Source organism: Faecalibacillus sp. TM498 (assembly GCF_020589955.1).
Taxonomy (GTDB): domain Bacteria; phylum Bacillota_I; class Bacilli_A; order Erysipelotrichales; family Coprobacillaceae; genus Faecalibacillus; species Faecalibacillus intestinalis.
Map to the genome: position 1 here is coordinate 1 of NZ_JAJDKB010000016.1, position 50862 is coordinate 50862.

The 50862-nt window shown below is 28.7% G+C and carries 52 protein-coding genes, 5 tRNA genes, 2 pseudogenes, 1 riboswitch and 1 other annotated feature; of the genes and pseudogenes, 10 read left to right on the top strand and 49 right to left on the bottom strand.

Annotated elements, in window-relative coordinates:
• The first annotated feature begins 201 nt into the window (after positions 1-201).
• Together LJD32_RS06660 and LJD32_RS06665 are read left to right on the top strand one after the other, a co-directional pair.
• Positions 202-903, top strand: a complete 702-nt coding sequence (locus LJD32_RS06660; protein ID WP_032091384.1) for a LytR/AlgR family response regulator transcription factor — start codon at positions 202-204, stop codon at positions 901-903.
• Positions 900-2168, top strand: a complete 1269-nt coding sequence (locus LJD32_RS06665) for a sensor histidine kinase (RefSeq protein WP_227391992.1) — start codon at positions 900-902, stop codon at positions 2166-2168. Before LJD32_RS06660 ends, LJD32_RS06665 begins: the two co-directional genes overlap by 4 nt.
• A 550-nt stretch (positions 2169-2718) precedes the next feature.
• Here the strand turns inward: LJD32_RS06665 and LJD32_RS06670 are convergent.
• The 15 genes and pseudogenes from LJD32_RS06670 to LJD32_RS06740 all read right to left on the bottom strand — a co-directional run bounded on the left by LJD32_RS06670 (position 2719) and on the right by LJD32_RS06740 (position 16636).
• Positions 2719-4707 carry a penicillin-binding transpeptidase domain-containing protein gene (locus LJD32_RS06670; RefSeq protein WP_227391993.1) on the bottom strand — a complete coding sequence of 663 codons (1989 nt, stop codon included), beginning with the start codon at positions 4705-4707 and terminating at the stop codon, positions 2719-2721.
• Positions 4708-5207: 500 nt separating this feature from the next.
• Entirely contained in the window at positions 5208-5855 is a 648-nt protein-coding gene (locus tag LJD32_RS06675; protein ID WP_175300714.1) for a GyrI-like domain-containing protein, read from the bottom strand.
• Between the two features lie 12 nt (positions 5856-5867).
• Complete coding sequence (locus tag LJD32_RS06680; protein WP_227391994.1) at positions 5868-6659, bottom strand: MerR family transcriptional regulator; 792 nt, start codon at positions 6657-6659, stop codon at positions 5868-5870.
• Positions 6660-6793: 134 nt separating this feature from the next.
• On the bottom strand, positions 6794-7090 hold the full coding sequence (locus LJD32_RS06685) for a GNAT family N-acetyltransferase (protein ID WP_227391995.1): 297 nt from the start codon (positions 7088-7090) through the stop codon (positions 6794-6796).
• Positions 7091-7196: 106 nt separating this feature from the next.
• Positions 7197-7580, bottom strand: a pseudogene (locus LJD32_RS06690) (winged helix-turn-helix transcriptional regulator).
• Positions 7581-7705: 125 nt separating this feature from the next.
• Positions 7706-8635, bottom strand: a complete 930-nt coding sequence (locus tag LJD32_RS06695) for an acyl-CoA thioester hydrolase/BAAT C-terminal domain-containing protein (RefSeq protein ID WP_227391996.1) — start codon at positions 8633-8635, stop codon at positions 7706-7708.
• Positions 8636-8655: 20 nt separating this feature from the next.
• Complete coding sequence (locus tag LJD32_RS06700; RefSeq protein ID WP_227391997.1) at positions 8656-8910, bottom strand: hypothetical protein; 255 nt, start codon at positions 8908-8910, stop codon at positions 8656-8658.
• Between the two features lie 222 nt (positions 8911-9132).
• On the bottom strand, positions 9133-9912 hold the full coding sequence (locus LJD32_RS06705; protein WP_227391998.1) for an HAD-IIB family hydrolase: 780 nt from the start codon (positions 9910-9912) through the stop codon (positions 9133-9135).
• Positions 9913-9922: 10 nt separating this feature from the next.
• Entirely contained in the window at positions 9923-11203 is a 1281-nt protein-coding gene (locus tag LJD32_RS06710; protein WP_227391999.1) for an amidohydrolase family protein, read from the bottom strand.
• Positions 11204-11276: 73 nt separating this feature from the next.
• Positions 11277-12077 carry an SDR family NAD(P)-dependent oxidoreductase gene (locus LJD32_RS06715; RefSeq protein ID WP_032091392.1) on the bottom strand — a complete coding sequence of 267 codons (801 nt, stop codon included), beginning with the start codon at positions 12075-12077 and terminating at the stop codon, positions 11277-11279.
• 93 nt (positions 12078-12170) lie between these two features.
• Positions 12171-12485 (bottom strand): branched-chain amino acid transporter permease, encoded by a 315-nt coding sequence (locus LJD32_RS06720; RefSeq protein WP_022001165.1) that lies wholly within the window; start codon positions 12483-12485, stop codon positions 12171-12173.
• Complete coding sequence (locus LJD32_RS06725; RefSeq protein WP_227392000.1) at positions 12478-13152, bottom strand: AzlC family ABC transporter permease; 675 nt, start codon at positions 13150-13152, stop codon at positions 12478-12480. The genes LJD32_RS06720 and LJD32_RS06725 overlap by 8 nt, the downstream gene beginning before the upstream one ends.
• The gene (locus tag LJD32_RS06730) at positions 13142-13966 is read right to left on the bottom strand and encodes an ATP-binding protein (protein WP_227392001.1); all 825 of its coding nucleotides are present in this window, start codon (positions 13964-13966) and stop codon (positions 13142-13144) included. The genes LJD32_RS06725 and LJD32_RS06730 overlap by 11 nt, the downstream gene beginning before the upstream one ends.
• On the bottom strand, positions 13953-15086 hold the full coding sequence (locus LJD32_RS06735; RefSeq protein WP_227392002.1) for a cysteine desulfurase family protein: 1134 nt from the start codon (positions 15084-15086) through the stop codon (positions 13953-13955). The genes LJD32_RS06730 and LJD32_RS06735 overlap by 14 nt, the downstream gene beginning before the upstream one ends.
• A 77-nt stretch (positions 15087-15163) precedes the next feature.
• Positions 15164-16636 (bottom strand): glycoside hydrolase family 1 protein, encoded by a 1473-nt coding sequence (locus tag LJD32_RS06740; RefSeq protein WP_227392003.1) that lies wholly within the window; start codon positions 16634-16636, stop codon positions 15164-15166.
• Positions 16637-16778: 142 nt separating this feature from the next.
• Here LJD32_RS06740 and LJD32_RS06745 point away from each other — a divergent pair, with 142 nt between their 5' ends.
• On the top strand, positions 16779-17528 hold the full coding sequence (locus LJD32_RS06745; protein ID WP_227392004.1) for a MurR/RpiR family transcriptional regulator: 750 nt from the start codon (positions 16779-16781) through the stop codon (positions 17526-17528).
• 10 nt (positions 17529-17538) lie between these two features.
• Here the strand turns inward: LJD32_RS06745 and LJD32_RS06750 are convergent, their stop codons facing one another.
• From LJD32_RS06750 to LJD32_RS06825, 15 genes and pseudogenes are all read right to left on the bottom strand, one after another.
• Positions 17539-18288: an arginase family protein gene (locus tag LJD32_RS06750; RefSeq protein ID WP_227392005.1), complete on the bottom strand. Its 750-nt coding sequence runs from the start codon at positions 18286-18288 to the stop codon at positions 17539-17541.
• A gap of 57 nt (positions 18289-18345) precedes the next feature.
• Entirely contained in the window at positions 18346-18630 is a 285-nt protein-coding gene (locus LJD32_RS06755; protein ID WP_227392006.1) for an HAD family hydrolase, read from the bottom strand.
• An 87-nt stretch (positions 18631-18717) separates the two neighbouring features.
• Positions 18718-19581 (bottom strand): LysR family transcriptional regulator, encoded by an 864-nt coding sequence (locus LJD32_RS06760; RefSeq protein WP_147579983.1) that lies wholly within the window; start codon positions 19579-19581, stop codon positions 18718-18720.
• 18 nt (positions 19582-19599) lie between these two features.
• Positions 19600-20487: a DMT family transporter gene (locus tag LJD32_RS06765; RefSeq protein ID WP_147579982.1), complete on the bottom strand. Its 888-nt coding sequence runs from the start codon at positions 20485-20487 to the stop codon at positions 19600-19602.
• A gap of 95 nt (positions 20488-20582) precedes the next feature.
• Positions 20583-22046 (bottom strand): diguanylate cyclase domain-containing protein, encoded by a 1464-nt coding sequence (locus tag LJD32_RS06770; RefSeq protein WP_227392007.1) that lies wholly within the window; start codon positions 22044-22046, stop codon positions 20583-20585.
• A gap of 346 nt (positions 22047-22392) precedes the next feature.
• The gene (locus tag LJD32_RS06775) at positions 22393-23637 is read right to left on the bottom strand and encodes a diguanylate cyclase (protein ID WP_227392008.1); all 1245 of its coding nucleotides are present in this window, start codon (positions 23635-23637) and stop codon (positions 22393-22395) included.
• A gap of 124 nt (positions 23638-23761) precedes the next feature.
• On the bottom strand, positions 23762-24280 hold the full coding sequence (locus LJD32_RS06780; protein ID WP_264472080.1) for a response regulator: 519 nt from the start codon (positions 24278-24280) through the stop codon (positions 23762-23764).
• Positions 24264-24851, bottom strand: coding sequence for a TetR/AcrR family transcriptional regulator (locus LJD32_RS06785; protein ID WP_227392009.1), 588 nt, complete (start codon positions 24849-24851; stop codon positions 24264-24266). Before LJD32_RS06785 ends, LJD32_RS06780 begins: the two co-directional genes overlap by 17 nt.
• Positions 24852-25190: 339 nt before the next feature.
• Positions 25191-26339, bottom strand: a complete 1149-nt coding sequence (locus tag LJD32_RS06790) for a tyrosine-type recombinase/integrase (RefSeq protein ID WP_227392010.1) — start codon at positions 26337-26339, stop codon at positions 25191-25193.
• A gap of 10 nt (positions 26340-26349) precedes the next feature.
• Positions 26350-26544 (bottom strand): excisionase, encoded by a 195-nt coding sequence (locus LJD32_RS06795; protein ID WP_009300576.1) that lies wholly within the window; start codon positions 26542-26544, stop codon positions 26350-26352.
• 615 nt (positions 26545-27159) lie between these two features.
• Positions 27160-28065, bottom strand: coding sequence for an SDR family oxidoreductase (locus LJD32_RS06800; RefSeq protein WP_147579973.1), 906 nt, complete (start codon positions 28063-28065; stop codon positions 27160-27162).
• Positions 28066-28119: 54 nt separating this feature from the next.
• Positions 28120-28656 (bottom strand): TetR/AcrR family transcriptional regulator, encoded by a 537-nt coding sequence (locus LJD32_RS06805; RefSeq protein WP_227392011.1) that lies wholly within the window; start codon positions 28654-28656, stop codon positions 28120-28122.
• A 73-nt stretch (positions 28657-28729) separates the two neighbouring features.
• On the bottom strand, positions 28730-29707 hold the full coding sequence (locus LJD32_RS06810) for an immunoglobulin-like domain-containing protein (RefSeq protein ID WP_227392012.1): 978 nt from the start codon (positions 29705-29707) through the stop codon (positions 28730-28732).
• A 3-nt stretch (positions 29708-29710) separates the two neighbouring features.
• The gene (locus tag LJD32_RS06815; RefSeq protein ID WP_227392013.1) at positions 29711-29860 is read right to left on the bottom strand and encodes a hypothetical protein; all 150 of its coding nucleotides are present in this window, start codon (positions 29858-29860) and stop codon (positions 29711-29713) included.
• Between the two features lie 16 nt (positions 29861-29876).
• Positions 29877-30482, bottom strand: a pseudogene (locus tag LJD32_RS06825) (FAD-dependent oxidoreductase).
• A gap of 501 nt (positions 30483-30983) precedes the next feature.
• Here LJD32_RS06825 and LJD32_RS06830 point away from each other — a divergent pair.
• Complete coding sequence (locus LJD32_RS06830; protein WP_117813566.1) at positions 30984-31541, top strand: DUF3267 domain-containing protein; 558 nt, start codon at positions 30984-30986, stop codon at positions 31539-31541.
• Positions 31542-31933: 392 nt separating this feature from the next.
• Here LJD32_RS06830 and LJD32_RS06835 read toward each other — a convergent pair whose 3' ends face one another.
• From LJD32_RS06835 to LJD32_RS06890, 11 genes are all read right to left on the bottom strand, one after another.
• A complete protein-coding gene (locus LJD32_RS06835; RefSeq protein WP_009300536.1) occupies positions 31934-32161 on the bottom strand; it encodes a hypothetical protein in 228 nt (75 codons plus the stop codon).
• Positions 32158-32667, bottom strand: coding sequence for a transposase (locus tag LJD32_RS06840; protein WP_227392014.1), 510 nt, complete (start codon positions 32665-32667; stop codon positions 32158-32160). Before LJD32_RS06840 ends, LJD32_RS06835 begins: the two co-directional genes overlap by 4 nt.
• Before the next feature lie 154 nt (positions 32668-32821).
• Entirely contained in the window at positions 32822-33445 is a 624-nt protein-coding gene (locus LJD32_RS06845) for a DUF3267 domain-containing protein (RefSeq protein ID WP_227392015.1), read from the bottom strand.
• A 67-nt stretch (positions 33446-33512) separates the two neighbouring features.
• A complete protein-coding gene (locus LJD32_RS06850) occupies positions 33513-33716 on the bottom strand; it encodes a hypothetical protein (protein WP_175300694.1) in 204 nt (67 codons plus the stop codon).
• Positions 33717-34029: 313 nt separating this feature from the next.
• Positions 34030-34524, bottom strand: a complete 495-nt coding sequence (locus tag LJD32_RS15620; RefSeq protein WP_227403810.1) for an immunoglobulin-like domain-containing protein — start codon at positions 34522-34524, stop codon at positions 34030-34032.
• 6 nt (positions 34525-34530) lie between these two features.
• The gene (locus LJD32_RS06860) at positions 34531-35160 is read right to left on the bottom strand and encodes a hypothetical protein (RefSeq protein WP_227392016.1); all 630 of its coding nucleotides are present in this window, start codon (positions 35158-35160) and stop codon (positions 34531-34533) included.
• Entirely contained in the window at positions 35161-35946 is a 786-nt protein-coding gene (locus LJD32_RS06865) for a pentapeptide repeat-containing protein (protein WP_227392017.1), read from the bottom strand.
• A gap of 237 nt (positions 35947-36183) precedes the next feature.
• A complete protein-coding gene (locus LJD32_RS06875) occupies positions 36184-36426 on the bottom strand; it encodes a ParB N-terminal domain-containing protein (protein ID WP_175300693.1) in 243 nt (80 codons plus the stop codon).
• 280 nt (positions 36427-36706) lie between these two features.
• Complete coding sequence (leuS, locus tag LJD32_RS06880; protein WP_032091412.1) at positions 36707-39103, bottom strand: leucine--tRNA ligase; 2397 nt, start codon at positions 39101-39103, stop codon at positions 36707-36709.
• A gap of 35 nt (positions 39104-39138) precedes the next feature.
• Positions 39139-39346: a binding site (T-box leader), on the bottom strand.
• A gap of 45 nt (positions 39347-39391) precedes the next feature.
• Positions 39392-41215, bottom strand: coding sequence for an ATP-binding cassette domain-containing protein (locus LJD32_RS06885; RefSeq protein WP_227392018.1), 1824 nt, complete (start codon positions 41213-41215; stop codon positions 39392-39394).
• Position 41216: 1 nt separating this feature from the next.
• Entirely contained in the window at positions 41217-42962 is a 1746-nt protein-coding gene (locus tag LJD32_RS06890; RefSeq protein WP_227392019.1) for an ATP-binding cassette domain-containing protein, read from the bottom strand.
• Between the two features lie 38 nt (positions 42963-43000).
• Here LJD32_RS06890 and LJD32_RS06895 point away from each other — a divergent pair, with 38 nt between their 5' ends.
• Positions 43001-43939 (top strand): TIGR01212 family radical SAM protein, encoded by a 939-nt coding sequence (locus tag LJD32_RS06895; RefSeq protein WP_227392020.1) that lies wholly within the window; start codon positions 43001-43003, stop codon positions 43937-43939.
• 133 nt (positions 43940-44072) lie between these two features.
• Here the strand turns inward: LJD32_RS06895 and hpf are convergent, their stop codons facing one another.
• From hpf to LJD32_RS06910, 3 genes are all read right to left on the bottom strand, one after another.
• A complete protein-coding gene (gene hpf / locus LJD32_RS06900; protein WP_147579962.1) occupies positions 44073-44603 on the bottom strand; it encodes a ribosome hibernation-promoting factor, HPF/YfiA family in 531 nt (176 codons plus the stop codon).
• Positions 44604-44729: 126 nt separating this feature from the next.
• A complete protein-coding gene (gene metK, locus LJD32_RS06905) occupies positions 44730-45872 on the bottom strand; it encodes a methionine adenosyltransferase (protein WP_032091416.1) in 1143 nt (380 codons plus the stop codon).
• 62 nt (positions 45873-45934) lie between these two features.
• Positions 45935-46034, bottom strand: a riboswitch (SAM riboswitch).
• A 228-nt stretch (positions 46035-46262) separates the two neighbouring features.
• Entirely contained in the window at positions 46263-46502 is a 240-nt protein-coding gene (locus LJD32_RS06910; protein ID WP_032091417.1) for a NifU family protein, read from the bottom strand.
• Between the two features lie 129 nt (positions 46503-46631).
• Here LJD32_RS06910 and LJD32_RS06915 point away from each other — a divergent pair, with 129 nt between their 5' ends.
• The 5 genes from LJD32_RS06915 (at position 46632) to LJD32_RS06935 (ending at position 50348) form a co-directional block, all read left to right on the top strand.
• Complete coding sequence (locus LJD32_RS06915; protein ID WP_022001228.1) at positions 46632-47009, top strand: S1 RNA-binding domain-containing protein; 378 nt, start codon at positions 46632-46634, stop codon at positions 47007-47009.
• Entirely contained in the window at positions 47010-48290 is a 1281-nt protein-coding gene (locus LJD32_RS06920; RefSeq protein WP_022001227.1) for a glucose-6-phosphate isomerase, read from the top strand.
• Between the two features lie 62 nt (positions 48291-48352).
• Positions 48353-48988, top strand: a complete 636-nt coding sequence (locus tag LJD32_RS06925; protein ID WP_032091418.1) for a sporulation protein YunB — start codon at positions 48353-48355, stop codon at positions 48986-48988.
• Positions 48973-49800: a hypothetical protein gene (locus tag LJD32_RS06930; protein ID WP_227392021.1), complete on the top strand. Its 828-nt coding sequence runs from the start codon at positions 48973-48975 to the stop codon at positions 49798-49800. Before LJD32_RS06925 ends, LJD32_RS06930 begins: the two co-directional genes overlap by 16 nt.
• Positions 49801-49841: 41 nt before the next feature.
• Positions 49842-50348, top strand: coding sequence for a transposase zinc-binding domain-containing protein (locus LJD32_RS06935; RefSeq protein WP_227392022.1), 507 nt, complete (start codon positions 49842-49844; stop codon positions 50346-50348).
• 17 nt (positions 50349-50365) lie between these two features.
• Here LJD32_RS06935 and LJD32_RS06940 read toward each other — a convergent pair.
• The 5 genes from LJD32_RS06940 to LJD32_RS06960 all read right to left on the bottom strand — a co-directional run bounded on the left by LJD32_RS06940 (position 50366) and on the right by LJD32_RS06960 (position 50804).
• Positions 50366-50439: transfer RNA gene (locus LJD32_RS06940), tRNA-Gly, on the bottom strand.
• 6 nt (positions 50440-50445) lie between these two features.
• Positions 50446-50534 (bottom strand) — tRNA-Leu (locus LJD32_RS06945).
• Positions 50535-50547: 13 nt separating this feature from the next.
• Positions 50548-50623, bottom strand: a tRNA-Lys gene (locus LJD32_RS06950).
• A gap of 8 nt (positions 50624-50631) precedes the next feature.
• A tRNA-Gln gene (locus tag LJD32_RS06955) sits at positions 50632-50707 on the bottom strand.
• Positions 50708-50720: 13 nt separating this feature from the next.
• A tRNA-Tyr gene (locus LJD32_RS06960) sits at positions 50721-50804 on the bottom strand.
• Positions 50805-50862 lie beyond the last annotated feature (58 nt).

Sequence of the window (50862 nt, forward strand, 5' to 3'; positions counted from 1 at the left end):
TCTTGAATTCCTACTGCTTTTTTACTATCACTATATTTTAATGCTGGATACCAAAGTCAGGTACTATATATTTATGCCAATGTCAAACATTATTTTTTCTCATAAAATCATAAGAATTTAAAATAAATAAATTGAGTATTGCCAAAAAATATTGATAATAATAAGATATATTTAGTTTGCAAAGAAAAAGGGTGATCATAGATGAAATTAGCCATATGTGATAATGAAAAAAATGATTTATTACAAATCAAAAAATTAGTATTAGAATATTGTAAAAAAAATAATTATTTTTTTGAAATTTTTACTTATCAAGACTACAAAGAGCTGCTCCACTGCATTGATGATTTTAATTATATTATTTTAGATGTTCTTTTAGATGATTTAACAGGTATTCAACTCGCTAAAGAGATACATAATATAAACAAAGACGTAAAAATTATTTTTTGTTCTATCAATCCTGAATATAGCATTGAAGCATTTGAAGTCAATGCCTTTAGATATTTAGTAAAACCTATTAACAAACAAAAACTTTTTGAATATTTAGATGAAATAAGAAAAAATGAAAAAGAAGCTCAAATAACCCTCATCGATTGTCAACAAAAAAAGTATACTATTAATATTTTAGACATATGCTATATCGATATGACCGGTCACTTATCAACAATCCATTTAAAAAACAAATTTACAATCACCATCAGAAAATCAATGAAAGAATGGATGTTATTATTAAATGAATATTATTTTTATTTGACATACAAAGGTGTTTTGGTAAATCTAAAATATGTTTCTTCTATAGAAAAAGATATTGTTATTTTAAAAAATGGAGATTCTGTCTATTTATCTCGTAAATATAGAAAAGAATTTGAAGAAAAGTTCATGAATATGTTAGGAGATACATTATGATGATGACGATACTTTTTTCAAATGTACTTGAACTACTTATCTTTACATTTTTCTATAAATCACTACTTTCACCAAATAACAATAATAAACATGAATATACCATCATCTACACATTATGTTTTCTAACAAAATGTCTATCTAATTTCTTTAATAATATTCAAATAAATATTGCTATTTCTTTTTTTACATACTTAATACTGATATTAAAATTTTCAAATTCAAAATTAATCTATAAATTACTTTCTTTAAGTATCTATGAAGGACTATCGATTTTTTCTGAATCTATTACATATCATATTTTTCAATTGTTTCCTTTAGCAAATGAAAATGAACTTTTACAAATGTTTTTTAGCAAGTTTGTTTTATTTTTATTTATTTTTCTAATTAAAAAATATAAATATATTATTGATGAAGATTATATTGATTTTAAAAATTCTTTACTCTTATCTTTTCAACCATTATCAATAATTATTTTTATTTATGTAAGCAATGGTGAAATCATTATAAATTCTAAAAATTCAGCTTTAACAATTTTCTCGTTAGTCTTATTGATCATATCAAATCTCATCTCTTTTTATATTTTTGGAGAAACCATTAAAAAAAATAAAATAAAAAAAGAACTTGATTTTGAAAAAATGCGAATAAAAGAAAATGAACAATATTATACTTCTTTAAAAAAGAATATTTATGATTTCAAAGCATATCGACATGATTTAAAACATCATTTTTCAACATTAAAGAGTATGCTTTATTTAAAAAAGTATGATGAAGCATATGAATTTGTTAATTCTTTATATGATAAAACTTGCGAGCTTTCAGATATTAGAAGTGGTGACGAATTTATTGATTTAGTTTTAACAAGTAGATTGCATAAAATTTATTTTTTTAATATTAAAATGTATTTTGAAATCAGGCCCTTAGATTTAAGTTTTATCAACGCCATGGACTTAAATACCATTTATGCTAACATTATTGACAATGCTATAAATTCTTGTGAAGAATGTAAAGATAGGTATATAAAAATACAAACAAAAACCAATAATCAATATCAAATTATTAAAATTACTAACAGTTGTGTATATGCAACCGAAATAAATGGATCATTTATTTCAACAAAAAAAGATAATGCTAATCATGGCTTTGGATTAACTAACATCCAAAAAGCCGCCAAAAAATATAATGGTTTTGCACAATTTAAATTTGATACCAATTCTCAAGAATTTATCACAACGATTATTTTTAAAAACAATACAAAAAAACAATAACACGTGACCCATATAATATATTGGCATGATTCTTTAATTTTCCTGTATTGTCATAATATATTTGAGCATAAGCATAAAAAGTACTAAAAACTAGCGTGCTATTACCTATAGAATTCATTCTATCTCTTCTACCATAACAGTATGTAATTTTCATATAATATTAAACTTTATTATTAATAATATATAAAAATCATTCAAACTTACATGTTGTAAAAATTGAGTGATTTTTATTTTTTTCTCTATTTTTATACAACTTATAAATTCCTATAAATAAAGAAGCAAACTTATAATTATTATTAATTAAAAAAAGTTTCCCTTTATGAGAAACTTTGATTTTAAGACTTCATGTTTTTTTACTTTCTTTTTAGCTAACCTTACCATGCTATCTTCTAATGTGATACATAGATTTTTTAAATTATAAATTTTTGCCCAATCTTTGAAGTGCATATCCATGTAATCTTTTATTTCACTAGTTGATTTTGTTTGGAATAAAGTAATCAATCTTCTATTTTAAAAATATCATTTAATTTCAAAACAAAATATGATAATACTATTTAGAAAGATATAAATCTAAAGGTGTTTTTGTATGTTCAACAACATAACCACTACCACCTCTATCCTTAACGTCTTCTACCAATGTTGTTATTAAAAGAGGTTGTTTGCTATCTGTTGTCATTACTATAAACCAGCCAAGCTCCTTTCCTGTCGTATCACTTTGGCTTTGTTTGATTTCTGCTGTTCCTGTTTTTCCTGCAAGAATCACATTATCATGAAAGATGCTATGTCCTGTTCCATTTTCATCTGCAATAACATTAATGAGATCTTCTTTGATTGTTTTTATTGTTTTATCACTGAAAACTCTTTGCATCCACATTCGCTCTCCTTTTTTTACAAGATGTGGACTATAAATTGAACCATTATTAACAAAGGCACTATAAATACTTGCAAGTTGTACAGGATTCATCAAAATTTGTCCTTGTCCATAACCACTATCTGCAATTAATTGATCATTTACTTTTTGATTTTTATTGATATACTGACTTCTATTTAAAGCCAGTTCAAAAGGAATCTTTTCACCGATCTTTAAATTTTTATAATATTTAAATAAATTCTCTTTTCCAATATTTAACGCACTTCTTGCAAAATAAACATTATCTGAATATGTGATTGCATTCTTTAAATTATTAGGTGAAGGAGCGTGTAATGTTGTTACATAATAATTACCCCAACTTGAGTCCTTTTGCCATTTATCTTTAGCACCTAAATCCTTATCAGGATCAATGATCTTTGTTTCTAAACCAATAGCTGCCGTAATAGGCTTCATAGATGAACCAGGTATATAGGTTTGTTTATAACGACTCATCAAAGGTTGGTTGACATCATTATTTAAAGCATCCCATTTATCTGTTGATAGTCCTAAAACAAAATCATTGTTTGAATAGGATGGTGTTGATACAAGTGCTAACACTTCTCCTGGTTTTGGATTGATAGCAACAGATGCACTTTTATCATTTTGATATTCATTATAAAGACTTTGTTGTAAATCAATATCAATTGTTAGAGTAATATCTTGAGGGCCTTCATCAATCTCTATTGCACAAAGATTTTCAATAACTTTATCATTTTTATTAACAAGATCTATTTTTCCTGAACTACTTCCCCTTAATTGTTTTTCATAAACCGCTTCAATCCCACTTCTTCCAATGACTGAAGTTGAATTGTAACCTTCATTTTTATGTTTTTTTAAATCTTCAGCATTAACATTTTGAACATATCCTATAATATGTGAAGCTACTTTATCATAAGGATAAGTACGAATACCGACTGTTGAAATTTTAACACCACTGATATTTAAAATGCCATTATAGACCAAACCATTTTTTGTGATTTCAGAAACAGTTTTAATCGGCACAAATGAATCATCCTTGATCCAAGAAGCACTCATTTTCTTTTGAATAGTTTCAACATCTGTTTCTAAATATTTGGCGATTTGTCCATAATCATTTTCACCGTTAAGCTTTCCTTTTACAAGACCAACTGAATATCCCTTTTCATCTTCTGCAAGTACTTTTCCATTTCTATCTAAAATACGTCCTCTTTTTTCAGGATTATATGTTGTTGCTTTGATTTTGCAACCATCTTTATAGTCTTTCATAATAAGATTGTTATTGAATTGAATTTGTTCGTTTCTAATTCCAATTTTATTTTTATATTCAATTATTCCAGCCACAGTGTCTATGGATATTTGATATTTAACTATATCATTTTTTTCGTCTAATATTTTTACTTGTATATTATTTGCACCTATATCATCATAGATTTCTTTATATTTTTCAACAAAGTACTTCTGTGTAGGTGTATAAACCGTTTTTTGATCTAACATTTGATACATTTGTTTATAATCTTTCTTTTTTAAAAGTTCAAAATATTCTGTAATAACTTGTTCATTGCTTTTTCCCTGATTAAATATAAAGAACACAGAAACTATCAGTAAAACACAAACACTAATTCCTATAATATATTTTTTCTTAATTTCCATCAATAAATCCTCCTATAATAATTAATTATATTTAATTACCGTATTTATTAAAAGAATATATACATAAGTGGTTAATTTTCGTCATAAGATATATGCTTCAAATTTAGCATAATTAAAACAATAATAACCATAACATATATATATATAATATTTTTGCTTTCTAAAAGAAAAACTGTTGATTTTTTCAACAGTCTTGAATCTAATTTTTCTTTAGAAATTAATTTTTTTCATTTTGCAAAGTATATTATTCTTTTCAAATATTTCTTTTATTCCTTCATATTGACTTTTTGTGATATTTTTCTTTTCAAAATAAAGAACTGCACCTGCTTTAGTCAACATCATGATAAGTGTTCCTGTATCAATTACTTCTTTTATAGTTTTATACTGTCTATAAAAGTATGTTGTGATTCTTGTATCATATCAATACCTTCATCTAAAAATACAAAATCAAAAGAACCTTCTTCTTACATAAGATGCAATACATTTATCTTAATAACCCTTTATTCATATTTTTTATCAATTTTACATATTGGATGTCTAATCACTGTTTTCCATTTTTCTGGTATCACTTTACGAGCATCCGATAAATAAATTTCATGATGTAATCTTGATTTATTAAAATCATTTCGATAGCCTTTTTCTTGAAGATATTGATTCATTATTTCTACCGTAGTTTCTTCTTCATCAAAAGAACCCTGATGCATCATTTGAACACATAGACCTTCTTCAAAAGTAAAAAATTCTACTTTTGAACAATCTATTTTCTTTTTTATAGACGCTCTCTCTACTGCCCAATCAAAATCTTTTTTAGAAATAAAATCAGGCAATCTAATAACTGAAATCCAATGAAACTTTTCTTTATGTAAATAATCCACATTTTTCTTATCTTCTTGCCACCAAAAGCCTTCAAGTGGTGGAACAACATATTCATAAAAGCCTTTTATTTTATATTCCGTCTTATAACTCATTTTTAATGTATAAGCAACAGCATAGAGTATATGAATCGCTTGTTGATACATGCCATTTTCTTCATTAGGATTTCCTTTACCTCTTATCGCAATAAAATTAAATTGCGGAATATTAATAATTTCAGGCTTATTTTTAGGTCTATAATATTCTTTATATTCTTTTTTAAAATCAAAAGTCATTTTTCTAATCTCCTAAATAATTGGAAGTTGAATTTCTGTGAGCCATTCATCAACCGATTTTTTATTCCAAATACCATCAATATAACATTCTCTAGCAAGACCACTTACATGATAATCATTATCTTCTACACATTTCATAAGAAAACTATATGCTTCACCAATTTCATCATAGGCACCTTTATAAAAAAGACTTAATGCCTTTGTCGCTGGAAGTTTTTTAAATTTAATTCGAGCACTTTCTTTCCCGATGCTTTCTACTGCCTCATAACGGCAAATCATGATATCTGTTTCCTTATGTTCTTTATCTAAATATTCACAAAACTCATAAGATGGTTTTGTACATTTTATTTGTGGATTCAGTTCTAGACATTCTTTTTTTAGACTTGGAATAACTTTCATCATATCTGAGTATTTTTTCACTTTCACTTCACTATAATAAACAATTGTTTCAGGTATTTCTTTTACAGTTACTTGATAGCTCATTTCATCACTTTCCAAAATATGATTAATGATAGAAAGACATGCTTCAATGTCTTTTTTTTGATTTTCTAACATCTTTGCTTTAGAAATAAGTATTTTCTTTTTATCTGCCCCACTGTAGATTTCTTTAATTTCTTCAATCGTTAGTCCTAATTGTCTATAGGACTTAATCATTGCTGCATCGGTTAATTGACTTGTCTTATAAAAACGATAACCTGTTTTCTGATCTACTTTTTGAGGAATTAAAAGACCCTCTTTTTCATAAAAGCGCAATGCTTTGATTGTTAAATATGATAGTTTTGAAAATTCACCAATTTTTAACATTGTTACATTCCTTTCTGTTTTATATAATAGATTATCCCCTAAGGGGAGAGTCAACCTTTTCTATACTTTTAATTATAAACAAAAAACATGAAGAGTACTCTACTTTAAAAAGTATTTTCTCTTCATTATTAATTCTATTCATGAATATCATTGCATATTTGCATTGCTATTTCATTTTCCATTAACGTAATGCCATTTTTCTTATAAAACAACATATTATTTTTATCTTCTGGCATCACTTCAAGATACATAAAATCTTTATATTTTTCCTTAATATAGCCAATCATTTTACTTGCAATTTCCTTTCGTTGATAGTCAGGATGAACAAGAACATAATGGATCTGCGCTAACATTTCCGTATCATCTAACACTCTTATAAGCCCAACAAGAAAATCACCATCCCATACAGTAAGTACCGTTGAAGAATTCATAAGCGTTTAGGATAATTTCCAGAAACCCAGTTAATTGATAAAAATAATTGTTGTACTTGTTCTTGTGTAAATATTTTTTCTTCTGTATATTTTAACATACTTTCTCCTATCCATGGTGATCACATTTTTGACATTGAACCATTTCATTTTCATTATCTTCTTTATAAAAAATTCCTGACCACTTACAAATACTTTGTAGAATTGGAACAACAGATACCTCCTTTTCCGTTAAAGAATACTCGACCCTTAGTGGAATTTCATCATAAGATTTTCAATCAATAAGACCATCTTCTATTAAATCTTTTAACGTTGATGCCAGTACTGCATCTGTAATATTATACATTTCTTTGCGAATTTCACTATATCGTAATTTTTTATGAGCGAATAATACACAGATAATACGTGAACGCCATTTTCCACCAAATAAGGTAAGTCCATATTCAAGAGGACAACGTATATCATCATCTATTTTTTTCTTATATTTTGCCATCTAAAAATCACCCTCAATTTCTTTTTTTAAAATATAAATTAAAGGTGTTCTTTTTTGTAGTAACTATTAAATTTCATAGTTTAAAAAATACGGAGCTATATACTCCGTATTCTCATCATTTAATTTTATTCTTTACACCATTTTTCTAAAGCATTTGAAAGTTTTTCATCAATATCTTTTCTTGTTGCTTCACATTCATTAGGATAATCTTTAGCCGCTTTAAAAATAAAACGTAAAACAAATTTAAGCCCTATCGGTAAAGCTTTACGAAGTAAAGATTCTGGTAAAACAAAATGTGTTCCGTGTTCATAAACAAGCGTTGTATACTCACAACTGTGAGGATGTGTTTTTAAACGTTGATCCATACGTCGAATATATTTTCCTGTTTCCCAGAAAGAATCATCATCTGCCCCAACAAGAAATAAACTTCCTTTTATATTTTCAACTTTAATCATTTCTTCCTCTGTATGTTCTCTTGCTTTTTCAGAATCAATAAATAAACATGTGCTTCGTTCAATATCTCCAGAACCTTTTGTTTCTTCTTCAACCTTTTGCCAATAAATTGGATGTTCATACACAAATGGCATATACGCTAAAGGTTGCCCTTTCCAAGAAAGTGTTGATGCACCGGGAATTGGCCATTCTTTACAACCATCTTTATTTCCTTGTTCAAATCCTTGCCATATAAAATCACTTGGTGTAAGTGCAAAGGTCAAAGTAATATCCGAAAAAAATGAAGCAGCCACAAGTGCATCCATCCCCGTTGTACTCATTCCTACAATACCAATTTTTTTATTTCCGTTATTTTTTAACCATTGAATCGCTGTTTCTATTCTTTCTAACGGATAATTGACATGACTATAATCTTTCTTACTCGGTGACATGCAAAGAACATTGACACCATTTTTATGAAGCCATTTAGCACCACACTTTGCCATATAATCATTAGGATCATCCCCAAACATTCCAATCATTGCACAATAAGATTCCTTGGGGTTTATATAATAAGTCCCATAGAAACCATCTTTTTCTGTATCAAAAAATAATTTTTCCATGATTTTCCTCCAACATATCATTAAATCTTTTGACTCACTAAAAATCCGTTTTCATCTTTTACTATTTCGTATTTCTTTGCCATTGGACTTTTACTACCAACAATACAATAATCACACTTATCACAGTTTACACAAGTTCCTTGATGAATAAGTGTTCCATGAAGTTGGCTGATTCCCCAATAATCAGCATTACAAAATAGTAGAAGTACATGCATTAAATTATATTTCTTCGTAAACTCAGCATCAGGACATTGTAAAAAATGATATCTTGCCACGCAATTTCCTTTATCATAAGATTTTTATACATTACAAAAAGTTGCAGGATATTGAAGATATTGTTTATGATCTTAATAACCAACAGTATGAAAAGTCTTATTAGTCAACCACATATCAAAATTTCTATTTAAATTAAATATCTTTTCTAACTTTTCAAAAGTGACATAAATAAATGCGTGACAAAGTCTTGAAGTTTTTCAATTTTTTTAGAAAAAATGAAATTATTCTTGGATCCACCCAAAATGTACACAAGCATTATAAATACCATCTTGATCACATGGTGTAGTTACATAAGTTGCTTTTTCTTTTAATTCATCAATAGCATTTCCCATCGCAATACTTGTCCATTCATCTCTAAACATACTTAAATCATTTTTTTCATCACCAAAAACAACGATATCTTTATAATCACCTTTAAAATGATCAACCATCATTTTAATACCAACTGATTTATCACCTGGTTCTACAAATAAATATTCTTTATGGAAACGACACCAAGGTAATTCTTTTAGTGTTTCTAATTTTTGTTCCTCAGGTGCAAAACAAGCTACATAAACTTTAAAAATTTGATCATAATTTCTAGGATCAAGACCATCTACAACCTCAGTATCCATATAGACATCATGTGTAAAATCATAAAAGCGAGAATCCGGTGCCAATCTTCTTGTTTTATTATCTGGTGAAATAGCCCAAATAAATCCTTTTTCTTTACATTCATCTATGAGATTTAAACATTTTTGATAATCTAATGGTTTAATGGTAATAAGTTCATTATCAATTGTAATTCCATTACCACCATCACTCACCATATTTTCAAAACCTAGACTTCTCATATGATCGACTGCCATTGCATAACTTCTTCCTGTCGCAATAGCCACAAAATGACCTTGTTCTTTTAACATGCGAATTGCTTTTTTTGTTGATTCAGGAATGTATTGTCTTCCTGGTGTTCCTACTGCTAATGTTCCATCAATGTCAAAAAAGAAAAATTTTCTGTTCATAACTAACTCCTTATAAATACTTATCTAATTCTATTTCTACTGTTTTATTGATTTTTACCTTTGGATGATCAATTAATTTACCACGTGTAAATACTTTTTCAACATATCTTAAAGCTTTTAAATCATCTAAAGGATTTTCACTTACAACGATCATATCTGCATCCTTACCAACATCAATACTTCCTGTAATATTTTCAAGACCAGCGTATTTAGAAGCAAGTGAAGTTGCTGTATATAAAGCAAAACGATTAGAAACACCAATATATTTATGGAAATAATAAAGTTCTCGCCAAAAGTCATATTGACTCACCCATGGACATCCTACATCATTTCCTAAAACAACAGGTATATCATTTTCTAATGCTTGCTTTGCACAATCAATAATACCATTGAAAACGAGTTCACCATTGTATTTTTCTATTTCTGAAATATTGGAAATACTTGGATCAAACAACGCAAACGGAAGTGCTGGTGAAATCGTCGTACATAAAAAAGCCTTCTTTTCTTTAAATAAAGCAATCATTTCATCATCTAATTTTGCTCCATGTTCAATCGAATCAACACCATTTTCTAAAGCTACTCGTACCCCTTCAGATGATTCAACATGAGCAGCTACTTTATAACCAAGTTGATGTGCTCTATCACAAACAGCTTTTACCATTTCAGGAGGCATTTTTAATTCGCCAGGCACACCTTTTTCTTTTGCATCTAAAACCCCGCCAGTAATCATAAGTTTAATCAAATCAACATTTTGACTTTTTGCTTTATCCACTAAGGCTAGAGCTTCTTCATTATTATGGGCAGCAATGGCGACTGATCCTGCCATATGACCATGAGGAACAGAAATTCCCTCATTGCTGGCAACAATTCTTGGACCAATAACTTTTCTCTTTAAAATTTCATCTCTTAATTTAGAATCATAATGAGCAATTCCTCCAACTGTACGAATTGTTGTTACCCCACTCATTAATTCGATCTTAGCGAAATTAGAAACCACTTTATACGTAATTTTTCGTGATAATGGATTAGACATCAACATTTTAACTGTCTTTTCATTATCTTTTTGTTTCTTTTGTGGTTTTCCATTTCCTGCAAGATGAACATGCATGTTGATGAGTCCTGGTAAAATATATTTTCCTTGTAAATCAATAATTTGATAAGATTTATCTAAATTACGATAAGGTTCAATAGCCACAATTTTTTCATTTTCAATAAAAATTGCTTTCCCTGTCTCTACTTCCATATCCTGATGACCATTTAAAATTTTTCCATTAATTAATGCATACTTCATAACCATTCCTTCTTTCCTATATATTCATTATAAAAGAATACATAAAAAAATCACTCCTAAGAGTGATTAATTATTAAGGTCTTAATCCAAGTCCACCTTCTAATGTAAGTGTTTCTCCTGTCATATATTTAAAATCAGGATTAGCAAGTTGTACACAGACACGTCCAATTTCTAATTCATTATTTCCAAAATGTCCCATTGGTGGTGTTTTAACATTTGCTTTGAAGGCTTCTGGATATGCTTTTTCAAATTGTTCTAATTGTGCCGTCCAAGCTAAAGGACATACCACATTGACATTGATTCCATCTTTTGCCCATTCATTAGCAGCTACACGTGTTAATCCACGGATTCCTTCTTTGGCAGCAGCATATGAACATTGTCCATAGTTTCCAAATAATCCTGCTCCTGAAGCAAAGTTGACAACTGATCCTTTTGTTTCTTTTAAATATGGATAACATGCTTTCATATAATAGAAGGCTGCATAGAGTCCTGAATACATTGCTAGATCAAATTGTTCTGTTGTATGATCAGCTAATGTTACTCCTGATGCTGATGCTTGCGCATTATTGATCAAAACATCGATTCTTCCATAAGTATCCATTGCTTGTTTAACAACATTGTTAACAACGGCTTCATTATCAGCACCAGCATTGACATCTGCTTGAACTGTTAAAACTTTGATACCATATAATCTTTCTAATTCTTCTTTAGCAGCTTCTAATTTTTTAACATTACGTCCTGTAATGACAAGATTAGCTCCTTCTTTAGCATAAGCTGTCGCAATTCCATAACCAATAGAACCACAACTTCCATCTTCTAAGACAGCACGTCCTGCTCCTGTAATAATTGCTGTTTTACCTGTTAAAAATCCCATTTATATTTCCTCCTTAAATACAATTTTTAAGTGTTGATATAATTATAGCACTACCAAAATAAAAAATCTATAGCTTGTGATATTTTTAACAAACTATAGACGGATAAAAATCATGTAAACAAGAGTTGATAAAATAATACTTAAAAAAGTATTCTTTTTCCATTTATAAGTAAAAACAACTGTTAAACACGCTAAAAGATAAGGAATAAAAAGTGTTGTTAATTGCGTTTTTAAATCTTTTAGACAATAAACAATAAGAACTGCCATAATAGTCATTGGTAAATGCTTTTCTAGTTTTTCTAACCATTTAGGAAGTTCTTTTTCTTTAAATAAAAGAAAAGGAAAAGCTCTTAATAAAAAAGTAATTAAAGCAGAAAGAATAATTGCTGAAAGTACATAACTATTCATAAGATGTTCCTCCTTGTTTAACAAGTAAAATCATTGAAGAAATAATCAATGAAGGTAACATAAAGTTTTGACTGCCAAAAACAATCAAACAAATAATAGCGATAACAATTCCTACAACAGCAGGAAAATGATCTTTATTTTTCTCTAATTGATCCATAAAAATAATAATAAACAAGGCTGTCATACAAAAATCAATTCCTGTTAAATCAAACGGAATCAAATTACCAAGTACCGCTCCTAAAACAGTTCCAATAAGCCAATAACATCTTGAAAAAAGTGCGATATAAAACATAACTTGTTCTTTATCTTGATCTTCTAGATTACAATTAACCGCATAAGTTTCATCAGTCATGGTAAAAATCATATACCATTTTTGCTTCATTTTATTAAAAACATCTATAAAAGATAAACTATAAAAAAGTTGTCGGCTATTCATTAAAAGAGCTGTAACACCAATTGTAACTAAAGAAGTTCCCCCACTTAATAAAGTAATCAAAAGAAATTGAAAAGCACCCGTATAAATCAAAAAACTCACAAGTAATGCTACATACCAAGAAAAGCCCGCTTCGTTCATCATCACTCCATAAGCAATCGATACAAAAAGATAACTACACATAATAGGTATCGATTTTTCAAAAGCTTTTTTTATAATTTCTTTATTTTTCATAATCCTCTAAAAAGCTATGGTAAACTTTATCCTTTTTCGTTCCTAAAATACAATCTAAATTAACATTATCTAAAGCTTTAAAAATATTTTGATCAACATTTGGGTTTACTTGTTTCATTGTTTTAATGAGTTCTTTGACTTCTTTTCTTTTACTTGTTCCATCATTAATTAAAGAACATCCTTCAGTAAAACGACATGCACAATTGATAAAAGTCAAATCATTATGTTTACGCCAAGAAATAATACTTTCTTCTTTTACTAAATATAAAGGGCGAATAAGCTCTAATCCCTCAAAGTTTTCACTATGTAATTTAGGTATCATCGTTTTGATTTCAGAACCATAAAACATCGAAAGAAGTGTTGTTTCAATCACATCATCAAAGTGATGTCCTAAAGCAATTTTATTACATCCTAACTCTTGTGCTTTACTATAAAGATAGCCCCTTCTCATCTTTGCACATAAATAACATGGACTTTTATCAACTGTTGAAACCACATCAAAAATATTACTTTCAAAGATTTTAATAGGTACATTCAATAAATCTGCATTATCTTCAATAAAATCACGATTATAACTGTTATATCCTGGATCCATCACAACATAATGAGCTTCAAAAGGAACACGCCCATGTCTTTGTAATTCTTGAATACACTTAGCCATTAAAAAAGAATCTTTTCCACCGCTAATACAAACCATAATTTTATCATTTTCTTGGATAAGTTGATAATTTTTAACAGCTTTTATAAATTTAGACCAAATTTCTTTACGATATGTTTTTATGATACTTCTTTCTATTTCTTTATATTTTTCCATTTCCAAAGCACTCCTTGTAACATTGATCAAAGATTTTTAGAAAATCTTGAACTTCTTTTTCTGTTGTTAAATGCGATAAACTAATTCTAAAAGAAGACATCGCTCTTTGACGATCTTGATAAAGCGCATAAACCATTTTAGAAGGTGTTTCTACAGGACAACATGAAGTTTTAGTAGAAATATAGATACCTTGTTGATCGAGCATTTGTGCAAATTTTGTAGCTTTCATTCCTTTTAAGGAAATATTAATAACATGAGGTAAAGAATATTTTGTACGATTTATTAATACTTGATCATATTGTTTTAATTGTTCAAGCATTTGATGATTGATTGATTTTACATAAATTTCTCGTTCTTGTTGTTTGGAAAGAGCAATCTCTAAAGCTTTTTCAATCGATACAATATGTGCCAGTTCAGGCGTTCCACTTCTAAAAACAGTTGTTGACTTTCCCCCATCAATTTGTGTTTTTAAACCAACTTTTTTCTTTTTAATTAACATACCAGTTCCCAACATACCATAAAACTTATGAGGTGCAATAGTAATCAAATCAACATTTCGATAATCAATAGCTACTTTACCAATTGCTTGAGAAGCATCACTATGAAAAAAACAATATTTATAATCTTTTAAAACTTCTCCAATTTCTTCAATCGGTTGTCTAATTCCAAGTTCACTATCCACACTACAAACACTTACTAAAATCGTATCTTCTTGAATCATTGATTTCATTTTTTCAACATTGACTTGTCCATCTTCTTTTAAAGGAATCATTTCAACAATAAAACCATTTTCTTGCATTTTTGTAAGACTTGATAAAATTGAATTATGTTCTAAAGGTGAAATTAAAACATGTTTACCTCGATGTTTATATCTTTCTAAAATACCTTTGATTGCAAGGTTATTGGCTTCACTAGCTCCTGATGTATAAATGATTTCTTCAGGTAAAACATGTAATTGTTCAGCAATGTGCTTTGTTGTTTGATCAATAACTTCTTTTGCATGTAATCCTAGTGTATGACTTGCATTAGGATTAGCAAAATATTTCATGGTTGCTTGATAATACGTATCAAGTACTTCTTTTTCTATTGGTGTATTGGCTGCATAGTCTAAATAAATCATAAGGTACCTCTCTTTTCCTACTAATATTATAGGAATTATAAAGAAGTGTCAATAATGAAAAGAACTCTAGCTGATTGCTAGAGCTTTTCATCAAGGGCTTCCCCATTTGTTTCAATAATATGTTTCATCCAATTAAATGATTTTTTCTTTGTACGTTTTAAAGTTCCATTTCCTTTATCATCCATATCAACATAAATAAATCCATAACGTTTTTTCATTTCTCCAGTTGATAAAGAAACAAGATCAATTGGTGCCCACATCGTATATCCTAAACATCCAACACCATCTTCATTAATCGCATCAGCCATAGCTGATAAATGTTTTTGTAAGTAATCAATACGATAATCATCTTCAACATATCCATTTTCATCTGCTTGATCAATAGCTCCCATACCATTTTCTACGATAAAAATTGGTTTTTGAATACGATCATAAATTTCATTCATACAATGTCTAAGCCCAAGTGGATCAACAGGCCATCCCCAAGGTGTATTTTCTAAATAAGGATTTGAAGAACCTCCAACATTAAACCATGGATCATCTTTTTTTACTGTATTTGAACGATAATAAGAAAATGAAACAAAGTCTAATTGTCCTTCTTTTAAAATTTCTTTATCTTCTTCTGTGATTTCTAATGAATCAAAGCCATGATGTTTCCACACACTTTTAGCATAAGGATGATAATAACCTCTTGCCATCGTATCAATAAAATACCAGTTTTCTCTTCTTGCTTGAAGACGTTTAAACATATCTTCTGGTTTACACGTTGCTGGATAAAGTTCACTCATTGCATACATTGTTCCAAACATGCTACCTGGCATCATTTGATGTCCTAAAATAACAGCTTTAGCACTAGCAACAAACATATGATGATCTGCTTGATATCTCACTTTTCCATCACTTTCTTTTGTTCCGCATGGCCCAAATCCTCTAACAGCATTGATTTCATTAAATGTCAACCAATATTTACAACGTTTTCCATATCTTTCAAAGAGTGTTTTACAATATTTTACATAACAATCAATAACAAAACGATTTGACCATCCACCATATTTTAAAGCTAAGTGCATTGGCATTTCATCATGACAAATAGTAATAAGTGGTTCCATATGATGTTTTTCAAGTTCCGAAATAACTTCATCATAAAATTTTAATCCTTCTTCATTAGGTGTTTCTTCGTCTCCCAAAGGATAAATACGACTCCAACAAATACTAAAACGGAAAACATTAAATCCCATTTCTGCCATTAAAGCAATATCTTCTTTATAATGATGATAAAAATCAACCGCTTGATGACTTGGATAATATTCATCATCTAAAAAAACTGGCTTCGCTTCATTAGGAACAGGATCAGCATAGAAAAATGAACTTCTTGGTTTTAAAATTGTTCCATCAGGCATTTGAAATGTATGATGTCTTGGATTTTCCATTGATCCATCTGTTTCAAAGTCATGTGATAAAAGTCCTCTTCCTCCTTCATTGAATCCTCCTTCATATTGGAAATCAGCAGTTGCGCCACCCCATAAAAATCCTTCTGGTAATTGTTTCATAATAGTCTCCTTGTAACTTTTTACATTTTGTTTTGATAATTTTTACAAATAAATCATAATCTTATTATTTTCTTTTGTCAATAGTTACATATTATTTTGACAATTTTATCATTTTTATATAAAATAAACATGAGGTGAGACTATGAATTTAATGGAAACCATCCACTTACATAAAAATGATTTTTCTAAAACAGAACGTAAAGTTTACGATTATATTGTTCAAAACCCTACAGCTATTGAAACAGCGACGATTACTAAAATTGCTGAACTATGTCAAGTTTCAACTTCTGGAATTTTAAGATTTTGTCAAGTTTTAGGTTATAAAGGTTATAAAGATTTTCGTTTTGACATGCTTCATTATTTGCATCAAGAACATGTTGAAGTAAATTCTGAAAATCTATTTGATGAATTAACATCTAAATATTTATCAGTCATTCGTCAATTCAATAACATTGATCAAAATAAGCTCAACCAACTTATTAAACAAATAAAAAATACCAAAAACATCTATATCATTGGTGTTCATTATTCATCTTTACCAGCAAAGCATTTAGTTTTAGGATTACAAGATTTAGGTATTAATACTTATTTTGCTTATGATTATATGCAAGCAAGTCATCTTTATAATACAATTCATGAAGATGACCTTTTGATTTATTTTTCTATTGAAGGTAATCAAAATAATGTTTCTCGTTTTTTTGACCTTACAAACGCCTCTAAAAATACGTATATGATTACTTTAAATCCAAAGCCTAAATTATTAATTGAAAATACACTTATTCTTCCAGGATATACTTTATCAAAACAATCAATTGTTGATTTACAATCGATTGTTGTAATCTTTGTAGAATTACTTTTAAATATGTTTCATAATACTTTAAAAGAGGATTAAGAATTTTTACTTAATCCTCTTCTTTTTTTAAAAAGGAAAGTATTTTTTCATTAAAAGCATCATCTTCTTTAATTTCATTTAATTGTCCTACTTCATTAGCACATTCTCCACAAATATCAATTCCAATTGTTTGACTGTTTTTAAATAAATAAGCGAGTAATATTTTAAATTCCATGAGTTGCATAGAACCTTGATCCCAATCTGTTTGAATAACATTTTGACTCAAAACATCTTTATCAATTGAAATATATAAAGGATATTGACGTAATAAATCATCAACTTTTTTCCACACTTCTCTATTTTCTAAATCATCATCTGTTAAATAGAGAACCTTATCTTGACGTTTAATCAATGAAACCTGTTTTTCATCAATACCTATTAAAATCACTTTTTTTAAATATTTATTATTTTCTAAACTATTTAAAATCCAAGATCCACAGCTTAAAATATCATCAAACATCGGTTGCATCATATCACTATGATGATCAAAAACAACTAAAATAAAATCATGTTTCATTTTTTCTATCCAAAACTCACTAACATAGTGAAAATTACCAGAATCTATAAAATGTATACCTTCAGGAGATAGATTACTTATTTTAGCTTCTATTGTTCTTCTTGCTTCTTGACTACAATAACCATAAACACCTTGTAATTCATGTAAATCAAGCCATCTAATATTTTTATGTTTATAAAACTTTTCATTTTCATAAATTCCTGTAAAATCCATGACCGTCATGTTATTTTGTTTTTTAAACATCTTAACCACTTCCTTTGTTTTTATCCTAGCATAAAAAAAGTAACTTCCGTTACTCTTTTAATAAATATTTTTCAAAATATCTTCATCAAAACTTTTTTGATATAAGGCTTTCTTTTCTTTTAAATCATAAACAAGTGCGCCTGAGATACAATTTAAATAACGAACACCTGGTAAAATATCATAAAATTCTTCAAGCTCTGCAGGGTTTCTTCCTGTATTTAAAATCACAATTTTATTATGCGCAACTGCTCTAGCAATTGCTTCTTGGGTTTTCTTTGAAATTTGTTTATTAGAATTTAATAATGTTCCATCTATATCAAAAGCTATTAGTTTATATTCCATACGACTTTCTCTACTACAAATGATAGTGTATCATTTTTAATCAATTAAAAAAAATCTCTTTCCATTTTAGAAAAAAGACTTGTTTTTCTACAATACATCACAATTTACATGCTCAATAAATTCAAGAAATGCTTTTGATTTTTGCGTATTCTTTAAATAAGCCATATAAAATGTTTGTTTTTCATCTATATCTTTAATTTTTATTTTTTTGATTGGCAACAAATCATAAACTGCCATATCAGGAACAATCGCTACCCCTAAATCATGACCTACAAAACCACCAACGACTTCATCTTCCTCTAATTCCATTGATATATGAGGATGTATTTTTGCCTTTTCTAAAAGATGATCGATCATTGGACGAATTCCACTATTTTTAGTAAAAGTAATAAAAGGTAGATCTTCTATTTGTTTTAAATCAATTTCATCATTTTTAGCAAGTGGATGATTAAGACTGACGATTACATAAAACTCTTGTGTTATAACAGGTTTAAAAAATATATCTTGATCATCTACATAGGAACAAAAAACAATATCTAAATCATTTTTCTTTAAATCATGAATAAGATCATAAGAAAAACCACTATGGCATTGAAAGGTCACATTTTCATTTTGAAAAGAAGAAATCAGTTGGGGAATATAGCTCATCCCTAGTCTTCTTACAAAACCAATATTTAAAGTTTCTTTTCCTTTTGAAATTTGTTTAATATTTTCTATAGAATCATCTAAACGATTAAGAATTGGCTCGATTTCTTTTAAAAAAAGTTTTCCATACTTTGTTAGAACAACATTTCTTCCCTTTTTTTCAAACAACGCAACATCTAGTTCATCTTCCAATAAATGAATGGCATGCGTTAAACTCGGTTGAGTAATATGTAATTTTAAAGCTGCCTTTGTATAATGTTCTTCTTGTGCTAATGTTGTAAAATAACGTAATTGATATAAATTCATGTGTATCACCTAATATGATTATACTAGGACTTCTTTTTCTTTTCGAGTACGTTTTTTAAATAATAAGCTAATTAAAACACCAACGATAATAAAAGCTGATCCCAATACAAATGAAGTTGTCAAAACCTCATGAAAAACAACAACTCCTAAAAATGAAGAAGTTAATGTTTGAATTGGATAAAAAGCACTACAAGTATTAGCAGGCAATAATGATAAACTTTTATTCCATAAAATATTCGTAAATGCCGTACAAACAACTCCCATATAAACAAGTCCTAAAACAGCACCTAAATCTACTTGAATAAGAGGATGTGTCATTTGTACTTCTAAAAATGACACGGGGATATTACAAATTGTTGCAATCAACATGGATACTTTTGTAAGTGTTAATGCACTATATTTATTAGAAATCTTTCTTGAAATAACAGACATAAAAGCCCAACCAATAACTGCAATAAAAGAAATAAGAACTCCTAAAAACTGAATATTAGCTCCTGTACCTATAATCATATAAACCCCAGCCAACGATAATACAATACCAACAATTTTATTCATTTCTAATTTTTCATTTAAAATAATCATTGCCATCACACTAATAATCACTGGATTTAATGAATTAATAAGTGAAGCCATTGATCCACCGGCAATCTTAGTTCCTAAAAGTTGACAATCAACAGAAATAAAATAACCAATAAATCCCATAATAAAGAAATATTTATAATCACTTTTTTCTATTTTTTCTTTTTCACTTTTTAACGAGATTAAACTTAGTGCTATAAAAGCAATTAAATAGCGAAACATTGCTACTGTAAACGTAGGAATCTTTCCTAAAACAAATTGGCTGACAACATATAAACTTCCCCATAACATAAATGTTGTCAATAAATATACATAAGATTTTTTCATTTTCTTCTCTCCCTTAGTTCTACAGTATACATTTCTATTTATATAAATAAAAATAGATAAAAATTATCAATTTGATAGTTTTTATCTATAATTTATTATTTTGTATAACATGTATAACCATTTCTACCTTGATTCTTTGTTTGATACAAAGCCTGATCAGCTAAATTATACAAGCCTTTAAATGTTGTTCCATGTTCAGGATAAAAGGCAATCCCAATACTACAAGAAATTGTTCCTTTAAAATTGTCAATTTCAATATTTCTTATCTTTTGACATATTTCTTGGGCTTTATTTATCGCATTTCCATGCTCTTGAATATCTTTAACAAAAACAATAAATTCATCGCCACCTGCACGCCCTACAATATCCTCTATTGTAAAAGACTCTTTTAAAATTGAGCCAAAGTTTTTTAAAACTTCATCACCAATAACATGGCCATTTAAATCATTTACTGTTTTAAAATTATCAACATCGATCATAAAAAGTGCCCCTAATTGTTGAGAAGAGTCATTTTTTAAATATGTACTAATTTCATTTTGCAATGTTTCCTTATTTTTTATACCTGTTAATGCATCGATACGTGTAAATTCTAATAATCTTTTTTGATGTTTATTGTTTACTTTATAAATTGTAAATAACAAAATCACTAACGCAAAAACAAATAAAGCAAAAAGTAAATATTCAGCATAAATGATAAATGTATAAGATTCCTGTGCTACATCTACATCAATGTTATAACACATGATCCAATCATTGATTTTTAATGGATAATAAGCCATATAAGATGTTTTATTATTATGATTTAAAGTCATATAACCTTTTTCTTGTTTAATAAATTTTTGTTTTAAACTTTGAAGATCATCCGGAGATAAAACATTGTATTCAGCAAAATAACTATAAATACTTTCAGAAGCTAAAAAATCTTTATTTTTAACAGCATTATCATAAGTAATCAACTGCCCTTCTTTAGAAACAAGAAAGGCCGATCCTTTTCCATCATAAATACCTCTAAAAACAATTTTATTTAGATCCCCGATATCATAGCTACCACCTATAACTCCTACAATTTCTTTTTGTTGATCATAAATAGGTACCGCTATAATAACACGTGTCTTCCCTGCAATAACACTTTCAAGTGGAGCACTTAAGACTCTATTTCCCTTTAGTGCTTCTTGAAAATATTCACGATGACTTACATTCTTTACGGCACCATTATCATAATGACTTTCTCCATTTTTATCAATAATTCCAACATTTTCTAATTTTGTATATTCTTTAATGGAATGAATTAAATTTATATTATCTTCGCAAAATAAATCTTGCTGACTTATATGATTACCAATACCTTCAAGATATCGATATTGAATATCTATATACTGTTTTAAACTTTCAGTTTGTTTTTCTGTCTTAACAACCACTTTATTAACAGATTCATTTTCTATATCTTTTTTTATATAAAAGAAAAACGAAATAGAACAAATCATTATAAAAACAATAAAAATCATTATTGCTTTTAAATATTCTTTAAAAGAAAGTTTATAAATTGCTTTTCTTTTCATATCGTCACCAACTTCCTTTAAAATATTTTACCATATTTAAACAAAGATTTTAATAAAAAAAATTATAGCATCGCTATAATTCAATTAATTGAAAAACTTGAGGATTTCTTGAGCTACAAATAACTCAGGAAATCAACTTTTGGCTTTTTCTGTTGGTTATCAACTTTTTTAACTATTCTATTATTTTCACAAATGTTATATCATCTTCTTAAAATCAAAATAATTTACAGAAAAAAGGATAAACCTCAAAGCTTGACCACTGTGATGTTTATCCAGTCCATAAAAACATTATGATAAAAATCAAATATATTTTCCAAATTCAATACGATAAAATCATTAATAACGTTTAGTTCTTTTCTACTTGTTTTTTTAATAAATCCATTAATCTTTTTTGTTTAGCGTAGAGTTTAATTATATTATAAACACGTCGATAAACAATTCGATAATCAAAAGGTCTTTTAATGTAATCAGATGCTCCCATCACAAAACCTTTATTAATGATATTTGCTGAATCTTCACTTGAAATTAAAATAACAGGTATATCATCTAACCATTTTTCTTGTTCCATCCATTGTAAAACATCAAAGCCATCAATTTCAGGCATAATAATATCTAATAAAATCAAAGAAATTCCCGAACCATATTGTTTAATATAGTCAATACATTCTTGCCCATTTGTAGCTTCCAATAAATAAAAATCATCTTTTAATACTTCATAAAGAATTGCACGATTTAACTCAGAATCATCAACAATAAGAATTGTTTGTTTAGTATCATTTCTATCAGAATAATACTGATGATCTAATTCTGTAAATATACAATTCTTTTTTCTTTTAGCATGGTATAATAAATGATCTGCCAAAGAAACTGCTTCTTCAATTGTCCCTGTTTGATACATTGTAATCCCTGCACTCATAGAAAATTGAACACTTTCATACCCTTTGATTGTTGCATGATGAATATTTTTTAAAATATTTTGCATAATTAAATAAAGATCTTCTTTTTCAATATTTGGCAAATAAATAATGAATTCATCTCCACCATAGCGAATAAGTTTGTCTTGATTTCTAAGTGAATTCTTAATATGTTCAACAATCATTTTAAGAACCCTATCTCCGAAATCATGACTAAATGTATCATTATAAATCTTAAAATCATCCACATCGAGCATAACAATTCCTGCAGGAGTTGTTTGATGTTTTATTTTTTCTTCATAAAAACGTCTATTATAAGCACCTGTTAATACATCTAAATAAAAATCATCGTGTTTACCCAAATACTTTAAAATAAGACTGCTATTATCTTGTCGCGATAGCTCTAGTTGTTCGTCTAAACAACAAATAATTTCCATTACATATTCTTTTTGATCTACAACATAGTATTTAGAAATGACATGATAAAGTTTATCTTTGCAATATTCTAATTTTGTACAATCTTTTTTTAAACGAAATGCTTCTATTGTATTGCTTAAAAAATTAGAGTTCATTTGATTTAAATCTGTTTTTTCAAAAAGATGTACATTTGGATATAGTTCTTGATAACAAGCCATTTTATATAAAAGTTCTTTCATTGTTATTTTACTATTTTGCATGTTTTTCTCCTCGATATGGTTTTATTTTAAAAAAAGAAGCAGAAAAATTCAATGAATATATCTAAAAAAGAGAAGAATATGTGATTTTAGATAAATAACACCCTTTTTCTTTTTATTGAAAATATTATTTTAAAACAGAAATAATAACTTCCTCAACCTTTTTTACATCAATTAGTTTAGCAATATGATCATTCATTCCTTTTGAAATTGCCATTTTTCTATCTTCTTCAAAAGCATTAGCAGTTAAAGCAACAATTGGAATATGAGCCTTTCCTTCATCAGATAATTCTCTGATTGTTTCCGTTGCTTTATAACCATCCATATGAGGCATTTGAACATCCATTAAAATCAAATCATAGTTTTTAGCAGGCATTTGTTCCATTTTAGCCACACATTGAATCCCATCTTCAACACGTTCAACTATTAATCCCATATCTTCTAAAATCATTATCGCTATTTCTGCATTCAAATCATTATCTTCAGCCAATAAAACGTGTTTCCCTTGTAAAATTTGTTGTTCATCAACTAAAGACATATCTGTCTTTGTCAAAAATAAATTATTATCAGCAACCTTATGTTGTAAAATCAGGGTAAATTTCGTTCCCTTACCTAGTTCTGTTTCAACCTCAATACTTCCATTCATTACATCTACAAGCTTTTTGACAATAGACATTCCTAGTCCAGTTCCTGCAACTTTTCCTATCTAATTGATAATCAATCAAAGAATGTATTGTCATTGTAAAAGAGATAGCTGCCTGATCAATGTCTTTTACAAATATTTTTTGATGAACTTGTAATGCATAAAAAAGATTTTTTGTTTCTAAAAGCATTTTTTCTGTTTCCTCACACATAATTTGGGCAGCCATACAATTTGTAGCACGTGTTGAATAAATGATTTTATAAAATGAAAACATTTCACTTTGTGTACTCATCTTACAATAATTATGAACCGCTAATTTTAAAACTTCTTCTAGACTTTTATCTTTGACAAGTTTTCCATAATCAAGATCCGTTATTTTTAGTTTTTCTTTTGCTTGTGTTCTTAAATAATCATACATTGCCTTTGCAATTTCATCCTTCGAACGGAAATGATTATACAATGATGGTTTCTTTATCCCTAATTGTGTCGCTATTTGTGACATTGAAACATTGTCTATTCCATTTTTAGACGCTAACATAAATGTCGCCTGAATAATTTCTTCTTTCCTCTCCATATCCATTCACTTCCTTATGTTAGTTATATTGCTACCTATCGTTAGTTTAATCAATAAAAATTTAACAATTTCCAAGCTTTAATCATTATTTCATGACATTCTTATAAAGATTTTATTTGTCACCAAAAAAAATACATATATTCACAAAAAAGTAGAGACACTTTTTCAAAAAACTTGATTTTCAAGGTTTTTGAGACGTATCTCTACTTAAACATTTGTAATATTTTATTTAACGACAATGTTTACAAGAATGTGGTGAATCATCAAAAAAACACCCATAAAACCAATGTTTTTTAAGATTAAATTTTCTCAATACCAACTCAATGCCAGCAAAAACAGTTAAATTCTATTCAATAAAGACGTATCTTCTTTGAATTTTTCTGGACTATTGTGTACATAAGAAAGTGTCATTCTAATTGTTCCATGTCCTAACAATGAGCTTACTGTATTTGGTGACATACCTGCCTCCAAACATCTTGTTGCAAAAGTATGTCTGAATATGTGTGGAGATAATCTTGGACATTCAAACTCATACCCTGATTTTAAAGTTTTATTTATTGAATAATTAAGAGTACTATTAAATCCAGATCGGCAATATGCATCACCATAAACTGTAACAAATACTAATTGATCACTTATGGCACTCTTACCTCTATATGTTTTTCCTAATTGTTTTTCTCTTTTTTTTATAACTCTATTTAATATTTCAAATGTTACATCATTAATTGGAATTATCCTTTTCTTTTTATTTTTAGTTTGTGTAAAAGTATATTCACGTTCTTCATTCCTTTTGTAAGATAATTGATGACTAATTTCAATATACCTTTCTTCTAGATTTACCTCATCAAAAGATAAACCTAATAATTCACTAATTCTAAGTCCAGTATTTAACATCATTAAAACCATATCCCTGACTTGTTGAGAACTTATATGCTTTAAAAGCATTTTTTCATCCTTTCTAGACATTGATTCAGTACTTTTCCTTTTAGGCTTTTTTATGTGTACACTTTTGACTGGATTTTTTACAATTAAATCATTTTCATAAGCCAACTCCAACATTTGTTTTAATATCGATAATAAATTTCTAGATGCACTAACTGAATTTTCTTTTGCTTCATTAACCATTAATTGAATATCAATATTTCTTAGATCACGTAAATCAATATTCCCCCTATCTTTTAATAGAATATATTTATTAAATGTCGCATCCAAATGTTCTATATATTGAGGTGTAACTTCATTCGGTATTTTAAAATTTTTTATCCAAAAGTTGTACCATTCTTTTAAGGTATAAGATCCACAAGCAACACTTCTGTTTTCATAATCTTCAACTTTAGCCTTTTCAAACTTTCTTCTTAATAAACTTAAGTTTGTGTCGCAAAAAAAGATACGTTTTCCTTCTCTATTAGTAAAACGAGCTACATATACTCCATCTTTTCTTTGACTTATGCCTAGTCCTAATTCTTTATTCCTTAAATCTTTTCCCATAACATTTCACCTAACAATCAAAAACATTATGATTAAGTAACCACTTTTCCATGGTTGGTCTTTTGATCATTCTTCTATTTCCATTAAAAATACATAAATTGGTATGTTTATTAGTAAGTCTCCTTAATGTATTAATTCCAATACCAAAATAATTTGCTGCTTCCTTTAATGTTAGTAGTATTTTTTCATCTTTATTGTTATCCATATTAATTTCCTCCTTCGCTTAAATCATAAGAAAAAATTCAAGAAATTAGTAATGTACAAAATTGCGATATTTCAAAAAATGTTGAACGAATTATTTGAAATATTCAACTATACAAATTATAAATATCAATCTCTGTATAACCTTTTTTATCAGAGCACTTGTTTAATAATAAACAGGTTTCAATTTGTTTTATCCTGTACGATTTCTATATTTGCGACGCTTTTAACGCTCGAATTAAGGCTAATCGTGAGTATCATTATTTTCGATTTAATAATCAGGTATGTATTGATATTTCCTTTATTCAATTTTCAAGGTTCTCTCTAGGGTTATTTCAATCCCTTCACTATACTGATAAAACTCTTAAATTTCGTGCATCATTTTTACTAATTTTCTAATACTTTTTTAATGCTTCAATTTATAGTAATTTTCATACCCAAATCTTCTTGTAAAGACAGTTCTCATGTTTTAAATTATTTTGCTATAGAATTTTTCCATATATAAGTCTAACAAAAAAAAGAACAATGCTTCAGTTGTACTGTCTCATTATTCTTTTTCTATTTATTTGCTAGATTTTTCTTTATTATCCTACTATATTTTTAAAACAATCTCTCAAAATTATTTATTTTCTGTTGTTTTTTGTGACGCTTCTTGAGCTGAACCCATTGATGTACCACATAATCCCATATGTGTCCAGGATGATGTTAAACCATAATCGATATAAAGTTTTTGTCCAGATATGTATGAACAAAGTTTACTCCCCAATGCAACTAAAGGATAGCCTTGATCCTTAGGTTCAGCAGCAAAACCATTCCAACTTGATAAGAAAATTTGTTCAATAGCTTTTGCACCTGCTTCAGCATTACCGTTACCAGTTGATTTATTAAAATCATCTGTCAATCCTGTTGTAGTATCACCAGGACATATTGCATTAATTCTAATGTATCTTCCAATAAATTGTTTATCCATACATTTTGCATTAACATATGATAATAAACATTGTTTTGCAAAAGTATAATCTAAAGCATTATTATCTTTCGCAATAAATAACTCTTCATGGTTTTTATACCATTCCATTGATTCATCCCATGTTTTTTGATTAATTAAATCTAAACAGTTTTGATAGTTTCTTTCCCATCCAAAACCACCAACAGATGAAATATAAGTAATACTTCCATAATCAGAAATTTTTGGTAAAAGTAATTCCGTCATATACTTTTGCCCTAAGAAATTAACTTTTGAAACTAAATATTCTCTACCAGGAAAATGAGAAATACCTTGACATGAATAAAAAGCAACAATGTCATTTGGCAATTGATCAACTAATTTTTCGATTTCTTCTTTTTCTCCTAAATTAGCTTGAAATGCTTTTTTGACAGGTAAATCAATAGGATTTAAATCAGCAGCATAAACATTAGCGCCTAATTCAATCAGCAATTCACAAGCAGCTTTTCCCATACCACTTGCCGCACCAGTAATAACTACATTCTTTCCTTCAAAACCAAATAATTCTTTAATTTCCATAATAAATTCCTCCTAAACTTATTATAGACCGAACGGTCGGTTTATTCAAGTGAATTATATCACAAGTGCTTTTTCGATGAATCTTTTTATCTTTAGAGCATAGTCAAGATCTATTTTCCCATTAATAAAAATCCGATTATAATTGCTAACAAAAGTATTTGTTATAAACATACAAATGAATATAGGATCTAAATCAACCATTCTATTATTTTTTTGTTCATTTTTTATATAGTTAATCGTATCTTCGTGTATTTCTTGTGCTAATTTTTTTGAATCATCTGATATATACTTAGAATATTCAAATTGATTAAAAAATTTTAATTCTTCAATATGATTACGTTGAAATTCTAATAATTCTATTAATTCATCATTACTTGCCCCAAACAAAAAAGGATTGTTTGTTTTTGAAAAAGCTATTTTACTTTTTACAAATACCTGATTAAAAAGATCTTCTTTATTTTCAAAATAATGAAAAATTGTGGATTTAGCTATACCTGATTTTTTTGCAACATCATTTATTGATGTACCTACATATCCATTTTCATTAAATATTTCCAATGCATTTTTTAAAATAACATCTTTTTTATTCATACTTATCACCAGGAAAGATTATACTATATATACACTATTTCTAGCTAGTTCTTATTTTTTAATCTTTTATATTTCAATCAAAAACAACCTTATATCCAACGACTCCGCCATTTTCTTGATACGGCTCTATATAGCAACTTAAATTAATATTGCTACTACTCAAAACTTGATTCATGTAGTTGTTTGCTGCTTGACTGCAAGAAGATAAATCATAGTTGTAATCTCTTATATAAAATATCTTAGGTTCAACATTTATTGCTTTAGGTGTTTCTACTTTGTTTGATTTATTATTCTGTTCCTGATTCTTTATAACTGCTGAATCTTCTTTATTTCCAACAGCAGTATTATCTTCGTTTTGAGATACTGTTCTAATGTGAACTATTAAAGTAGATATGGCAACATTGCCTTGTTGATCTTCTAACTGATATTCAACTTCATAATCACCATCTTTATTAGAATCAACAGAATTATTTATTACAACATTATCAGCTGATAACTGATCATAATTATCCTCTACTTTTTTAATATAATCTTTTGGATTAAACTGTTCTCCATTATTAAGAGTAATTTCACTTTGTATCAATTCAATTGTTGGTTTTATATTATCAACAACACTAACTATAAGTGCTTTTTCTTTTGTTTTAATACCATTCGTAACTGAATAAACAAATTTATAATCTTTTACTTTTTTCAATTTTTCATTCAATGGTATTGTCAATTGCTGAGATTTATCATAATACTTTACGTAGTCCATAAAATGAATATCTTCACCGTATTCAACAGTTACTCTATCAGTTGTTAATTCTAGAGGAACAGGTTCAATGTATTTATCAATTGTATCTTTGTTCATTAAATAAACGACACTTACAATAAAAGCAAATACCATTATAAAAATAGTTAAAGAGATTCTTTGAGTACGTTTCTTTTTTATCTCCTCTTTTGCATCTTCAAAAACACTCTGCTGATCCATTAGGCTGTATCGAATCTTCTCCATAGATTCTGCACTAATTTCAGGATCACATAAAGTATCTGGGGTTAAGCCATATTCCATTGCTTATGAGATTTCTCGCATCTGCTCCCAATTAAACTTAGGATCTTTCATTTTAGAAATATCAAGTCCTTTTTCATCAGCTAAACGGAGCTGTGCCTTTTGTCTTGAATCGTATGCATATGTTTCAAATAATTTATCTAATGTTTTTGACATCTAAACCATCTTTTCTTCAACTACACGACTGCTTGTTTTTGCAATCAGTTTCAATATCAGTTATAATAGCTGGTTTCATTTCTAAAATAGTGACATCATGATTTGTTTGTGCAATGAATTCAGCAGTTTCTCCACCTACTTCTCCACCACCACAAACAACAACTGGTTCTTGGTTGACATCTATTTTACCATAAAGAACATCTTAAGCAGTTACAACGTTTTCTGAATTGATTCCTTCAATTGGTGGCGTTAATGGTACTGAACCAGTTGCTACAACAATCGTATCTGGTCTAGCTTCTTTAATTGTATCTTCAGATACTTCTTGACCCATTTTAAATGTGACACCTAATACTTCACATTGTTTTCTATAAGCAGAAATTACAGTAGAAAGTTCTCCTTTCCCCATTGGATAAGCAGCACTTCTAAATACTCCACCAAAATGTGTATCTTTATCATAAACCGTTACATTATGACCTCTTTGAGCTGCAATACGAGCTGCCAGCAATCCACCTGGATCAGCACCAATAATCATAATATTTTTTGTATTATCAGCTTTTGATAAATCATGTTCAAATTCTCTTGTACATCTAGGATTTACTAAACAAGTGAAGTTGCCCTTCATCGCTTCTCCAAAACATCCTTGTAAACAGCATACACAATGATTGGTTTCTTCCAATTTGCCTTCTTTTGCTTTTTTAGGGAAATTTTGCAAAAAAGATACATTTTACACATATAATCGGAACAAAAAAGATGAACGTTTACAAATTTGCAAAATTACGACATAATTTATGTCTTTAGATAGATTAAATACTCATAGAATTGTATAATAGTACTAGGGAATAGGTTCATGATGAAACCAAGGAAAAAACCATGGAATAGAATACAAAGACAAAAGTTAGCGTTGAAGAATTGAATGAATTATCAATTGTTGGTGGTAATGATGGAAATCCAGAACCCAGATGTTCTATTTCTAACGTTATCATTACGACTGTTTTAGTATCATTAGTGTCTATTTCATATTTTACTACTAGTCCAGAGCAGTGCTAGTTAATTGGACGTATTCCCGCGTCTATTCGAATCGCTACTCCAAGTTCGTATAGATGAATAGAAAGGATTTATGTGTATGGTAGAAAAGTTTTATGATAATAGAAATTTTAAAATACTTAAAATAAACAAAAAAACAGAAAATATTAGTATGTTGATCATTGTGTTATGTACATTGCTACTATTGGTATTTTTTTTAAAGATTAAAAGATTTTATATTAATGATATAGGCTTGTTTTTTTCTGCATTTGGAGCCGTGCTTATTTCTGTTTTCCCTTTTAGTATTGTACATGAATATATACATTTGCTATCATATCCGAAAAAAAGTAGAAAAAAAATAATATTCAAAATGAAGAACTTACAACCGATAATATCTGTTGAAAGTGATGCGAAGATGAGTAAGTGTAGAACTCTAATAATGTTAATATCTCCGACGCTTGTCTTGGCAATTATTCCTATTTTTTTATCATTCATTATAAAAAAATTGATTCTAATGACTTTTCTTATTTTTTTTGGCTTTTCAAGCTTAGCAATGTCGGCAAGTGATATATATTTTTTTATTGTTATATTGTTAAAAATGAGAAATAACGAACTTTTTTATCAAGAAGATAATAAGATTTATATTTTAAAAAAATGAAGTTTTTTTGACGCTCTAAATAATCGAGTGCTTTAGCGAAATTCGCTCTAAATTATTAGGGGGTGATATTGATGTGGAATCAGTATTCCCTCTAAAATATTCTGTGCTTTTTTAAGAGGAAAATTAGGATGATGTCTGATCCTGGTTTTCCTCTTTTTATTTGTTTTCTATTTTTATTTTATTTTTTGTAGGCTCCTCTAGGATTTCCTATACGTTTTATTCTGTCTGTATGTTCATTCATTGTGTAAGTTTCATATTTGTTTTGAGAATATAGGATTCTGTTTCTTGCACGTTGAAAATTGGACATACCATCAAGTATCGATGCGAGCAATGGACGGTGAAGCAAAACTTTTAAATACAAGTTCTTTTAGTGATATTACAAGAAACTCCATTTATAACTCTTCAACCAATCCTTGAATTATAAATCCATTCCAGTCTTCTTTTATATATTGATTTCCTCTTCGTTTGACTACTTCGCCAAGCTTTTCACTTTCCTGAAGTCTTTCATTTAATTCTTTAAGATTTCGCATATAGATCAGTCTGCTTTTTATTTTACTTTCCATTTCTTCATTAAATACATTTCTTAATTCTTTTAGTTCTTTAATTCCATACTGTTTCAAATTTCCCTATGTCTGACAGTATTTTTTCTCCATATGAATGTGTTCTTGTTGGCATTGGCTTCATACTTAGTACCGTCAATGCATAATACATCTGTATCGATAGGAAGCTCATCATCCATGATTCTGTTCATTTCATAGAAAATTTCTTCAACAGACATAATGAGATCATCATGGATGAATCTCTGAAATGCCTGATGAGAAGGCTTCTGATTCTGTGCGATGAACATATATCTGATGTCAGTTCTGCATAGTTCTGCAAGCTTTCTTGTAGATGCATAACCATTATCCGCAAAAGCAAGCAGAAGCAGTCTGAGCATCATGAGACCATCATACCCGTGAGAATTTCTATGAGTGAAGGCAACAAACTTGTTTATATCTATCCTTTCCGTAACTTCAATCACAGTTCTTGAAATATCATCAGCAGTTACATCTTTTTCAAAATAAATATTAAAATCTAGTAGCGCATATGTCTGATATGCCGTATAATCTTGTTGGTATGTTTTCATGGTAGAATTAATGTACCATAAAAGGCGGACTTCGGTCCGCCTTTTACTGTTTATGAAACTATAATGAGTTATTTACCCGTTACAGCCTCAATACAATAAATAAGAAGATAATAAAAATCGTATTGCAAGAAAGTTACTAGATATGGAATTTTATTCAAGTAGTATTACTTGAATAAAATTCATTTTTAAAAATTATTATATTATCTTCTTTTTTTGTGCATAAAACAGTATCAAAAAATAATGAATAATCAGATGCTCCACAAGTAAATAATATCGTTAAAAGACTACCTATAATTCTTGATATAAATGGTGAAATAAATACGATACCACAATACCAAAGAAATAATGGTATTAATGCTAATATGATATTTGGAAATAGAAGCATTAATAAAAATCTATTTCTTTTTAATGGGCAATTCGAATATATTTGAAAAGAAAATAAAAATAGTGAATTTCTATTAATTTCATACCATAACTCTTTTTTTGCTTTTTTTGGAAACCAAATTGCATGCAATATTTCGTGTACTAAAAATATAGGAATCAAAAATATAATACCTATTATAATGCATAATATTAGTTCTATTATAGAATGGTTTTTAATTGGTTGGGTAAAAAAATTATAAAATGTAAATGAAATTATAGTTGCTATTAGAATAAAAGAAAAAAATTTCCCATTGATCCAAAAAGAATTATTTGTTATTTTTTTTGAATTTTTGGGTAAAACGTCATTTTTGAATTCTTGATTTTTTTTATTACCCATAAAAGATATATGCCACATAGAAGTCTCCCTTCTATTTATAAAAAATCAAATCACATGTTTTATTGTTTATTACATGTCTAACTTATCATGGCCAACTGCAAGCTTCACCAACTGAGAATGTACTTGTAATTGAAATCGTAATAACTGTAAGAGTAATTAAGCTAGTCTTTATTGAATATGGGGAAACATTTCCACCATTATCATCCCCACCAACTACAGATAATTCTTTTAGTTCTTCTAAATCAATTTTTCTAGCAGTTTCTTTAGTGTTATTCAGATAAGATATCATTTAAATGTAATATCATAAAAACTATATTACTTTTTTCAATTAATTAAATGCTATTTCCTTACCTATATAATACTACTATTAATTTGTCATAACAATACTTTTCTGTTGATTTAATCAATATAATTTATGATTTGTGATAAGATAATTAAAAAATAAATTATATAAATATAATAACATTTTTTATAAAATATGTTTAATCAAATGAGTACTATCATGCATTTTTTCATACATTTTTAATTTAAATATACCAATTACATATTATGAAAGATAAGGCATACTATTAAGATTAAATAATCAAAAAATCATTAAAATTTTACTTAAATAAGACAGTATATCCAACAATTCCACCATTTTCCTGATACGGTTCTATATAACCATTTATATTAATATTGCTACTATTCAATACTTGATTCATATAATTGCTTGCCGCTTGATTACAGGCTGATAAATCATAGTTGTAATCTTTTATATAAAATATCTTCGGTTCAACATTTATTGTCTTAGGTGTTTCTACTTTGTTTGATTTATCCCTCTGTTCCTGATTCTTTTTAACCGTTGAATCTTCTTTATTTCTAACAGCAGTATTATCTTCGGTTTGAGGTACTGTTCTAATGTGAACTATTAAAGTAGATATGGCAACATTGCCGTGTTGATCTTTTAATTGATATTCGACTTCATAATCACCATCTTTATTTGTATCAACAGTATTTTTAATTACAACATTATCAGCTGATAACTGATTATAATTATCCTCTACTTTTTTAATATAATCTTTTGGTGTAAACTGTTCCCCACTATCAAGAGTAATTTCACTTTATGTCAATTCAATTATTGGTTTTGCTGTATCAACAACGCTAACTATCAATGTTTTTTCTTTTGTTTTAACACCATTCGTAACAGAATAAACAAATTTATAATCCTTTATCTTATTTAGCTTTTGATTCAAAGGTATTGTTAATTGCTGAGATTTATCATAATACTTTACATAATCCATGAAATGAATATCTTCGCCATATTCAACAGTTACTCTATCTGTTGTTAATTCTAACGGTACTGGTTCAATGTACTTATCAACTGTGTCTTTGTTCATTAAATAAACAATACATGTAATAGAAGAACATACTATTGTGAAAATGATTAAAGAAATTCTTTTAGTACGTTTCTTTTTAACTTCTTCTTTTGCATCTTCAAAAACACTTTGCTGATCCATCAGACTATATCGAATCTTCTCCATAGATTCAGCATTGATTTCAGGATCACATAAAGTATCAGGATTCAGTCCATATTCCATTGCTAATGAAATTTCTCGCATCTGTTCCCAGTTGAATCTTGGATCTTTCATTTTAGAAATATCAAGTCCTTTTTCATCAGCCAAACGAAGCTGTGTCTTCTGTCTTGCATCATAGGCATATGTTTCAAATAATTCATCTAATTTTTTTGACATCTAAACCATCTTTTCTTCAACTACTCGATTACTCGTTTTTGCAATCAATTTTAGGTATTCCATATCATCCAAATGTAAAATATAGTCAAGAACATCTTCCTCATCAACTTTTGTTTTTGCAATCAGTTCCTGCTGCAATACCTTATCTTCTGATTTTAATATCTCATAAAGTTCATTTACTTTTTTCATTATTTCAGCGTTATCATTTGATTTTTTAACAAGTTCAATATTGCTTAGCTTTATCAAATTATTATCAAAATATTCAGCAGCGTTTGTATGATCAAACAAACAGGCAACAAACGTAGAATCTCTAATAAAAGATAGATTGCTAAACTTTGATCCAGCAAAGGATACATGTATAAAATTTCCTTTAAGAGAAACTTTTTCAAAGATACAGTCATCAAACGATGTTTTGTCAACATCATCAAAATGAAGATCATTGTTTAAAAAAGTACACTCTTTAAAGTCTGTTGTAGCATTCAATTTTACATTATCACTTACAGAACAATCTACAAAATGGCATTTATAAAAAAGCTTATTATTTAAAAAATCTTGTGACAATTCCTGACTGCTATAGATTTCATTTTTTATAATTTGTCTTTCATTTTCTTCTTTCATTTCCTGATCATCTTCCTTTTTTTCTTCCAACACGGCAACATTGCCATGTTGAACTTCAAGCATTTCTTCTTGAATTAAAATATCTTCAAATCTGTTTTGTTTTTCTACCAGCTCATTTAAATTAACTTTGCTACCAATTACTGAGACACCCTGCATATTATTTTCCATAAAATCAACTGTCTCAATTCCTTTACAGTTAATAAAATAACTGTTTGCCAGTATTGAATTTACAATTATTGAATTATTAAACCTGCAGTTATAAAAGACTACATTTTTAAAATTACATTTGGAAATTTTAACATTGTCAAATATACAGTTATGAAAGACTATTCTTTCTTTAATATCTAAACTTGACAGACTTGTTGCTTCAATCTTACAGTTTCTTAAAAACAGTTCTTTCTTTTTTCAAAGCATTGTATATTTGATGAGTTTATTTTCAAAACATGTATTCTGATAAATATATTTTTCATTAATTTTTTCTAGATCCTTTCCAACCTTTCTTACAATGATTGGACTAATGACACCCTCTTCTTTAATACTGTTCACCAAATTTGCCATGTCTTCATCTTCCTTTACCTTATAAGGATGATATCGAAACGGTCTTAATTTTGACCTTGTTAATGTTTTAATACTTTTATCGTTATCCATAATTACCTCCTTTTTTTACATAAAGAAAACTGCTTAAAAAACCAAGCAGTCAGAGGCGTTTTTTATATAGGTTGCAAACCTACAAAATGGATTCACAACAATGTTGCACAAATGTCGTAATACCAATTGGTACAAAATGACCCCTTTACTGTACCAATTTTGTACCAATCGTCCCTAAAAATAGAAATATGTGCAAATAAAAAAGTAGAGACACTTTTTTCAAAAAGCTTGATTTTACAAGGCTTTTGAGACGTATCTCTACTTAAACATTTGTAATATTTTATTTAACGACAATGTTTACAATTTTATTTTTAACCACAATTACTTTAACGATATTTTTACCATCAGTATGTGCTTTAACGTTTTCTTGTTGGAATGCTAATTCTTTAACAGCTTCATCATCTGCATCTTTAGCAACTTCAATTTTAGCTCTTAATTTACCATTAACTTGGATACCCATTTGAACAGTATCACTAACTAACATTTTTTCATCATATGTTGGCCATGGTTCATAAGCAATTGAATCATTGTGTCCTAATTGTTGCCACATTTCTTCACAGATATGAGGTGCAATACATGAAAGCATTTTAATAAAGTTTTCAGCATATTCTTTATAAACATGTTCAGCTTTATAACATTCATTAATGAAAATCATCATTTGTGAAATAGCTGTATTGAAACCTAATTTTTCAAAATCATCAGTAACTTTTTTAACTGTTTGATGATATACACGATCTAAACTATGATCATTTTCATCAGATAATTTACCAGTTTCAATCATTAAACGATAAACACGGTCTAACCATTTACGAGAACCATCTAATCCATTTGTTGACCAAGGAAGTGATGCTTCAAGTGGTCCCATGAACATTTCGTATAAACGAAGTGAATCTGCACCATGACTAGCAACGATATCATCAGGGTTAACAACGTTACCTCTTGATTTAGACATTTTTTCGTTGTTATCTCCTAAAATCATACCTTGGTGTACTAAACGTTGCCATGGTTCTTTACATTTAACAACACCACAATCATAAAGAACTTTATGCCAAAAACGAGAATATAATAAGTGTAATACCGCATGCTCTGCTCCACCTACATATAAATCAACTGGTAACCATTTATCTAATAATTTTGGATCACAAATTTGTTCACTATTATGTGGATCAATATAACGAATATAATACCAACATGATCCAGCCCATTGAGGCATTGTATTTGTTTCACGACGCCCTTTTTGTCCATCGATTTCTACTTCTAACCAATCTTCACAGTTAGCAAGTGGTGATTCACCACTATCATGAGGTTGGAAATTTTTAGTTGCTGGTAATTCTAGTGGAAGTTCTTCTACAGGAACTGTACGCATTGTACCATCTTCCATATGAACGATAGGAATTGGTTCACCCCAATAACGTTGTCTTGAAAATAACCAATCTCTTAATTTATAAGATACTTTCTTTTGTCCACAATGATGTTCTTGTAACCAATCTACCATTTTATCAATAGCTTCTTGTTTTCCAAGGCCATTTAACCATTCAGAATTGATATGAACACCATCTTCTGTATAAGCTTCTTCTTCGATATTTCCACCTTCTAATACTGGAATGATTTCAATACCAAATTTTTTAGCAAATTCATAGTCACGATCATCATGTGCTGGAACAGCCATGATAGCTCCTGTACCATAACTTGCAAGTACATAATCAGAAATCCAAATTGGAATTTTTTTACCATTTACAGGATTGATAGCATAAGCTCCAGTAAAGACACCTGTTTTATCTTTATTAAGTTCTGTTCTTTCTAAGTCAGATTTACTTGCACAGCTTTCTTTATAAGCTTCAACATCTGCTTTTTGAGCATCTGTTGTAATTTCTTCAACATATGGATGTTCTGGTGCCATAACACAGTATGTTGCTCCAAATAATGTATCACAACGTGTTGTAAAAACAGTAAACACTTTATTTGTTCCATCAATTTTAAAATCAACATTTGCACCAATAGATTTTCCAATCCAATTGCGTTGCATTTGTTTTGTTGCTTCTGGCCAATCTAAGTCATCTAAATCAGCTAGTAATCTTTCAGCATATTCAGTAATTTTTAAAACCCATTGACGCATTGGTTTACGGATAACAGGATATCCACCACGTTCACTTTTACCATCAATAACTTCTTCATTAGCAAGAACAGCTTTTAATTCTGGACACCAGTTAACTGGAATTTCATCAATATAAGCTAATCCTTGATCATATAATTTTGTAAAGATCCATTGTGTCCATTTATAATACTCTGGATCACTTGTTGCAATTTCACGATCCCAATCATAAGAAAATCCTAATGATTTAATTTGTTTTCTAAAAACATCAATATTCTTTTTAGTAAATTCAGCAGGATGATGACCTGTTTGAATCGCAAATTGTTCAGCAGGTAATCCAAATGAATCAAATCCCATTGGATGTAATACATTATATCCTTGCATTCTTTTCATTCTTGATACGATATCTGTTGCAGTATATCCTTCAGGATGTCCTACATGTAAACCATTTCCAGATGGATATGGGAACATATCCATACAATAATATTTAGGTTTTGAATCATCATAACAATCTGTTTTAAATGTTTTGTTTTCGTCCCAATATTTTTGCCATTTTGGCTCTATTTTTGTGTGATCGAACGGCATAATTTTTCCTCCTTAAATATAAAAAAGCGTCCTTATCTAAGGACGCCAATTTTAACGCGATACCACCTTAGTTCTAGAATAAAATTCTAGCACCTCAAAACTTTAACGCAGTTCTACGATATTTTTTACTTTATTCAAAAATACATCTCCTAGGCGAGTTCACAAATACTATAATCAGTTTTCACCAACCACTGACTCTCTAAATATAGGGGATTTGCTAGTACTCCTATTCATTGATTTTGCTTTTCTATTATACCACATCACATACTTTATGCAATAAAAAACTTCCTAGCTCTTTAAAGCTTCTATAATTTCTATCTGTTTTACTTTTTTAATTGGGATCAAACAACATAATAATGTTAAAATAAGTACTCCTATAAAAATACCTAAAAGCACATTATTTTGTATAACAAAAAATTCATCCATCAAATCTGAAATACTTTTTTGAATCAACTGATTAGCAAAAATAAATAACTCTTTTAAAACAATCATTGCTTCTATAAATGCTGTGCAGGAAATACCTAGACCTTGACACAAAACAAGAGTTATCATCTGCCATAATGAAGCCCCCAATGTTTGTAAAATAGCAAAATATTTTTTTCTTTTAATGACCATCAAATATAAAACAACACCTAATAAAAAGCAGGCTGTTACAACTGATAAAGAACTAAAACAATAAAGGATCCATTCAATTTGTTGAAATTTTTCATCGATGCTTGAAGATAATGAACTATTTGCAAGTTTAAATTGATATAAAGGATATTTATTTTTTAAATCTTTTAAAATATTTTTATCTTTTACTTGCAAAAAAGCAGTTTGCCCTACTTCTATTTGATAAAGTTCTTTTAACATTTGACTCATTGCATATTCATTAAAATAAACGGTCTCCATTAAAGTCTTTTTATTTTCAATCCCTACAATTTTAACTTTATAAAAACAAATTCTATTTTGATATTCAAAAAACAAATATACATCTTTATTTATTAAATTCTTCTGATGCGATAAATATAAAAGTTGTTCATAAGTAGATTTAGATAAAATGATTTCTTGAGCATTTTTTATCTTTCTTCCTTGAATTTTCTTTTGTGGTTGCTGAATATAATCAGAAATATAAAGTGTTTTTTTCGTTTGATATTTTTTAGAAAAAGAGATTCCTAAAAAATCCACCTGATCATTTTGTAAAAAACGGTATTGAATTGCTGGATGTTGAATTTGTTTCAAATCATCCATCTTGATCATTTGATTATTTTTCTTTTTTAACATAATGGTTGTTGAAGGAATAATTTGTTCTAATTGCCGATGAATTTGTTTTTGTGTTGATTGAGTCAATGAGAGGGTCAATAAAATACTTAAAAGTGCTAAAAATAAAACTTGTACAACAATAAAAGAACTCTTCCACGTCATTTTCAATTCTTTCAATATAAATTGTAAAAAAGATCTTTTACTTGTTTTTTCTTCTTGTTTTTTTCTTTGAGTTATTGGATTTTGATGAATTAATTTTAATTGATAATCTTCTATTTTATAGAGATAATCATGGTATTTTTTAGCAAGTATTTCATCATGACTAATAACAATCACTAATTTTTCTTTAGACAGTTGTTTTAATATTTTAAAAATTTCTTCACTATTTTTTGCATCTAAAGCACCTGTTGGTTCATCACATAAAATAATGGGATGCTTAGCAATAAATCCTCGATAAATAGCAACTCGTTGTTTTTGACCTCCAGATAAAATTGCTGTTTTATAACGTTGTAAGTCTTTTATTTTTAAACGTTCTAAATAATATTCTTTTTTAGAAATCATTATTCTTTTAAAATACGAAATGAGATTTACATTTTCTTTAACATTCATTTCTTCTATTAAATAAAACTGTTGAAAAATAAAACCAATGTATTTTCTAATATAATGTGGTATTTGTCGAATATCTTGCCCATCAATTTCAATCACACCTTGATACTCATTATCCAAACCTCCTAAAATATTTAAAAGTGTCGATTTACCACTACCGCTTTTACCAACAATGACATACATCCCTGTTTCTTGAAATGTCATAGACATCTCCTTGAATAAAGGTCGATCAAAAGACTTCGTTACATTCTTAATTTCTAACATCCTATTCCTCCCTTAAACACTCATACATTTTTATTTTTTTCATCTTTAAAACTATAAATAGACTTAATAAAATTCCTTGCATGATATATCCCAAAAGATAAAAGAGATATAACGTAAATGGCCAGTGAAACTCTCTTGGTAAAACAAACAAATGACTTATGCCCCAGATCTTTTTAGAAATATCAAAAAATGAAATGATTTTTAAAACTCCACTAGCAACCAAACAAGAAACTATTCCAATTGAAATCATCATTAAGCTTATTTTTTTTAAAATAAAAAATGCTAAATGATGATTTTGATAACCATTAGCAAGCATGATGGCAAATATTTTTTGATTTTCATAAAACATCGATAAAACCATATATCCCATTAAAACGATTGCAATCATAAAACTTAAAAAAATAAAAACAAGACTAACCTTTTTAAAAAGATCAATAACTTTAAAATAACTTTCATATTCTTCATAAATAGGTGCTATACCTTGATATTGAACTGACAAATGCGTTAAATAATCTTTCATATATTTATGATTTTTAACATAGACAATACACGTTGAAACATCAATGCATTGAAGGGCTATTGCATTGGATAATGAATGATAATAAAGAACAGGTTCTTGATAATCATCTTGAATTACTCCTTTGATTTTTAATGTATATTGATGATGATTAAGTTTATAAATAAGTTTATTTTGTTTTATTTTGGTAATTAAAGCATGATTGACATAAACTTCATTTTGCTTTGTTTTTTTGTTAATTGAAAAAGATTGAAAGTTTTTAAGACCTTCAATCTTTCCTATATCTAAATGATATTGATATTTTCCTTTCAGTTTTGTTATTTCTTTTTCTTTAAAGGGTTCTTGATTTTTCTTTTGAATCATAACTAAATTATTATTTATTGCTTGATTATATTGTTTTTGATAATAACCATTAAATCCTTCTAAACCAGTAATAATGAGCGTCATTGCTAGTACCATATAAATTTGTGAAACAAACATCATCATCCATTTCTTTTTATCTTTTAAAATCATTTGGATCATTTCTTTAAACAATGATCCACATTTTGTTTTTCTTATTTCATAACGTGAATATAATTGATGGTTCCAATCATAATGATGTTTTAAACATTCAAAATTCAAATGATAAGGTGTATATTTTGAAATTTTTTGATCATGAGAAACAATAAGAATAAGGCGTCTTTGACTCGCTTTTTTAAAAAAACGATAAACTTTTTGACGATTTATTTCATCTAAAGCTCCTGTCGGTTCATCACATAAAATAATAGGACTTGAACATAATAAAGCACGAATAAGGGCCACGCGTTGTTTTTGCCCACCTGATAAATTCTTTACCTTTTGATTTACTAGTTCATTTAATTCAAAGATTTCTAATAATTCTTGTAACTGTTTTTCTACAACCTTTATTCCTTTTAAGTGACAATAAAATAAACAGTTATCTTTAACACTCAAATAATCAATTAACTGATAATTTTGATAAACAAAACTAATAACAAGTTGTCGATAATCTTTAATATCTTCTATTTTTACTTGATTAAAAAGAATCTTTCCCTCATAGTCTTGATCCAATCCTGCTATTAATTGTAAAAGTGTTGATTTTCCACATCCACTTTCTCCTGTAATAGCAATCAAACCATAATCAGGAAAATGAATATTCAAATTTTCAAAAATAACTCTTTCTCCTTCAATTGTTTTAAATTTTTTTGTGACATTCTTTAACTCTAATCCCATTTTCTTACTCCTTATGTTATAATTGCTTCGGTGATAAAATGAATCAATTTAAATACTCTTTAGATAACAAACGTTATCATACTTATAACTATTATTTAAAAAACAAATACCATCAAAAAGTCGCTAAAGTTGCACTAAATGCTGATTTTACCTGTCCTAATCGTGATGGAACAAGAGGCTATGGTGGTTGTATTTTCTGTAGTTCATCAGGATCTGGAGATTATGCTGGAAATGTTCATGATCATTTAGAAAAACAATTTCAAACAATCTCTCAAGTCATGAAAAGAAAATGGCCTGAATGTGCTTATATTGCTTATTTTCAAGCCAATACAAATACCTATGGTCCATTAGATAAAATAAAAAAAATGATTGCCCCTTTTTTAAACAAAGAAGATGTTAAGGGAATTGCCCTTGCTACAAGACCTGATTGTTTAAATGAAGAAATCGTTCAATATTTAAGTACCATCAATAAACAAAAAGATGTCTATATTGAACTAGGTTTACAAACAATCCATGAACAAACAAGTAAACTTATTAATCGTGGCCATACTTTTCAAGAATTCTTGGATGGTTTAGCATTATGTAGAAAATATAACCTTGAAGTATGTGTCCATATCATCAATGGTCTTCCTTTTGAAACAAAAGAAATGATGATTGAAACAGCTAAAACCTTAGGTCAATTAGATATTCAAGCACTTAAAATACATATGTTATTCGTTGTTAAAAACACAAAACTTCAACAAATGTATGAAAATCATGAATTTAACATGCTCTCTCGTCAAGAATATATTGATATCGTAGTAGAACAACTTCGTTACATTAAACCTGAAATCGTTATCGAAAGATTGACTGGTGATGGTAAAATCGATGATTTAATTGCTCCTTTATGGTCCATTAAAAAGGTAACTATTTTAAATGATATTGATAAAAAAATGAAAGAACTTGATGTTTATCAAGGTGATCTATATAAAAAATAGCCCAGTTTTTCTGGACTATTTTTTTACACTATTATTATACATCATTTCTTGAGCTATTTTGTCTCAAATTTGTTTCAAATTTGTCTCAAAAAACACTAACCTATTATAGTTGGTTAGTGTTTTTACATCATACCTATTCAGTTTCGATAAGCCCGTAATCTCCATCATTACGACGGTATACAATACTAATAGCATCTGTTTCAGTATCACGATATACGAAGAATGAATGTCCAATTAATTCCATTTGCATAATTGCTTCTTCCATATCCATTGGTTTTGGAGTAATTGTTTTTGTTTTTACTAATACGTCTTCTTCTTCCTCTTCTAAAGGTTCAATTGATGCTAAATTGAATGCAAGTTTATTATCTTTAGATTTTCTGTTTAATCTAGTTTTATACTTTCTAATTTGACCTTCTAATTTGTCGATAACTAAGTCAATTGCATTGTATAAATCTTGATCCACAACTTCTGCTCTTAAAAGTACATATTCAGTAGGAATTGTCACTTCAATTTTTTGTCCGTAAGGATAAGTTCTTACAAGTACTTTGGCTTCAACATTTTCACTTACAATGAAGTATTTGTCTAATTTTGATAATTTTTCACTGACTTTTTCTTCAATTGCTTCAGTAATTTCAATGTTCTTTCCTCTTAATGTAATTTTCATAATTAATTCCTCCTTTTTGATAACTATATTATACTATAAACTTTTCTAAATTCCTACTTTAATATGCTTTTTTATCCTGCTTAAAAAATACACATAATAAAAAAAGCTCAATTCATGAGCCTTTTTCTACATATATTTTTTTAAATTTTCTACCTTATCTAATTGTTCCCAAGGTAAATTTGCTTCAGGTCTACCAAAGTGTCCATAAGAAGCTGTCTTTTTATAAATTGGTGTTCTTAAATTTAAGGTATGAATAATTCCTGCTGGTGTTAAATCAAATTCTTGTTTAATTGCTTCAAGAATCACATCATGAGGTACTTTTTCAGTTCCTTTTGTATCAATATAAATAGATGTTGGTTCTTTTACACCAATTGCATAAGATAATTGGATTTCAAGTTCATCACACATATTGGCCGCAACAACGTTTTTAGCAATATAACGTGCCATATAAGCAGCAGAACGGTCTACTTTTGTTGGATCTTTTCCAGAGAAAGCTCCTCCTCCATGACGTGCATATCCACCATATGTATCAACAATGATCTTTCTTCCAGTAAGACCTGTATCTCCATGAGGACCACCAATAACAAAACGTCCTGTAGGATTGATTAAAACACGATAATCTGTATTCATATCATATTTTTTAACAACGGCATCCATAATGTTTTCTTTAACAAATTTTTTAAATTCTGCTTCATCAAAATCATCATCATGTTGAATGGACATTAAAATAGTATCAATTACTGGTTTTTCATCTGTATAATCAATTGTCACTTGTGCTTTCATATCAGGTCTAGCCCATTTAAAGGTTCCATCATGTCTTAAAGTTGAAGCGTAACGAACTAAATGATGCGCAATTGAAATAGCAAGAGGCATATACCCTTCTGTTTCTTTTGTCGCATAACCAAACATAATACCTTGATCTCCTGCTCCACCAACTTCTTCATTTGTTCCAAGAGCAATATCACTTGATTGACTATCCATGACAACTTCAATCTTACATGTTTTATAATCCATTCCTTTAGCTTCATCATCATAGCCGATTTCTTTTAAAACATTTCTTGCCACAGCTTCATAATCTACTTTCGCATTTGTAGTAATTTCTCCACCAATGACAACTAAGTTTGTTGTCGCAAAACATTCACAAGCAACACGTGAGTTAGGATCTTGTTTAAAACATTCATCTAAGATGGCATCACTGATTTGATCACATACTTTATCAGGATGTCCTTCTGATACAGATTCTGACGTAAATAAAATTCTTTCTTTCATTTTCTTCCTCCTTAAATAACAAATAAAAAAGTTTCCTAAAGAGAAAGCCGTTAGGAAGCTTTCTCTTATTGTTCAAGAATAAACTTGCTCAGTAAAGGCACCTTCTAACATATAGGGTTGCCACCACTTCATCGATCTTCATCTCATGGTTCTTAATAAGAGTCCTTTTTATTTTATTGATATTCTTCTTTTTTTAATGATGTCATTTTCTCTATGAGATCATCTTCCAAACCAAGATCTTTCAAAATATGAGCAATTTTGATTTGTTGTTGTTTTCTTTCATTCACTTTCATCACCTAAAATAAGTTTGTGAAATCGAATAAAATTTATGATATCTCCAATGACTAAAACATAATATTACAAACTCTCTATAAATGCAAGAAATTTATACTATAATGCACTAGAAATATTTTGTACTTCTAAAACACCAGGAACTTCTTCCATTAAGATTTGTTCAACACCATCTTTTAAAGTGTCATCAATCATGGTACATCCAGCACATGCTCCAAGCATTCTTACATAAACAATACCATCTTTAAAATCTACGTATTCAATATCTCCACCATCTCTTTGTAAATAAGGTCTTAATTTATGAATGACATTTTTTATTTGTTCTTCAATATTTTCCATTTTTGCAAACTCCTTTTTTACTTATTAAGTATATCATATAAATCCTACCATATTTTATATTTTTTCCTTATTAAATACAACACATATGCTTAAATTGTGCTATAATAGTGCCGCAAGGAGTGAAATCAAATGACAAAACTCATCAAACGAGGGGATATCATTGATGTTAAAATAACCGGTATTCAACCTTATGGTGCTTTTGCTCTTTTACCTGATAATTCAACAGGATTGATTCATATCTCAGAAATATCAGATAAATTCGTTAAAAGTATTGCCAGTTATGTGCATATTAATGATATTGTGAAAGTAAAAGTCATTGATTTTGATCATTCTAGCAATCACGCCAAATTAAGCTTGAAAGCTGTTGACAATCGTTTTCGAAGAAAAGACAAGAAACTCGTCTATAAAAATCCACGAAAACCAATTGTAGAAACACCTAAAGGTTTTTTACCTTTAGCTCAAGCAATGGAAGAATGGTTAAAACAAGGTGTAATGGAGGAAAACTAAATGATCACATTAGATTTATCAAAAGCAAAATTAGCTGAAGATTTAGGATCATACAAAGAAAAAGTAGCAGAAATTCATGATATGATTCGAAACAAAACAGGTGCTGGTAACGATTTCCTTGGTTGGGTTGAATTACCAGAAAACTATGACAAAGAAGAAGTTCAATTAATGAAAGAAACTGCTGCTAAATTAAGAGAAAAAGTAGACGTATTATTAGTATGCGGTATCGGGGGATCTTATTTAGGAGCACGTGCTGCTATTGAAGCAATCAATGGTTTATATTCAGATGATAAAGTTGAAATCATCTATGTAGGAAATACTTTCTCTTCAAATTATATTCATCAAGTTGCTAAATATATTGAAGACAAAGATTTCGCTATCAATGTTATTTCTAAATCAGGAACAACAACTGAAACATCTATTTCTTTCAGAATCTTCAAAGAAATGTGTGAAAAGAAATATGGTAAAGAAGGAGCTCGTGAAAGAATCGTAGCTACTACTGATAGAGAAAAAGGTGCTCTTAAAAAATTAGCTACTGATGAAGGTTATGTAACATTCGTTGTACCTGATGATATCGGTGGACGTTATTCAGTATTAACTGCTGTAGGTTTATTCCCTATCGCTATGGCTGGTATCGACATTGATGAAATGTTAAAAGGTGCTAAAGATGCAATGGTTAAATATAACGATGCAAACATTGAAACAAATGATGCTTATCGTTATGGTGTAGCAAGACAATTATTAAATAAAGCTGGATATTCAGCAGAAATGTTTGTAACTTATGAATTACAATTAAATAACGTTGCTGAATGGTGGAAACAATTATATGGGGAATCAGAAGGTAAAGAAAATAAAGGTATCTTACCTCATAGCGCTGTATTCTCTACAGATTTACATTCATTAGGACAATTCATCCAAGAAGGTTCTAAAGTTTTATATGAAACAATCTTCGAAGTTAAAAATCCACAAAATGATATGATTATCCCAAGTGATCCAGATGATTTAGATGGTTTAAATTACTTAGCTGGAAAATCAGTTGATTATGTTAACAAAAGAGCTTGTGAAGGTACAATCGATGCTCATGTTAATACTGGTAATGTACCAAACATCATTATTTCATTAGATAAAATGGATGCTTATGGATTTGGTTACATGGTTTATTTCTTCGAAATGTCATGTGCAATGTCAGTTTACTTCTTAGGAGTAAACCCATTCAACCAACCTGGTGTTGAAGTTTATAAGAAAAATATGTTCAAATTATTAGGTAAACCTGGTTATTAAAATCAAAGAAAGTAGATTTGTTCTACTTTCTTTTTTTTTACATATTTTATAATGGTGATATGATGAAAAAAGGAAAATATATTTTAATTATGCTTTCACTTTTTATATGTGCTTATCTTTTTTCAAATCGTATGACCCCTAGAATTGAAAATATCGCCAGTAAAGAAATAAATCAATTTATTCAGATACTTATCAATCATACTTCATTTACTCAAAAAATAGATACACATAAACTCTATAAAAAAGAAAATAATTCCATCAGTTTTCAAATGAATTATATCAATGATATTGCCTCTAATTACATCCATAATCTTGAAGAAACTCTTTTAAAGCTTGAAGAAGGCTCTTACCAAGAAAACAATCATTCTCCATACAATAAAAAACTCTTAAAAATCAATCAACAAAAAGGTATTGTTGCACGTATACCTATCGGTTCTCTTACCAATAATATTTTCTTACAAGATCGAGGTCCATCTTTTTCCATTAAATATAAAACACTCTCCTTAACTTCTTCAAATATTGATAAAAAAATTAAAAATTATGGGATCAATCATCTTGCTATCTCTATTGATTTAAATGTTACAATTGTTTTACAAATTCTTGTTCCCTTATATCATGAACATTTTAAAGAAAATTATACAATTCCTCTTGTTTATGAAGTCATTGAAGGTGAGGTTCCCTCATGGTATCAAAATTAAGTATTTTAAAAACATATTATCATCTCCCTTTAGAAGATCAATTTTCATTTACTTATGAAGATGAACATTATTATTTAACAAATAAACCTTTTCCTTTATATTATCAAAAATACATTTCTTTACTTCAAATCAATCCCTTTAAAATCATTAATAATATTTACCAACAAAAAAACTCTCAAGGATACATCCTTTATCAAGTACAAAGCATTCCTCTAGATATCCAAAAAATCATTTCTCTATCACTCATCCCTCAAGAAACAAAAACAATAAAAGAAATAAAAAAAGAATGGATTCAATATTATGAATCTATTCTTATCTATACACCTTTAAATTCCCTAGAATATCAGATCATCTATTATTCTCTATTTACTCTTTGTCAGCTTTCTATCGAACTTTTAAATCATTATTTCTTGTCCACAACAGCCATTAACCTCTCCTATCAACATAAAAATATTCATTCATATGAAGATGTTTATCTTATAGAGAATATAAACCTCAATTTATACATTCATGATATTTTCTATTTATATCTAAACAATACAATCACAATCAATCAATTAGAACAGATAATCAATGAATATAATCTCACTTCAAAAGATCTACAAATTCTTTTATGTTATGCGCTTTTTCCTCAAATATGTCTTGTACATTTCCAAGAAGATTCTTTAACCAAAAAAAGGAGAAGATTAATAAAATATAATAAAAAATTGTATTATCTCATTCTTCTCCTTCAAAAATATATTCAAATCCCACCTCTTAAATGGATAAAAAAGGGACAAAATAAATTTTGTCCAAATGGTAATAATCTTTAAAGATTATTACCTTTTTCTTTAAAATGTTAGTTGGTGATTTTATGATTGATGATACTAACTATGCTGACTGCCTTGCTTTATACAATTTTAATCATGTCGATAAGATCAAAGGCAAGAAATCTTTTTCCTATATCTTTAATGACAATATCAACTATATCCGCTCTCTTTATAATAGAGGTAAGATCAGAAACGTTACCTATGATACCATCCAGAAAACTATTCTTTGTGGTTTCATCTATCTTGGTTATGATCTTTTTGTCTGCCCTCATTGCGGTAACGAATCTATCGTTCCTCACAAATGTAACTCCAAGCTCTGTACTTCTTGTGGTACCAAAGAGGCTAAATTACGTGCTGCTCATATTTCCTCTATCGCACTCGATGCCAAGCATCGTCATATCGTCTTTACTATTCCAAAACATCTAAGAGGTTATTTTATTAAAGACAGATCCCTTTTGAATCTTCTTTTTATCGCTGCCAGAAACACCCTTGCCTGTGTTTTTTCTGACGCATCCAAATTCTTAATAGATAAAAAAACACTTACATGGTAAGTGTGTTAGCTCCTTCATGGAGCGGGTGATGGGAATCGAACCCACGTAGTCAGCTTGGAAGGCTGAAGTTCTACCATTGAACTACACCCGCATTGAATGGTGCCCAGGGCCGGAGTCGAACCGGCACGGATTTTAAGGTCCGCAGGATTTTAAGTCCTGTGCGTCTACCAATTTCGCCACCTGGGCTTATTCAGTTAAATGGTGACCCGCAGGCGACTCGAACGCCTGACCCTCTGATTAAAAGTCAGATGCTCTACCAACTGAGCTAGCGGGTCATACCTTATGGCTGGGGTAGCTGGATTCGAACCAGCGCAATGACAGAGTCAAAGTCTGTTGCCTTACCGCTTGGCTATACCCCATTCATTAGATAGATGGTGGAGAGGAGTGGATTCGAACCACCGAACCAAAAGGAACTGAGTTACAGTCAGCCGCGTTTAGCCACTTCGCTACCTCTCCATCATGGTGCCGGCTAAAGGACTTGAACCCTCAACCTACTGATTACAAGTCAGTTGCT

Bases quoted from the DNA above. Each gene is read 5' to 3' on its own strand.
- LJD32_RS06740 (WP_227392003.1), bottom strand. From the start codon at position 16,636: ATGAAACAATTACCAGAAGGATTTTTATGGGGTGGCGCAACTGCTGAT.
- LJD32_RS06775 (WP_227392008.1), bottom strand. From the start codon at position 23,637: ATGCAAAATAGTAAAATAACAATGAAAGAACTTTTATATAAAATGGCT.
- LJD32_RS06715 (WP_032091392.1), bottom strand. From the start codon at position 12,077: ATGGGATTTTTAACAGGTAAAACAGCAATTATTACAGGAGCAGGACGT.
- LJD32_RS06745 (WP_227392004.1), top strand. From the start codon at position 16,779: ATGAATTTAATGGAAACCATCCACTTACATAAAAATGATTTTTCTAAA.
- LJD32_RS06935 (WP_227392022.1), top strand. From the start codon at position 49,842: ATGATTGATGATACTAACTATGCTGACTGCCTTGCTTTATACAATTTT.
- LJD32_RS06765 (WP_147579982.1), bottom strand. From the start codon at position 20,487: ATGAAAAAATCTTATGTATATTTATTGACAACATTTATGTTATGGGGA.
- LJD32_RS06845 (WP_227392015.1), bottom strand. From the start codon at position 33,445: ATGTGGCATATATCTTTTATGGGTAATAAAAAAAATCAAGAATTCAAA.
- LJD32_RS06925 (WP_032091418.1), top strand. From the start codon at position 48,353: ATGAAAAAAGGAAAATATATTTTAATTATGCTTTCACTTTTTATATGT.
- metK (WP_032091416.1), bottom strand. From the start codon at position 45,872: ATGAAAGAAAGAATTTTATTTACGTCAGAATCTGTATCAGAAGGACAT.
- LJD32_RS06695 (WP_227391996.1), bottom strand. From the start codon at position 8,635: ATGGAAAAATTATTTTTTGATACAGAAAAAGATGGTTTCTATGGGACT.
- LJD32_RS06660 (WP_032091384.1), top strand. From the start codon at position 202: ATGAAATTAGCCATATGTGATAATGAAAAAAATGATTTATTACAAATC.
- LJD32_RS06890 (WP_227392019.1), bottom strand. From the start codon at position 42,962: ATGGGATTAGAGTTAAAGAATGTCACAAAAAAATTTAAAACAATTGAA.
- LJD32_RS06805 (WP_227392011.1), bottom strand. From the start codon at position 28,656: ATGAATAAAAAAGATGTTATTTTAAAAAATGCATTGGAAATATTTAAT.
- LJD32_RS06750 (WP_227392005.1), bottom strand. From the start codon at position 18,288: ATGTTTAAAAAACAAAATAACATGACGGTCATGGATTTTACAGGAATT.
- LJD32_RS06930 (WP_227392021.1), top strand. From the start codon at position 48,973: ATGGTATCAAAATTAAGTATTTTAAAAACATATTATCATCTCCCTTTA.
- LJD32_RS06705 (WP_227391998.1), bottom strand. From the start codon at position 9,912: ATGAACAGAAAATTTTTCTTTTTTGACATTGATGGAACATTAGCAGTA.
- LJD32_RS06710 (WP_227391999.1), bottom strand. From the start codon at position 11,203: ATGAAGTATGCATTAATTAATGGAAAAATTTTAAATGGTCATCAGGAT.
- LJD32_RS06815 (WP_227392013.1), bottom strand. From the start codon at position 29,860: ATGTCAAAAACATTAGATAAATTATTTGAAACATATGCATACGATTCA.
- LJD32_RS06910 (WP_032091417.1), bottom strand. From the start codon at position 46,502: ATGGAAAATATTGAAGAACAAATAAAAAATGTCATTCATAAATTAAGA.
- LJD32_RS06725 (WP_227392000.1), bottom strand. From the start codon at position 13,152: ATGAAAAATAAAGAAATTATAAAAAAAGCTTTTGAAAAATCGATACCT.
- LJD32_RS06850 (WP_175300694.1), bottom strand. From the start codon at position 33,716: ATGATATCTTATCTGAATAACACTAAAGAAACTGCTAGAAAAATTGAT.
- LJD32_RS06675 (WP_175300714.1), bottom strand. From the start codon at position 5,855: ATGACTTTTGATTTTAAAAAAGAATATAAAGAATATTATAGACCTAAA.
- LJD32_RS06920 (WP_022001227.1), top strand. From the start codon at position 47,010: ATGATCACATTAGATTTATCAAAAGCAAAATTAGCTGAAGATTTAGGA.
- LJD32_RS06795 (WP_009300576.1), bottom strand. From the start codon at position 26,544: ATGGATAACAATAAAGATGAAAAAATACTACTAACATTAAAGGAAGCA.
- LJD32_RS06830 (WP_117813566.1), top strand. From the start codon at position 30,984: ATGGTAGAAAAGTTTTATGATAATAGAAATTTTAAAATACTTAAAATA.
- leuS (WP_032091412.1), bottom strand. From the start codon at position 39,103: ATGCCGTTCGATCACACAAAAATAGAGCCAAAATGGCAAAAATATTGG.
- LJD32_RS06755 (WP_227392006.1), bottom strand. From the start codon at position 18,630: ATGGAATATAAACTAATAGCTTTTGATATAGATGGAACATTATTAAAT.
- LJD32_RS06810 (WP_227392012.1), bottom strand. From the start codon at position 29,707: ATGGAATATGGCTTAACCCCAGATACTTTATGTGATCCTGAAATTAGT.
- LJD32_RS06685 (WP_227391995.1), bottom strand. From the start codon at position 7,090: ATGAATTCTTCAACGGTACTTACTGTATGGGATGGTGATTTTCTTGTT.
- LJD32_RS06875 (WP_175300693.1), bottom strand. From the start codon at position 36,426: ATGGATAACGATAAAAGTATTAAAACATTAACAAGGTCAAAATTAAGA.
- hpf (WP_147579962.1), bottom strand. From the start codon at position 44,603: ATGAAAATTACATTAAGAGGAAAGAACATTGAAATTACTGAAGCAATT.
- LJD32_RS06885 (WP_227392018.1), bottom strand. From the start codon at position 41,215: ATGTTAGAAATTAAGAATGTAACGAAGTCTTTTGATCGACCTTTATTC.
- LJD32_RS06780 (WP_264472080.1), bottom strand. From the start codon at position 24,280: ATGAATGGAAGTATTGAGGTTGAAACAGAACTAGGTAAGGGAACGAAA.
- LJD32_RS06800 (WP_147579973.1), bottom strand. From the start codon at position 28,065: ATGGAAATTAAAGAATTATTTGGTTTTGAAGGAAAGAATGTAGTTATT.
- LJD32_RS06720 (WP_022001165.1), bottom strand. From the start codon at position 12,485: ATGAATAGTTATGTACTTTCAGCAATTATTCTTTCTGCTTTAATTACT.
- LJD32_RS06860 (WP_227392016.1), bottom strand. From the start codon at position 35,160: ATGTCAAAAAAATTAGATGAATTATTTGAAACATATGCCTATGATGCA.
- LJD32_RS06680 (WP_227391994.1), bottom strand. From the start codon at position 6,659: ATGTTAAAAATTGGTGAATTTTCAAAACTATCATATTTAACAATCAAA.
- LJD32_RS06770 (WP_227392007.1), bottom strand. From the start codon at position 22,046: ATGAAAAGAAAAGCAATTTATAAACTTTCTTTTAAAGAATATTTAAAA.
- LJD32_RS06785 (WP_227392009.1), bottom strand. From the start codon at position 24,851: ATGGAGAGGAAAGAAGAAATTATTCAGGCGACATTTATGTTAGCGTCT.
- LJD32_RS06840 (WP_227392014.1), bottom strand. From the start codon at position 32,667: ATGAAAACATACCAACAAGATTATACGGCATATCAGACATATGCGCTA.
- LJD32_RS06790 (WP_227392010.1), bottom strand. From the start codon at position 26,339: ATGGGAAAAGATTTAAGGAATAAAGAATTAGGACTAGGCATAAGTCAA.
- LJD32_RS06895 (WP_227392020.1), top strand. From the start codon at position 43,001: ATGAATCAATTTAAATACTCTTTAGATAACAAACGTTATCATACTTAT.
- LJD32_RS06915 (WP_022001228.1), top strand. From the start codon at position 46,632: ATGACAAAACTCATCAAACGAGGGGATATCATTGATGTTAAAATAACC.
- LJD32_RS06760 (WP_147579983.1), bottom strand. From the start codon at position 19,581: ATGAATTTATATCAATTACGTTATTTTACAACATTAGCACAAGAAGAA.
- LJD32_RS06865 (WP_227392017.1), bottom strand. From the start codon at position 35,946: ATGGAAAATAATATGCAGGGTGTCTCAGTAATTGGTAGCAAAGTTAAT.
- LJD32_RS06735 (WP_227392002.1), bottom strand. From the start codon at position 15,086: ATGATTTATTTAGACTATGCAGCCAATACACCAATAGAAAAAGAAGTA.
- LJD32_RS06670 (WP_227391993.1), bottom strand. From the start codon at position 4,707: ATGGAAATTAAGAAAAAATATATTATAGGAATTAGTGTTTGTGTTTTA.
- LJD32_RS06730 (WP_227392001.1), bottom strand. From the start codon at position 13,966: ATGGAAAAATATAAAGAAATAGAAAGAAGTATCATAAAAACATATCGT.
- LJD32_RS06665 (WP_227391992.1), top strand. From the start codon at position 900: ATGATGATGACGATACTTTTTTCAAATGTACTTGAACTACTTATCTTT.